At 45.4% G+C, this 57671-nt stretch carries 49 protein-coding genes and 1 pseudogene (1 of these 50 running past the window's edge); 32 read left to right on the forward strand and 18 right to left on the reverse strand.

Features of this window, described 5'->3' with window-relative positions; genetic code table 11:
• Positions 1-114 precede the first annotated feature (114 nt).
• Positions 115-501 carry an MAPEG family protein gene (locus AB6F11_RS10745; protein ID WP_017061526.1) on the forward strand — a complete coding sequence of 129 codons (387 nt, stop codon included), beginning with the start codon at positions 115-117 and terminating at the stop codon, positions 499-501.
• Between the two features lie 8 nt (positions 502-509).
• Positions 510-1034: a hypothetical protein gene (locus AB6F11_RS10750; protein ID WP_017067247.1), complete on the forward strand. Its 525-nt coding sequence runs from the start codon at positions 510-512 to the stop codon at positions 1032-1034.
• A 42-nt stretch (positions 1035-1076) separates the two neighbouring features.
• On the opposite strand, the gene AB6F11_RS10755 is transcribed toward AB6F11_RS10750, so the two are convergent.
• The gene (locus AB6F11_RS10755) at positions 1077-1712 is read right to left on the reverse strand and encodes an START domain-containing protein (protein ID WP_102398472.1); all 636 of its coding nucleotides are present in this window, start codon (positions 1710-1712) and stop codon (positions 1077-1079) included.
• Between the two features lie 49 nt (positions 1713-1761).
• On the opposite strand from AB6F11_RS10755, the gene AB6F11_RS10760 reads away from it, so the two are divergent.
• A complete protein-coding gene (locus AB6F11_RS10760) occupies positions 1762-1884 on the forward strand; it encodes a hypothetical protein (protein ID WP_017061529.1) in 123 nt (40 codons plus the stop codon).
• Here the strand turns inward: AB6F11_RS10760 and AB6F11_RS10765 are convergent.
• Positions 1881-2357, reverse strand: coding sequence for a YHS domain-containing (seleno)protein (locus AB6F11_RS10765; RefSeq protein WP_102398471.1), 477 nt, complete (start codon positions 2355-2357; stop codon positions 1881-1883). The genes AB6F11_RS10760 and AB6F11_RS10765 overlap by 4 nt on opposite strands.
• A 110-nt stretch (positions 2358-2467) precedes the next feature.
• Between AB6F11_RS10765 and AB6F11_RS10770 the strand changes: the two are divergent.
• Together AB6F11_RS10770 and AB6F11_RS10775 are read left to right on the forward strand one after the other, a co-directional pair.
• Positions 2468-2922, forward strand: a pseudogene (locus AB6F11_RS10770) (helix-turn-helix domain-containing protein).
• 232 nt (positions 2923-3154) lie between these two features.
• Positions 3155-4033: a 6-carboxytetrahydropterin synthase gene (locus AB6F11_RS10775; protein ID WP_104216219.1), complete on the forward strand. Its 879-nt coding sequence runs from the start codon at positions 3155-3157 to the stop codon at positions 4031-4033.
• A gap of 125 nt (positions 4034-4158) precedes the next feature.
• Here the strand turns inward: AB6F11_RS10775 and AB6F11_RS10780 are convergent, their stop codons facing one another.
• Together AB6F11_RS10780 and AB6F11_RS10785 are read right to left on the reverse strand one after the other, a co-directional pair.
• Positions 4159-5199, reverse strand: a complete 1041-nt coding sequence (locus AB6F11_RS10780) for an acyltransferase (RefSeq protein WP_104216220.1) — start codon at positions 5197-5199, stop codon at positions 4159-4161.
• A gap of 123 nt (positions 5200-5322) precedes the next feature.
• The gene (locus tag AB6F11_RS10785; RefSeq protein WP_104216221.1) at positions 5323-6279 is read right to left on the reverse strand and encodes an AEC family transporter; all 957 of its coding nucleotides are present in this window, start codon (positions 6277-6279) and stop codon (positions 5323-5325) included.
• A gap of 176 nt (positions 6280-6455) precedes the next feature.
• Between AB6F11_RS10785 and AB6F11_RS10790 the strand changes: the two genes are divergently transcribed.
• Together AB6F11_RS10790 and AB6F11_RS10795 are read left to right on the forward strand one after the other, a co-directional pair.
• A complete protein-coding gene (locus AB6F11_RS10790) occupies positions 6456-7049 on the forward strand; it encodes a TetR/AcrR family transcriptional regulator (RefSeq protein WP_029235279.1) in 594 nt (197 codons plus the stop codon).
• 192 nt (positions 7050-7241) lie between these two features.
• The gene (locus AB6F11_RS10795; RefSeq protein WP_017065066.1) at positions 7242-8090 is read left to right on the forward strand and encodes an alpha/beta hydrolase; all 849 of its coding nucleotides are present in this window, start codon (positions 7242-7244) and stop codon (positions 8088-8090) included.
• A gap of 143 nt (positions 8091-8233) precedes the next feature.
• On the opposite strand, the gene AB6F11_RS10800 is transcribed toward AB6F11_RS10795, so the two are convergent.
• Entirely contained in the window at positions 8234-10774 is a 2541-nt protein-coding gene (locus AB6F11_RS10800; protein WP_102398467.1) for a glycosyl hydrolase family 18 protein, read from the reverse strand.
• Between the two features lie 393 nt (positions 10775-11167).
• The gene (locus tag AB6F11_RS10805; protein WP_102398466.1) at positions 11168-11632 is read right to left on the reverse strand and encodes a DUF2850 domain-containing protein; all 465 of its coding nucleotides are present in this window, start codon (positions 11630-11632) and stop codon (positions 11168-11170) included.
• A 307-nt stretch (positions 11633-11939) separates the two neighbouring features.
• Between AB6F11_RS10805 and AB6F11_RS10810 the strand changes: the two genes are divergently transcribed.
• Positions 11940-12221 carry a pyrimidine/purine nucleoside phosphorylase gene (locus AB6F11_RS10810; protein ID WP_017069675.1) on the forward strand — a complete coding sequence of 94 codons (282 nt, stop codon included), beginning with the start codon at positions 11940-11942 and terminating at the stop codon, positions 12219-12221.
• A gap of 204 nt (positions 12222-12425) precedes the next feature.
• Here the strand turns inward: AB6F11_RS10810 and AB6F11_RS10815 are convergent, their stop codons facing one another.
• On the reverse strand, positions 12426-13298 hold the full coding sequence (locus tag AB6F11_RS10815; RefSeq protein ID WP_017069674.1) for a pirin family protein: 873 nt from the start codon (positions 13296-13298) through the stop codon (positions 12426-12428).
• 157 nt (positions 13299-13455) lie between these two features.
• On the opposite strand from AB6F11_RS10815, the gene AB6F11_RS10820 reads away from it, so the two are divergent.
• Positions 13456-13740: a hypothetical protein gene (locus AB6F11_RS10820; protein ID WP_017061541.1), complete on the forward strand. Its 285-nt coding sequence runs from the start codon at positions 13456-13458 to the stop codon at positions 13738-13740.
• Positions 13741-13765: 25 nt separating this feature from the next.
• Here AB6F11_RS10820 and AB6F11_RS10825 read toward each other — a convergent pair whose 3' ends face one another.
• The gene (locus AB6F11_RS10825; RefSeq protein ID WP_102394660.1) at positions 13766-14956 is read right to left on the reverse strand and encodes a GGDEF domain-containing protein; all 1191 of its coding nucleotides are present in this window, start codon (positions 14954-14956) and stop codon (positions 13766-13768) included.
• A gap of 315 nt (positions 14957-15271) precedes the next feature.
• Between AB6F11_RS10825 and AB6F11_RS10830 the strand changes: the two genes are divergently transcribed.
• From AB6F11_RS10830 to manA, 6 genes are all read left to right on the forward strand, one after another.
• Positions 15272-15610 carry a DUF1840 domain-containing protein gene (locus AB6F11_RS10830; protein ID WP_017061543.1) on the forward strand — a complete coding sequence of 113 codons (339 nt, stop codon included), beginning with the start codon at positions 15272-15274 and terminating at the stop codon, positions 15608-15610.
• Positions 15611-16016: 406 nt separating this feature from the next.
• Positions 16017-17411, forward strand: coding sequence for a hexose-6-phosphate:phosphate antiporter (gene uhpT, locus AB6F11_RS10835; protein WP_102398465.1), 1395 nt, complete (start codon positions 16017-16019; stop codon positions 17409-17411).
• 147 nt (positions 17412-17558) lie between these two features.
• Positions 17559-18167 (forward strand): transcriptional regulator UhpA, encoded by a 609-nt coding sequence (gene uhpA, locus AB6F11_RS10840; RefSeq protein ID WP_004732761.1) that lies wholly within the window; start codon positions 17559-17561, stop codon positions 18165-18167.
• A complete protein-coding gene (gene uhpB, locus AB6F11_RS10845) occupies positions 18167-19663 on the forward strand; it encodes a signal transduction histidine-protein kinase/phosphatase UhpB (protein WP_102398464.1) in 1497 nt (498 codons plus the stop codon). Before uhpA ends, uhpB begins: the two co-directional genes overlap by 1 nt.
• Before the next feature lie 8 nt (positions 19664-19671).
• Complete coding sequence (locus AB6F11_RS10850) at positions 19672-21012, forward strand: MFS transporter (protein WP_102398463.1); 1341 nt, start codon at positions 19672-19674, stop codon at positions 21010-21012.
• Positions 21013-21303: 291 nt separating this feature from the next.
• On the forward strand, positions 21304-22509 hold the full coding sequence (gene manA / locus AB6F11_RS10855; protein ID WP_102398462.1) for a mannose-6-phosphate isomerase, class I: 1206 nt from the start codon (positions 21304-21306) through the stop codon (positions 22507-22509).
• Positions 22510-22624: 115 nt separating this feature from the next.
• Here manA and AB6F11_RS10860 read toward each other — a convergent pair whose 3' ends face one another.
• The 3 genes from AB6F11_RS10860 to AB6F11_RS10870 all read right to left on the reverse strand — a co-directional run bounded on the left by AB6F11_RS10860 (position 22625) and on the right by AB6F11_RS10870 (position 27356).
• On the reverse strand, positions 22625-25306 hold the full coding sequence (locus AB6F11_RS10860) for a hypothetical protein (protein WP_102393072.1): 2682 nt from the start codon (positions 25304-25306) through the stop codon (positions 22625-22627).
• 247 nt (positions 25307-25553) lie between these two features.
• On the reverse strand, positions 25554-26033 hold the full coding sequence (locus AB6F11_RS10865) for an N-acetyltransferase (RefSeq protein ID WP_102393071.1): 480 nt from the start codon (positions 26031-26033) through the stop codon (positions 25554-25556).
• 150 nt (positions 26034-26183) lie between these two features.
• Positions 26184-27356 carry a DUF5666 domain-containing protein gene (locus tag AB6F11_RS10870; RefSeq protein ID WP_102398461.1) on the reverse strand — a complete coding sequence of 391 codons (1173 nt, stop codon included), beginning with the start codon at positions 27354-27356 and terminating at the stop codon, positions 26184-26186.
• Positions 27357-27440: 84 nt separating this feature from the next.
• Here AB6F11_RS10870 and AB6F11_RS10875 point away from each other — a divergent pair, with 84 nt between their 5' ends.
• Both AB6F11_RS10875 and AB6F11_RS10880 read left to right on the forward strand, forming a co-directional pair.
• The gene (locus AB6F11_RS10875; protein WP_017072378.1) at positions 27441-28109 is read left to right on the forward strand and encodes a response regulator transcription factor; all 669 of its coding nucleotides are present in this window, start codon (positions 27441-27443) and stop codon (positions 28107-28109) included.
• Positions 28081-29343 (forward strand): HAMP domain-containing sensor histidine kinase, encoded by a 1263-nt coding sequence (locus AB6F11_RS10880; RefSeq protein ID WP_102393069.1) that lies wholly within the window; start codon positions 28081-28083, stop codon positions 29341-29343. Before AB6F11_RS10875 ends, AB6F11_RS10880 begins: the two co-directional genes overlap by 29 nt.
• A gap of 90 nt (positions 29344-29433) precedes the next feature.
• Here the strand turns inward: AB6F11_RS10880 and AB6F11_RS10885 are convergent, their stop codons facing one another.
• The 3 genes from AB6F11_RS10885 to AB6F11_RS10895 form a co-directional block, all read right to left on the reverse strand.
• Positions 29434-29691 carry a YdcH family protein gene (locus tag AB6F11_RS10885; RefSeq protein WP_009846137.1) on the reverse strand — a complete coding sequence of 86 codons (258 nt, stop codon included), beginning with the start codon at positions 29689-29691 and terminating at the stop codon, positions 29434-29436.
• A 201-nt stretch (positions 29692-29892) separates the two neighbouring features.
• Entirely contained in the window at positions 29893-30882 is a 990-nt protein-coding gene (locus tag AB6F11_RS10890; protein WP_102393068.1) for a rhodanese-related sulfurtransferase, read from the reverse strand.
• A gap of 314 nt (positions 30883-31196) precedes the next feature.
• Positions 31197-32345 (reverse strand): PLP-dependent aminotransferase family protein, encoded by a 1149-nt coding sequence (locus AB6F11_RS10895; protein ID WP_017068554.1) that lies wholly within the window; start codon positions 32343-32345, stop codon positions 31197-31199.
• Positions 32346-32460: 115 nt separating this feature from the next.
• On the opposite strand from AB6F11_RS10895, the gene AB6F11_RS10900 reads away from it, so the two are divergent.
• The 7 genes from AB6F11_RS10900 to AB6F11_RS10930 all read left to right on the forward strand — a co-directional run bounded on the left by AB6F11_RS10900 (position 32461) and on the right by AB6F11_RS10930 (position 40476).
• A complete protein-coding gene (locus AB6F11_RS10900; protein WP_048613316.1) occupies positions 32461-33330 on the forward strand; it encodes a GyrI-like domain-containing protein in 870 nt (289 codons plus the stop codon).
• Between the two features lie 244 nt (positions 33331-33574).
• Positions 33575-34912 (forward strand): MATE family efflux transporter, encoded by a 1338-nt coding sequence (locus AB6F11_RS10905; RefSeq protein ID WP_104216222.1) that lies wholly within the window; start codon positions 33575-33577, stop codon positions 34910-34912.
• A 234-nt stretch (positions 34913-35146) separates the two neighbouring features.
• Complete coding sequence (locus AB6F11_RS10910) at positions 35147-35905, forward strand: ATP-binding cassette domain-containing protein (RefSeq protein ID WP_104216223.1); 759 nt, start codon at positions 35147-35149, stop codon at positions 35903-35905.
• Positions 35902-36753, forward strand: a complete 852-nt coding sequence (locus tag AB6F11_RS10915; protein ID WP_102398458.1) for an ABC transporter ATP-binding protein — start codon at positions 35902-35904, stop codon at positions 36751-36753. Before AB6F11_RS10910 ends, AB6F11_RS10915 begins: the two co-directional genes overlap by 4 nt.
• A gap of 48 nt (positions 36754-36801) precedes the next feature.
• Positions 36802-38331, forward strand: coding sequence for an ABC transporter substrate-binding protein (locus tag AB6F11_RS10920; RefSeq protein ID WP_104216224.1), 1530 nt, complete (start codon positions 36802-36804; stop codon positions 38329-38331).
• Positions 38332-38335: 4 nt separating this feature from the next.
• Positions 38336-40081, forward strand: a complete 1746-nt coding sequence (locus tag AB6F11_RS10925) for an ABC transporter permease subunit (protein WP_104216225.1) — start codon at positions 38336-38338, stop codon at positions 40079-40081.
• Positions 40082-40233: 152 nt separating this feature from the next.
• Positions 40234-40476, forward strand: a complete 243-nt coding sequence (locus tag AB6F11_RS10930; protein WP_017061558.1) for a hypothetical protein — start codon at positions 40234-40236, stop codon at positions 40474-40476.
• Positions 40477-40597: 121 nt separating this feature from the next.
• Here AB6F11_RS10930 and AB6F11_RS10935 read toward each other — a convergent pair whose 3' ends face one another.
• The 3 genes from AB6F11_RS10935 to AB6F11_RS10945 all read right to left on the reverse strand — a co-directional run bounded on the left by AB6F11_RS10935 (position 40598) and on the right by AB6F11_RS10945 (position 46648).
• Positions 40598-43453 (reverse strand): FAD-binding and (Fe-S)-binding domain-containing protein, encoded by a 2856-nt coding sequence (locus AB6F11_RS10935; protein ID WP_102393061.1) that lies wholly within the window; start codon positions 43451-43453, stop codon positions 40598-40600.
• A 159-nt stretch (positions 43454-43612) separates the two neighbouring features.
• A complete protein-coding gene (gene lldD / locus AB6F11_RS10940; RefSeq protein WP_102320301.1) occupies positions 43613-44752 on the reverse strand; it encodes an FMN-dependent L-lactate dehydrogenase LldD in 1140 nt (379 codons plus the stop codon).
• Between the two features lie 201 nt (positions 44753-44953).
• On the reverse strand, positions 44954-46648 hold the full coding sequence (locus AB6F11_RS10945; RefSeq protein WP_065583580.1) for an L-lactate permease: 1695 nt from the start codon (positions 46646-46648) through the stop codon (positions 44954-44956).
• 234 nt (positions 46649-46882) lie between these two features.
• On the opposite strand from AB6F11_RS10945, the gene AB6F11_RS10950 reads away from it, so the two are divergent.
• Entirely contained in the window at positions 46883-47800 is a 918-nt protein-coding gene (locus tag AB6F11_RS10950) for a LysR family transcriptional regulator (protein ID WP_009846145.1), read from the forward strand.
• 11 nt (positions 47801-47811) lie between these two features.
• Complete coding sequence (locus tag AB6F11_RS10955; RefSeq protein WP_102398453.1) at positions 47812-49872, forward strand: prolyl oligopeptidase family protein; 2061 nt, start codon at positions 47812-47814, stop codon at positions 49870-49872.
• Positions 49873-49901: 29 nt separating this feature from the next.
• Here AB6F11_RS10955 and AB6F11_RS10960 read toward each other — a convergent pair whose 3' ends face one another.
• Positions 49902-50192, reverse strand: coding sequence for a hypothetical protein (locus tag AB6F11_RS10960; RefSeq protein ID WP_102398452.1), 291 nt, complete (start codon positions 50190-50192; stop codon positions 49902-49904).
• Positions 50193-50245: 53 nt separating this feature from the next.
• On the opposite strand from AB6F11_RS10960, the gene AB6F11_RS10965 reads away from it, so the two are divergent.
• From AB6F11_RS10965 to AB6F11_RS10990, 6 genes are all read left to right on the forward strand, one after another.
• Positions 50246-51586 (forward strand): carbohydrate porin, encoded by a 1341-nt coding sequence (locus AB6F11_RS10965; protein ID WP_102398451.1) that lies wholly within the window; start codon positions 50246-50248, stop codon positions 51584-51586.
• A 200-nt stretch (positions 51587-51786) separates the two neighbouring features.
• Positions 51787-53805, forward strand: coding sequence for a methyl-accepting chemotaxis protein (locus tag AB6F11_RS10970; protein ID WP_102398450.1), 2019 nt, complete (start codon positions 51787-51789; stop codon positions 53803-53805).
• Positions 53806-54251: 446 nt separating this feature from the next.
• Entirely contained in the window at positions 54252-55259 is a 1008-nt protein-coding gene (locus AB6F11_RS10975) for a LacI family DNA-binding transcriptional regulator (RefSeq protein ID WP_012601182.1), read from the forward strand.
• A gap of 18 nt (positions 55260-55277) precedes the next feature.
• Positions 55278-56525, forward strand: coding sequence for an ABC transporter substrate-binding protein (locus AB6F11_RS10980; RefSeq protein WP_009846151.1), 1248 nt, complete (start codon positions 55278-55280; stop codon positions 56523-56525).
• Positions 56526-56591: 66 nt separating this feature from the next.
• Positions 56592-57578, forward strand: a complete 987-nt coding sequence (locus AB6F11_RS10985) for a carbohydrate ABC transporter permease (RefSeq protein ID WP_102398449.1) — start codon at positions 56592-56594, stop codon at positions 57576-57578.
• Between the two features lie 46 nt (positions 57579-57624).
• A protein-coding gene (locus AB6F11_RS10990; protein ID WP_017061568.1) for a carbohydrate ABC transporter permease crosses the window boundary here: on the forward strand, positions 57625-57671 show its 5' portion. It continues 802 nt past the right edge of the window; only the first 47 of its 849 coding nucleotides appear in the window; it begins with the start codon at positions 57625-57627; its stop codon lies beyond the right edge, outside the window.

The following is a 57671-nucleotide window of genomic DNA, read 5'->3' on the forward strand; positions in this document are numbered from 1 at the left end:
AATAATCACCCATACTGGCCGTTTCTATCTGAGATCCAATTAGGAAACAAAGCCGGGTGTTGTCGAACAGATAACAAAGAACACTGAGTAAACACAAAATAATAGGGAAATATGATGGTTACAGCACTTTACGCAGCCTTGCTGACGATCGTAATGATTTGGTTAGCAATAGAGGTGATCAAGCAAAGGCGAATCAATCTTGTTGCTCATGCTGATGGCGGTGTCGAGTCGTTACAGATAGCACGTTCGGCACAAAGTAATGCTATGGATTACATCCCAATCACCGTTATTTTGATGGGATTGTTAGAGATGAATGGCGCCGGTGTGTGGCTGATTCATGTCATTGGTGTGGCGTTTATTCTGGGGCGTGTGATTCATGCGAAAGGGATCTTAGCGAAGAACTTCAAAGGTCGAAAAGTGGGTATGGTGTTAACGCTTATCTGCATGATCTCTTTGATTGTCCTAAACTTAGCTTACCTACCTTTTGATAAAATGTTCTAGGGAGCATTATGGCGTTGCGTCTTCCTCCTGCTTGGGCGATTGTCCTCGCAGGCTTGATACTCAACATCATGGCGATTGTCATGTCGAGCTTGGTGCTCGATAAAATTGAAGCTGAGAAAGCGGAGTACAACGATCGCAAATACGGCAATGTGTACTCAATACAGCTTGCTTGGAATACGATTGAAACCCTAGAGCGCAAGCGTGAAGCGATTTTGATTCACCTTGATAAACTAGAAACGGTGCAGCCGACCACGGTTCTCGACGAAGCACTGCGTGGGCAACTTAGGCGTTGGGTGAGTAGCGAAGTGCCAAGTATCTCTTTGGCCCACTTACCGAAACTGATGATGCTGATAAACAGTGCACAAGAAGCGCAACGAACTCGAATCGATGATTACTATTTGGATAACCTGACCTTGGTTGAGTTAATCCAAAGGCTTGATGAGAAAATGGCTTTCTATAAGAACATCGCCCTGTTTCTTCAAGTATTTGGCTTGGCGCTTATCTTAGCTCGCGACCTCGCTAGAAGACCTTAATCTTTAACCTTAATGCCTCCATTTACTTATCGACTTGTATCGTTAGCGAGACTCATTTGGCAGGTTAGGGTGCTGTTGGCCTTGGTACTTTGGTAACTGTTCTTTTAGCCCCTTAAACGTGCTCAGTGCACTGCCTATCGATAACTTGTTCATCAACCAATTTGGCAAGATGCCCCCTGCGTTCGCATACGCGGTGTAGGTGATGTAGGTATTGCCATTAGTCAGCGGTTGCAGCGTCCAAAGAGCGTCCACATCGTAGATTCGAATGTACCCCGACTCTTTCGCCAAATAGTTCGACGCATCCTTTATCGACAAGACAAACTGACCATCTTCAATGCTGTATTTTGAGTAGGTCACCATGTCTCGATCTCTGGCAGGCCACGGTGCTTTGAATTGGGTATAGACGATGTTTTCATCTTCAGATATCTGCATCAACACACGGCTTTGCGATACATTATCTATCCAGTTTGGCACGTTCTCACTGTCTTCCAATAACAGTAAAAAACCGGAGTAAGTGGTGGGCGTTTGCATCTGTGCTCGTATTTCGACCAAGCCTTCGCTGTGTGGCCTTTTATCAATCATGATGCCATCTTCACTTTTGACGAACTGCCATGGGTTGGCATAAGTCAGTGTCGATAGGGCGCAGAGGCCGAGTACCAAAATCTTAGGTAATGTCATTATTCTTCCATAAAAAGAAAAGCTTATCTGCTAGGAGTATAGAATAGAAATGGACTTAGTAGGTGTTGCCAATCGCTTTGGGTTGGCCTCTTTGGGGAAAATCCCAATGAAAACGGAAGCGTTCGGTCGCTTCCGTTTTATTCTTGGGCAATGGATAAGCGCTGTAGGCTAGAGCTTATAGGCTTCTACGGTTTTGATGGTTGTCCAGTTGCTGTTGGCGTCTTGGATGAACTCTTGTGTATTCTCCAGCCAGCGTTTTTGAACCGATTTGTCTAAGTTCAGATACAACTTTCCATCTTCCATCTTCCAAGCGAGAGGGTCGGTTTCAAACTTCTTACCCATGGCTACTCCAAACGCGCAGTAACCGCCATATTGAGGGGCATAGGCTTCTGGATTGGCTCGAAATTCATCTCTGTTTTCACTGCTCGCAAAGTTATAGATCGCATTCTTATAGGTCGCTGTGAACTCAGATGTGCCTTTTACTGGACCTTCATTGGCAAAGTAAGCGACAGGATCATAGCCTTTAATTGCGAGGTTATTGCTGTCGACACTCATATCAAGGTCTGCTGCCATTAACGAAAAGCTGGTGCCTAGTAACGCGGCCATTAGAGTGATTTTTTGACTGGTCGATTTCATGTGTGACATATCAAGTTCCTTGTCAGTGTTGGTTATCTTGTTTGAAATAATTTAGCCCACTCGTCCGGTCTATAGAGGGACAAAAGAACTAAAAACTAAGCGAATCGTTCGGAGGATGCATGGATCTGCTTTCACAACTAATGGAACACTTCTCGATACGCACTGGCGTTTTCTATTCTGGAAACCTGTGTGGAGTATCGTCATTTAACGCGCAACAAGGTAAAGAGGGCCACCTTCATGTATTGAGCGCGGGGGAGTTGAGCTTGTCTAGCGCTCACACGGAACACAGGCATTTGTCGCAGCCTTGCATTGTTTATTTGCCGAAATGGCGTCACTGGCCGCGATGTCTCGTACTCAGTTTATTGAAGCGTTCAAACGGGAAGTGGGTGAAACGCCGGGAGATTATGTGCAAAAGTGGCGAGTCTCTGTTGCTCAATCTCTGTTATTGCAAAATAAGCCGATCAATTGGGTCGCTGATGAAGTGGGTTACAATAGCTATTCAGGATTCTCACGTGCTTATCAACATGTTGCCGGAGTGTCGCCGCGCCTTTGGCTAAAGCAAAATGCGTCGTGAAACGCCAGGCAATCCCCACCCGATTTATGGCTATTCGTATCTGGCTGGTCTATGTTTTAGCGGAAATTGTATGTAGTTTGTTCTTTTATCGGAAGAGGGTGTAAAAAGGTGGACTTTATAAGCTCGTTGTAACATCCTGCCCGTCCTATTTTATCTAGACACCAATGAGACGAAGTGCCTGCTGAACATTATTCAGCCTCCCGTATCTCATTAAAGTATTAAGGAGTTCAACTTGAACCTATTTGTAAGAGACCTTACCGTTATCGATTCTTCATACATCTGTGAACACAGAGGGGTCGTAGGAGATAGTTGGATTTTAGATGTCACCATGTCTGGTGAACTTAATGAAATGAGCATGGTGCTGGATTTTAGCAAGGTCAAAAAGCAGATCAAACAGCTTGTCGATGAGCATGTTGATCATCGTTTGCTGCTGCCAATGCAGAGCGCTGCAATTGTTCTTCAAGCGAGCAAAGCGGGCTACTCTAAGGTTGATGTGTTGCGTGGTGACAAGAGTCTTCATCTACATTGCCCTGATGAAGCATATTGCCTCATTGATGCAGAAGCGATCACCATCGAGAGTGTGACCGCACACGTTTACAATATTCTTCGCGATAACCTACCAAGTAACGTCACAGGGTTAGAGATCACCCTACGTCATGAGAACATTAATGGCGCGTTCTACCACTACACCCATGGTTTAAAAAAGCATGATGGCAACTGCCAACGCATCGCGCATGGTCACCGTTCTCCAGTAGAAATCGTGGTCGATGGTCAGCGTGACGGGCAACGTGAACAAGCATTTGCTCAGCGTTGGGAAGACATTTATTTAGGTTCTAAAGAAGACCAAGTTTCAGTTTCATCACTTAACCTGAGTGAAAACGCGAACAGTGTTAATGATGAAAGTCACTATGGCTTCCGCTACACCGCGCCACAAGGCGAATTTGAGCTAGCGATTGCTAAGAGTGAGACGGAAATTTTACCGACAGATACCACGGTGGAATTACTTGCTGGCTATATCGCGGATCAAGTTGAACCGAGCCTAGCAGAGAACCAATCACTACAAATCGTCGCTTATGAAGGTGTTGGCAAGGGCGCAATGGCGTTCCGATAACACTCCAGCGAGTGACACAGTCTCATTACTGACATGATGAAATAAAGGCAAGATAATCCGTTATCTTGCCTTTACTTTTTGTGACTCTTTAAAACTGATTTAGCTGATGATGTTAGGCACAAACACTAACGAAGCAGCACGCGTCGCAGTGGTGTTTTTTCGATTCCAACAACCAACCCGAAGCTCAACAATACGGTGCCAAAAAATACCGTAACGTCTTTTGCCAATTCCGTAATGCCTAAAACTCCACAGACATTGAACAACACGATAATGATCAGCAAATGGCTGACGTAGATACCTAGCATGCGATTTGAAATGGCGCGAACCCAAGCGTAGTTACCCATGTTTGGATTTGCTAAAAGCCACATGAACACGCCCATCCCCCATAGCGCCGTGCCAAACAAGAAATCATTCATGTTGAATCCGACGTCGAACGTGGTGAGCCATGATGCCTCAGCAAAATGAATCAACATGCCTAACGCTAATAACCCCAACGCTTTAGTTGATGACACCTTCCATTGATTCTGACGAATAAGGAAACCTAAGGTCACCATTAACGTGCTAAAGAACGGGCCATTACGCGTGAAGAAAGGTGCTTCTAACCCGGTTAGCGTTGCGTAGCTGCCCGCTAAAACACCATAAACGTAAAGTACAATGGCCGCTGGTAATAGCAGTTTGTCGAGTTTCATTTCGACTATCAAAGTAATGATCAAAACTGCACATACGAGAGCGGGAATAAACCATAAATGAACCAATCCACCCTCTAAGAAAGAGTTAAGTGGCGTGTTCATTAAGAAACCCCAATAGCCTTGGCGCTCACCTAGGTAACCAAACTCTTCTACCTTAGCGAGGTTGAATGGCATGACTAGACAAATGATGCTCCACGCTAACCAAACTTTAAGTAGTGGTTTGGAGTAGTTAATGAAGGTTGTCCAAGGCGACGCTGTGAGCTTAGGTTGAATCAGATAGCCGGAAATAAGGAAGAACAGAGGCACGGCGAAGCGAGCGGTTTGGTTGAGCACATAACCAATCCATGGCACTTCATCGATTTGCCAATAAGTAAGTGCCATTTGACCGTGTAAACCAATGATCGCCAAGATAGCAATCACTCGGCCTAATTCGATACTGGCGATGTGTTGTGAAGGCGTATGTTGAACGGAAGACATATCAGATCTCTTAGTAAAATTTTTACGAAATCTAGCAGTCCTTATGCCCAACCAGTTAGTCTTAAATCAAGGCTTATGACCTTTGTTTCAAGGCTTATATTGATTTTTTGAAGCCTGTCGCAGCTATATTAAATCCATTGCAGTCAATGCAAATATACCGAGCGTGCAAGTGATAAGTGAAACGACAGTAGTAAGTGCGATGATGTTAGCCGCCAGTGTTGAGTTTCCTCCCATCGCACGAGCCATAACGTAGCTTGCCGCTGCCGTTGGTGCCGCGCTCATCAAGAAGATAAGCCCGAGATCGAGCCCTTCAAATCCTAAGTACCCAGCCGCCAATGTAATCAGTAACGGTGAGGCAATTAACTTGTAGCTAGAGGCAAACCACGTCGATAACTTTTCTTGTTTGAGCGAGCTGATATCGAGCGACCCACCGGTACACAGCAGTGCTAAAGGCAACGTCATGTTGGCAAAATATTGACCAGCATCAGTGACCATTTTTGGGATAGGAATCGAAAGTGCATAGAAGACGACCGCTAAGAAAATAGCGATGATCAATGGGTTTTTGGTAATCGACTTAGCGATCACTTTAATCGCTTTCGCGCCTGTGTCTTCGCCTTTGGGTGTCAGTGCAATTACGGCTTGAATGTTATATAGCACGGTTAGGGATGCGACATAGATAGCCGCCAATGCCACGCCTTGGTTACCATAAATATTAGCTACATAGGCGAGGCCGATGATCGCGGTATTAGCGCGGAATCCACCTTGGACAATCACACCTTGATCTTTCGAACCTTTAAATACTAACTTGGTCGAGAAAATCGTGAACAAGAAAAAGATAAAGTTAGCGATGACGCCAAAGGCAACTAACGCGCTACTGGCTGAAAAGTTGTGATTCGATTGAACAATACTCAGAAATAGCATCGCGGGTAGGGTGACTTGAAAGACCACCTTAGATGCGACATCAATGAAATTGTCGTTGATTAAGCCGATTCGTTTGAGCATCACACCAAGAAACAGCATTAAACAGATAGGGCCTGTTACCGACGCCGAAAACGCAAACTGTTCCCAAAGTGTGTTCATTCTCTTTCCCTAGTTATTAAACTCAATAATCGGTTAACTCAAATTCCTTTGAATACTGTCGCATTTTTCCACAGTTCTTTGATAAGACAAAATGAATACCTAGGGTTAAGTAAAAAATCTTGAAAAAAAGAACGAACGTGCTAAAAATAATGTATCAGATTTATTATTGGTGAATAATGAGTAAGGGAAAGATAACCAAAGAGTATATTTTGAGCCATGCATTCGCGCTTGCAAGTGAGAATGGGCTTGAGAGTTTGACGATTGGCGAGTTAGCCAAGCAGTGTGGCATGTCTAAGAGTGGCTTGTTTGCACACTTCAACTCTAAAGAAAACCTGCAACTCTCTGTACTCGAGTATTCCAACGCCATATTCACCGAAAGAGTCATCATTCCCGCAAGAGAGCTGGGAGATGGTGATATTGAAGCGAAATTGAAACAGCTGCTCGACAATTGGCTGGGCTGGAACCATTCATTCCAAGGCAGTTGCATGTTTATTGATGCATGGAAAGATGCGGGCAGTGAAAGGTCTGTGATTCAGAAGGCACTGCAGAAAACCATTTCAGTGTGGATTGACTACTTGACGATTCAGGTAGCAAAAGCGGTTGAGAGCAAACAGTTCAGAGCCGATTTAGACCCGAAACAGGCAACCTTCGAGTTATACGGTCTTTATTTGAGTGCGAACTTGTTCTACTCGTTACGAGGCCAACAAGCGAGCCACACCCATTTTTGGAGTGGTGTCGAGCGCTTGGTAGCCAGTTGGAGAGCGGTTTAATACATACAGCAGGTTAACTCGCAAATCATGTGACTTTGCTTAACTAAGGTTTGCAAAAGATTTTAACAGAAGTGGCGGCAAGCAATCATAAACAGCGCTATCGTCATTTTTTATACTAACAAATAGCACGGTCGTTCGATTTTCAGGGCCGAGCTCGATCCGCCAATGATGATGGCGATACAAGGACCGGTCATGAGTGACAAAATCTACTTTAATACATCGAACAAATTCAGCTTCAAGCGCAGCTTAATTGGCGCAACAACCAATCTTCATTACATCCTAGCGCCGAGTCATGCGAAGAAAACAGCACGTAAGTTGCTGCTCACTCCAATGCGTACTGAGCAGAAAAATGCTGATCCCCAAGGGCTTATCAAGAGTGAAATCAAAGGTCGTGATGGCGTTTTAAAAACCTATTCTTTGGGTACGGGGCCTGTTTGGGTGCTGACTCATGGTTGGTCTGGCACCGCGAGTCAGTTTTTCCCTCTGATGGAACATATCGCCGCTAAAGGTTTTACGGCTCTGGCTTATGATCACCCTGCTCATGGTGGCAGTGATGGTGTACATGGTCATATTCCTGCGTTTGTGAACGGCCTTGAAGCGATTCTCGATTCGGTGGGTGAGGTAGCAGGTTTGGTCGGTCACAGTATGGGCACGGCTTCTGCGTTGGAATGTAAGCACGTTAAATTGGAAAACAAGCCATTATTGCTGATTGCACCTGTACTGGATTATCTAGAAAACCTATTTGGCAGCGTTGCGCGTTCTGGCTACTCAATGAAACTGTTCGAGGCGGTAGTTGGAGAAGTCGAAGAGCAGTTTAACTACCCGATTCAGTCTGTTGATCCCTATGGAAAGCTAGCGCTTCGTGAGTCTCAGACGATCATCGTTCATGATGAGCAAGACAAGTTTACTAAGTTTGATGTGTCTCAGCGTGCGGCTAATGAAATGGGTCGCGTTACTTTAATTGCGACTCAAGGACAGGGCCACGGGCGAGTAATGAAGTGCCCACAAGTGTTCGAGAGCTTTGATAACTTAATTGGCTAAGCACAACGAGCGCAAGTCAGTAGGACGCCATAAAAAGATCGTAAGCTCAAAGCTAAGAAAACAAACATTAAAAAGGCCAACCAGACATTATCTGGTTGGCCTTGCTTTTAGGTGCTTAGTTGGTGTTTAGCTCAATCCTATTTTTAGTTAGCACAGCTTGCTGGGCCGATCTCTTTCCACACGCCCCATTGGCCTGTCGTTGTTGGATCTTCACCGGTTGTCCACCATTTCGCTTCCCAAACCTTACCGCCTTGAGTCACTTGGTCGCCACCAGTGTAAACCGCGCCTGAATCCCAAGCGTTAGTACACGTACTGCCGCCTGTGGTTTTCTTAAGAACTTTCACTGAAGTAGCTGCTACCGATGTCTCTGTGCCATCGCTGACTGTTACAGAGAAGTTCAGCGTTGTATCTTTCGTGTATTCCGCTGCGACAAAGCTCACTGAAGAACCTTGAACCGTTGCATCAATACCAGCAGGTACATCCCATGTGAAGGTCAATGTGTCTTGGTCTGCATCGCTTGAAGCCGAAGCATCAACCACGACTACATCACCCGCATTAACTTCAGCCGGAGCCGTAACCACTGCTACTGGTGCTGTGTTTACTGGGCCTGTATCTTTAGGGCTTACTGTTACAACAACGGTGTCAGTAGAAGTAGCACCTTCGTTGTCCGTTACCGTTAGGCTGAAGGTTAGTGTTTCTTGCTGAGCGACTTCAACAACATCGAAGCTCGCAACCGCAGCATTAGCGTTCGCCAGTGTTACTGCTGTACCGCCGACTTGAGACCAAGCGTAGCTCGCGATTGTACCGTCGCTGTCTTTTGAAGCGCTGCCATCTAGAGAAACAGAAGCTGGGCCTTCAACCGATTGGTCTGTACCTGCAGCTGCCGTTGGTTTGCGGTTGACAGGATCAGTTGTACCGCCCGCTAGGCCTTCATGCATTGCATTCAGGATGTCGCCGTTATCTGCATCAATTTCCCAAGAGAATAGACCCGCAAGGCCAAGGCTACGAACGTACGCGCCTTTTGCTTTTACAGAGCGATCATCATCAAATGTGATTAGCTGACCTGAAGTGCGGTTCCAAACGTAAGGCGCTTCTGCCATTTCGTCATAGCCATATTCGAAGCCGTTGATGCCTTGGTTATTCGCGCCAAGCATGTTTGCTTTAATGCCTTTGTAATCAATAACGCCATCTTCCCATACGCCTTGCGCAGAGCTGCCTTTCAGTTTGCCGTTACCAACGCCTGTCATAGGGTCGCTCGGATCGGTGAGTGATGATGGTAATACGCCTTCCCAACCACGACCGTACATCGCTGTACCAACCACAAGCTTGTTCGCTGGAACACCTTGCTCAAGCAACAGTTGGATGCCGTTGTCTGTGGTGTAAGCTGGGCCTGTGTATTGTTCGCCATTTTCATCAAGGCCTGTGCCATCACATTGACCAGGACGCATGAAGTTACCGCAGTTTAGTGCTGTTTGGTGACCTAACACGTTGTTCCAACCGCCGTAGAAGTCGTAAGTCATTGCGAAGATGTAATCCATGTATTGGATAGCATCGCCGTAGTTCACGTCTTCAATCTTATCGTGACCAACACCGATCGCAGAAGTGAGCTCGTAAGTACGACCGTTTTCCGCTTCTAGCTCATCTAGCATCACGCGAAGTTCTGCCATCAGTGCAATGTAAGCTGGGCCGTCATTTACAGGATCACCAAGGTCTGGAGCAGCACCGCCACCACCAGGGAATTCCCAATCGATATCCACACCGTCGTAGAATTTCCATGTGTTAAGGAATTTCTTAACAGACGCTACAAAGGTGTCACGGTTGGCTTTAGTTGTGAAATCAAAGAACGGGTCAGACAGCGTCCAGCCACCAATCGATGGGATGATCTTCAAATCAGGATTACGCTGTTTGAGCGCCATCATCATTGCGTAGTTACCCTTGATCGGTGAGCTGTATTCGTGTCCCGCTTGAGGGAAACTCTTCTGGAAAGCAGCCCATGGGTCGTGAATCACTACTTCGTAATCATTAACACCCTGACAAGCTGTCATGAGGGCGTTGTAGCTGTTTCCACCTACCGATTTTACTGATTCGTTAGGACCACAAATTGGGATGAAGCCGTAAAGGATGTGGGTCAAGTTATCAGCAGGTAGGTTATCTACCGTGTAGTCACGACCATAAATACCCCACTCAACAAAGTAAGTACCGACTACCGTGTTTGGATCTGTGTTGTATGACTTGTTGTTTGGATCCACATTCATCGCAAGTGGCGCTAAGTGTGCGCCATCTGTATCGGCAATCGTGATTTTAGCGGGTGCGCTTTTGCTACAACCTGTTTCGTCACACGCTTCTATTTCCATTTCGAATAAGCCGCCTTGGCCATATTCGAATGAGGCCGTGGTTTGGCTGCCAGTGATTGGGCCAGTGGCTACTTTAACGCCATCAAAGTAGATGTTGTACGTGTTTCCTGACGTTCCGCTCCATTGGTTGAACTTAACGTCGACTTTTGCTTTGTCGTGATATTTAACCATCTGGTTGTAGCCAGAGGTGGTTTCCATCGCGAGTTCAATTTTAGAAAATTGCAGGTTGTTGGAACCGTACATGTCGATGCTAGGTGCTGTTGGAGCAGCTAATGCTGTACCAGATAGCGCTAGAGCAATGCTTGCAGCACAGGTATTTATACGAATCATACTATTTCTCTCATTCCTTGAAGATTACGAGAACCCAATGGCCCCATAAACGGCTCCAATCAGTTTTGAAGGAGCTTCCCAGTCAGTATTCGAGAGAGTTTTAATTTCATAACTGAAAATAAATCCGTTTTCGATGGACAACTAAAAAATTGTATCTTGTTACAATTCTGTTGCTTAATGAGTGAGATGCTGAGTCCATGTTTTATAAAATAAAACATCCTTCAGTAGGAAAATCTCACAAGTGAAAATTCACAACATGAAGTTATGAAAAGGTGCGACAAACTATAAGAAAATACTGTGAATTGAAGCAGAATCACAAAGTGAAGTGTGTTGAGCGAGCGAGGCCAATCGACGAGTAGGCTAATGCTTCTGGAAGCAAGGAGAAGAGGAGGTTTATCTTTTGAATTGCTCAGCTAGGGAAGCACGTCGTTGTTGCATGACACTATGGGTATCACCAATTGCAGTATCTTCGTAGCCTTCTTTAATAAATTGCTGAGATGGTACGCTTGGCTCTAATCGCTTTAAGCGAGGCGAATCGTAAGTACCACTGATGGTGTAAACGGTGGTTCCAGAGCCAGTGTTGATCGTGACGATCTTCCCGTCAAAATCGAATGAGGTAGTGATAAGACGATGATTCATCATCACACCGTTTTCTGAAAGTGTCAGGATGTCGGTGTTGTAAGGTGGCGCCGCAATCTCTATCCATGTGCCATAGACGTTGCTTGGGCTGACAGATTGCTGGTGGGCTTGGTAAGCAAAATAGCCGGCGGTGAGGGCAACCATAAAGCCAGCTAATAGGAAGCCGTAGAGTAACGAGTTGGAAAATAGATCTCTGCTTTTAGTCGGCTTTTTTGCCATTATCTCTTCATTTTTCGACTGATATTGTTTTAGATTCTATTAACTAAAACCTTAGTTTGCAAAAATTGTTCTAAGAGTTAGAAGCAGGATCGAATGTTCTAATAAATTTGGTTGCGTTAGTGGTTTTTAGCCTTGCTCCTCAGTATTTACGTTATCAATGAAAGCGAATTCCAGAAATGCTTAAGCTATGCGTATTTATTTCTTGTAGGAAAGTCTCGAATTGGTTAAAACAATTATCACCTAAATTTACGCATAGGCTTACTCGGTGAGCTCAATTATTGCAATTTGAAGATAACAAGGAAGTACAATGATTAAAGAAAACACATACTTTGAAGGTGGCGTTAAGTCGTTAGCGTTTAACCAGTCTGGTGCTGATGTGAGTGTTGGTGTAATGGCGGTTGGTGAGTATACGTTCGGTACTGCGGCTCCAGAAAAGATGACCGTTGTTAAAGGTGCTTTGATTGTAAAGCGTGTTGGCGATGATGACTGGACGACATACCAAGCTGGTGAGTCTTTTGACGTTGCGGGTGACTCTTCATTCGACCTACAGGTAAAAGAAGCGACGGCTTACCTGTGTGAGTACTTGTAATCAGATCTAAATTTGTTCAATCAGGGCATCGTTTGTCTCTGATTGAATAGAAGAAAACCACGCTCTAGGAGCGTGGTTAAATAAGTGATAGTAACCGGCAGTGGATAGTGTCACTTGTTTTTGTAGCCATCAAATGGATGACCAAATCGTTGTTCGTTGCAAAATCTCTTCAACCTTCAAAGCTCAAAGCTCAAAGCCAAGACATCAGTAAGTCTCAAACACACCGTTGTTGTAGTCTTGAATTGTCTGTTCAATCTCTTCCATCGAGTTCATGACAAACGGACCATAGTGCACGACAGGTTCATTAATCGGCTGACCAGAAAAAATCAGTACACCTGAATCTTCTAGGCTTTCTAAAGACAACAATTCAGCTTTGGTGAGCAGGGCAAGTTGACTTTGGTTGATGACTTTGTCGCCGATCTTAATACTGCCTCGGTACACATAAGTCATGGCATTGTGATTAACATTAGTCCCTAACGTGACTTTTTGCCCAGAATGAGAGCGCCAATCCGCAACGCTTAATGGCACACCTGTTTTCTGTAATGGACCCTGCGCTCGTAAAGCCTCTGAATCCTTGTCAGTTTGGTTGTGCAGTTCAAACCCTCCGGCAATCACTCTTAACAAACCACTTTGTTCACTTTGATGCTCCGCGATGCTTTCACTTTGGAAATCGTGATACTGAGCTGGCTGCATTTTGTGTGTCGCAGGTTGGTTTATCCAAATCTGAAAACCATGCAGCGCACCTTCTTCCATCATTGGCATTTCGCTGTGAATGACACCACGGCCTGCGGCCATCCATTGAGCGCCACCGCTGCGTAGCTCTCCAACATTCCCCATATGGTCTTTGTGTTGGAAGTGACCTTGGAGCATGTAAGTGAGCGTTTCTATCCCACGGTGAGGATGTGGAGGAAAGCCGCCAACATAGTCTTTGCTTTCATCCGACTTCAGTTCATCAATCATTAAAAATGGAGAGAAACGTGCGTTATTAAAACCTGCGAGTCGTTGGATTTTGACGCCATCACCATCTGAGGTGGCATGTGCTGTAATCACATGATCTACTGCTCTTACATTCGTCATTTTGAAACCCTCATAAACTTGAATAGCTGTAGTTTATGTAATTTGATTTAAAAAGAAGATGGCACAGCGTTGAGTGACTTATTCGAAAATCTTGAACAGGTAACAATATGAAATTATGTCTATACTCAATAGAGAGTATATCGCCAAGGAGGCCGCTATGGCAGTTCAGCAAAAACATGGCGAAAGGCATGGTCGGATAGGTTTTGATAACGACTTTACAACGGAGCAAAGCCAGCGCTTTACAGAGGTTGCAAACAGCGCAGTTAAACGCCGCGTGAAAAAACGTGAGATAGAAGCGCCGTTTATTCAGTCAGCTAAGCAAGCCGCTTTTAAAACCGTGGTGAGGCGACCTAAAGGGAATAACCCAAACCGAACACGTCAAGTCATATGGATTATTATGATCGGGTTAGTGAGTCTTTGGCTTATGTACCTTGCAGGTTAGCAGCGCCGCTCCGTTATAGGAATGGCTAGCGTTGGCGCGTTTTTAATAGCGTAACATTGTTCCCTTCGACCTGCGCTTCAAAGCAATCTTCAAGTTCAGATGAATCCGGTGCTGAGCTAACAAGGCTCGTTGGTAGTTCTTCTATCAGGGTCGATACTGGGTTGTCGTGATAATAAGCGTATCGGTTTTTCCCTGAATGCTTGGCGACATACATCGCTTTATCAGCACATCTCGTCAGCTCATGTAATTCTTGGGCGTCTTGTGGGTATAAAGCAACCCCAACACTTAGCGTCAATTCCTTGATTCTCTCGTTTGTTTGGCAGCCGCTTTCGAACAGCCCGCAGATCCTATCTAGAATGCCGTCTAGATCTTTACGAGTTGGCACATCGTAGAGCATCAGAACAAACTCGTCTCCAGCAAAGCGCGCGATGGAATAATCGTATTCATGGCTTTTTCTGTCTCTGGTTCGAATGTTGTTGCTCAAGCGATTGGCAAAATGCTGTAAGACACTGTCTCCCACATCGTGCCCGTAGCTGTCGTTAATGCCTTTAAAGTCATCTATATCCAAAAAGACCAATGCCGTAAGTGATCGCTCACTATCCACGGTGGCTAGTTTTTCTGTCGCCCAGCGTTCAAAGCTCCAACGGTTTGCCAAGCCGGTTAACTGATCTCTGTAAGCGAGATCTTCAATGCCTTCTTTATACAGGCGTTGAATATAACTGACGGCTTTTGTGTAGTAATAGGCGGATGTGTGGCACACCAAGCTCATGGTAAATAAGCTAAGGAAAAATCTGTGTGTGCTGTTAAATGGTAAAGAAAAATTGTTGGGCATTGCTGTAATCAAGGTGCTGATGAACAGGCAAAACGAGGTGCTGAAGATTATGCCAATTCTGAAATCATTAATGAAAATGACCGCGGCCAGAATTGGGTAGAGCCAGAGGATGCGATCTGGGATGGCGTGACTGTACAAGAATAGGATGACGCCCTGAACTAGAAGAACACCACTCAGAATCAATTCGGAATACTCAGGATTGATGACTTTTCTTACATATAAAGCGTTAGAAATGGCAATGATGGCGAAGCACAATTCGAATATTGACAGCGTGTAATGCTCGCCTTCGAAGTAAGCCCAAGTATAGAAAATGAATAACGCAGCGGCAGTCAGTGAAAAGGAGTGGACAATTTTTTGCTTGCGGGTGGATCGTATGTCCGCCATTTCTTCTAGGTGCCTGCCGACGAGCCTTTTCATGTGATCTGTGCCAAAGTTTTTGATAATGGTGTTAATAGTAGATTAAATAACAAGCTATGCAGAGGCTTAGATGTCTATTTAGTGTGACTACTATCAAGGTTTCATATGAAAGGCTGTTCAATCAATTCCAAATAGTGATGTATATCACCGATGGTGCTGGTCATCTCTAGAAGATTAGATTTAAGCATCAAACTTGTAACCGTTGTTTGATGTTTATCTACTTGCTTTCCAGAGAGTTACTCCACATAGTTTGTAAACGACCAAAATTAAGAAAGGCTCATTATGTTAATTACCTTTAGTTGTAAAGCTCATGCTAGTGTCACGATGTTTGGTGAAGTCGGCCTCCAGTTCATCAAGATGCTTGGGCATAGCGGCTCCATCCCAGGTGCTATGGATGCTTCAGAGGTTCCTCAAGCTCTGGATAATCTACGTGCTGCTATTGCAGCAGAGCAGAGCAAGTCCGTAGAGCATGAAAATACTGATGACGACAATGAAGAAGAGGTGGTTGAAGCGCCTGTTAATATCGGTAGTCGAGCGTTCCCACTGGTTGAATTATTAAAAGCTGCCATCAAAGATGAATGTGAAGTAATGTGGGAAGACGGTAGCGGCAAGCGACTGTAGTACGATTCACGCGAAACGTAACAAGCCTATTGAATCTATTTTAATCAGAATGAATGCTGAACCAGTATCGGACACACCATGACCATGGAGTTTTATGGTGATGAACCGATACTGGTGTTTTTTTAGTGAAGTAATCCACTCGTTTCTGTTTATTTACAAGGTTCGTCAGCCCTGAAATGAGTGACTTTTGTTATCGTAATATCAATCCATAACAGACCGTAAACAAAGTGATGCTGTTCACGCTTTCTTGACTCCCAATTCTGAACTAAGAATTTTGCCTAGTTATTCTAAGACCCTCTCTCATGCGGTCGATTTTTAGACTCCTTATTATTTCCCTGTCAAATAACAAACAATGTATGGCCGCAATTATGCCGTGCAGACCTCACAAAAAATAAGAGAGTTCACAATGTTAAAGTTCCTAGATCAGGTTCGAAAACCGACGCTGGATCTTCCGGTCGAAACTAGAAGAAAAATGTGGTTTAAACCATTCCTACAATCTTACCTCGTCGTGTTCATTGGTTATCTAACCATGTATTTGATCCGTAAGAACTTCAATGTCGCGCAAAACGACATGATTTCTACTTATGGATTATCGATGACGGATCTAGGTCTTATCGGTCTGGGTTTCTCTATCACTTACGGTATCGGTAAAACCGTCGTTTCCTATTATGCCGATGGTAAAAACACCAAGCAGTTCCTGCCATTCATGCTTGTCCTTTCTGGTATCGCTATGTTGGGCTTCAGCTTCAGTATGGGCGGTGGCAGTGCTAGCTTATTCTTGATGGTTGCCTTCTATGCGTTGAGTGGTTTCTTCCAAAGTACCGGCGGTCCTTCAAGCTACTCGACCATCACTAAATGGACGCCTCGTAACAAGCGTGGTTCTTATTTAGGCCTTTGGAATATGTCGCACAACGTGGGTGGCGCAGGTGCCGCTGGTGTTGCTCTGTTCGGTGCTAACTACCTTTTTGATGGCAACGTGATCGGTATGTTCGTGTTCCCATCAATCATTGCGATTGTGGTTGGCTTTATTGGTATGCGCTTTGGTAATGACTCTCCAGAAGCCTATGGTCTAGGTACGGTTGAAGAGTTGTTTGATGAAGAAGTCAGCGAAGAAGATACGGCTGCTGAAGAAAATCAAATGACTAAGAAAGAGATCTTTGTTGAATACATCCTGAAAAACAAAGTGATCTGGTTGCTCTGCTTCGCGAATATCTTCTTATACATTGTTCGTATCGGTATCGATCAATGGTCTACCGTTTATGCGTATCAAGAGCTAGGTCTATCAAAAGAAACCGCGATTTCAGGCTTCACTCTGTTTGAGGTTGGTGCACTGGTCGGTACGTTAATGTGGGGTTATCTGTCAGACCTTGCGAACGGACGCCGTGCTTTGGTTGCTTGTGTATCGCTTGGCCTGATTATCGTTTCGCTAGAGTTCTACCAGCATGCAACCAGTGAGTTCATGTACCTAGCATCACTGTTTGTGCTTGGTTTCCTAGTATTTGGTCCTCAGTTGCTGATTGGTGTTGCTGCAGTAGGTTTCGTGCCTAAGAAAGCAATCAGCGTTGCGGATGGCGTGAAAGGTACATTTGCTTACTTAATTGGTGACAGCTTTGCCAAACTTGGCCTAGGTATGATTGCGGATGGAACGCCAATTTTTGGCTTAACGGGTTGGAAAGGGACATTCGCAGCACTCGATACGTCAGCTGCCATTTGTATCGTGTTATTGCTATTCGTTGCGGTTGCGGAAGAGAAGAAAATTCGTCACGCGAAGAAGATGCACCTAGCGGCTCAAAACGCGTAATTATTATCACGTGCTTTATTTGATTAAAGCACGTGAGATCATACCAATCGCTAGTTCGATTCAGTATCATCTCTATCAATAAACTTAATATTAAATAGCTCCTGTCGGGGCTATTTTTCTTTCTTACTCTTAATTCTGGTTAATATCATGATTAATGTTGCGCTTGTTGATGACCACGTCATTGTTCGTTCGGGCTTTGCTCAATTACTCAGTCTTGAAACTGATATTACGGTCGTGGGTGAATTTAACTCTGCGGCAGAAGCGCGCCTCGGATTGCCAAGTTGTCACCCTGATGTCGTTATCTTGGATATTTCAATGCAGGATGAAAGTGGCCTGAGCTTATTGGAAGAGATTCCATCAGGCATTGCCAGTATCATGCTGAGCGTACATGACTCTCCGGCGATGGTTGAGAAGTCATTAGAGTTAGGAGCCAAAGGTTATCTCAGCAAGCGCTGTAGCCCTGATGAGTTAATCCAAGCCGTACACACGAGCGCAAATGGTGGCTGTTATCTCACGCCCGATATCGCCATAAAGCTTGCGACGCCCATGAAGAATAAAGCCTCTTTAAATCAGCTCACCCGCAGAGAAAGCGAAGTGTGTCAGTTATTGGCGACAGGGCTCGATGTAAAATCTATTGCCGTAGAGCTAGGGGTTAGCCATAAAACGGTGCATGTACACCGTGCCAATGCGATGGACAAACTCAATGTTAAGAACAACGTCGAGTTAGCTAAATTGTTCACACAAGACCAGTACTAATGCGTTCCTATCTAGCCACCTCCCTGTGTGGGGTTTTTATGGCTGGCTGTGCATGGTTCTGTTTATGGGTTATTGCCTTCTATTTCATTAATGACCCTGAGTTAGCCATTCTGCTTTTCCCGTTTTCACTTCGATTGGGAATGACGCTGCACACTCGCACTCACTATTGGCCCGCTATCTATATTGCAGAGTGGGGGCTTGCGATTGCTTTAGCTCTGCTACTTGATGAACCTCAATGGCTGACGATACTCATCGCCAGTGGGTTGAGTATTTCTGCCACTCTAATTGCCAAGCGTTATTATTCTGGTGATCAAAATCGTCACTTGTTAGTGATGGCGAGCTTAATCATGGTCACAGCATTCATTAATGTTGCCGTTGTGGGTTCTCATGTTCCGGCTGTTTACATGGTGTGGTTGGTGAGTATTACTGGCGGACTGATGCTGGTGCCGATGTGTTATCTAGTCTGGAACTATCTATTCCAAAACAAGTGGTCACCACTGGGCTCTTACTTAATCCATAATGTTGTAGAGTTCAAAATCCGTCACATCGCTTTATATAGCGTCTTGTTGGTCGCCAGTATTTTGATACAAACCAGTTTGCCTGATGAGCTAAGGCGCTTTGCCCCATTCTGTATGGCGATCCCTATTATCTTGCTCGCTGTTCGTTACGGATGGCAAGGCGCTTTACTCGCGACCCTGTTAAACAGTGTTGCGCTGATTGCTGCTCATAGCGGTACGTCTAAACTCGAAATTACCGACTTACTCTTGTCTCTATCGGCTCAAACTATTACCGGTATATTGCTGGGCCTTGCGGTTCAAAAGCAGAAAGATCTCAACTCCAAATTGCGCAGTGAGCTTTCCAGAAACCAAAACCTTTCACGCCAGCTAATAACAGCTGAAGAGTCGGTTCGTCGTGATATTGCGCGTGAGCTGCATGATGAAATTGGCCAAAACATCACGGCAATTCGTACGCAGGCAAGCATTATTAAACGTGTCGATGCGGCAGAGATGAGCGTTCGCTGTGCGGGGACGATTGAGTCATTGTCTTTGAATGTTTATGACACCACCAAACGTCTACTTACAAAACTAAGACCTAAGATGTTGGACGATCTTGACCTAAAAGATTCCGTGGAACAGCTTATTCGAGAGATGGAGTTTTCGGATCACGGCGTTGATATCCAGTTAAATTGGCAGGGTGATTACTCGTGTTTGAGTGACACGCTCAAGGTCACTATCTTCAGGCTGTGCCAAGAATCTCTAAACAATGCCTCTAAATACGCCAACGCGAGCGAAATCAGAATTGAACTGATTCTAGATGATCTGGCTTATCTTCGGATCTCAGACAATGGCGTTGGTTTTACAGCGCAAGACCTTCTCAAAGGAATGGGGGTTCGTGGTATGCAAGAGCGTGTTCAGGCGCTCGGCGGCAAGATGACAATCAACGCTAATGGCTCATCTTCGGGTACCAATATCAGCGTTACATTACCTAAAGTGTGAGAACGAATATGTTTGGATTTCTGCGCTCAACAACGTCAAAGAGTGATGCTCTAACTGATGATGAGATCAATCAGAGTTATCGCTACTGGCGCCTCCATATCATGATAGGAATGTATGTCGGCTATGCGGGTTTTTACTTTACTCGTAAAACCTTTAATTATGCCGCGCCAGCCATGATCACCGACCTTGGCTTGGACAAAGGTGATATCGGCTTAATTGGCACGCTCTTTTATCTTTCTTATGGCTTATCGAAATTTATATCAGGCACGATATCGGATCGGTCGAACCCGCGTTACTTCATGGGGCTCGGCCTAATCGCGACAGGTTTGATCAATATCGCGTTTGGTTTTTCTAGTTCGTTGGCGGCTTTTATCTCGCTTTGGGTGCTTAATGCATGGTTCCAAGGTTGGGGCTGGCCATCGTGTTCTAAGTTATTGACGACTTGGTATTCTCGCTCCGAAAGAGGATTCCGTTGGGCAATCTGGAATACAGCCCATAACGTTGGTGGGGCGCTAATTCCTATTCTCGTGGGTTATCTAACGCTGCAATTCAGTTGGCGAGCTGGGTTTATCTGGCCGGGTGTGATAGGTGTATTTATCGGTCTTATCGTTTGCTGGCGCTTACGTGATAAGCCGACCACCATGGGACTTCCGACGGTAGGGAAGTGGCGCAATGATCATCTAGAGTTGGCGCAAGAGAACCATGGGCAAGGGTTAAGCTATCGAGAGATCTTGAAAACTTACGTGTTCAGTAACAAGTACATTTGGTTGCTCGCCTTTAGCTATGTGCTGGTTTACATCGTCAGAACGGCCGTCAACGATTGGGGTAATTTATATCTCACCGAAGAACATCATTACAGTTTGATCAACGCAAATGCTGCTTTGTCTCTGTTTGAGATTGGCGGCTTCGTTGGTTCACTTGTTGCTGGATGGGGATCGGATAGACTGTTTGGTGGCAACCGTGGCCCGATGAACATCCTGTTTGCGATTGGTATCTTCCTCTCGGTATCGGCTTTATGGCTTATGCCTTTAACCAACTTTGTGTTTCAAGCGGCTGGGCTATTCTGCGTTGGCTTTTTTGTTTTTGGCCCTCAAATGCTTATTGGCATGGCGGCGGCGGAATGTTCACATAAAGACTCTGCCGGGGCGGCGACAGGTTTTGTTGGCTTGTTTGCTTATATGGGAGCAGCACTTTCTGGTTACCCATTAGCGCTCGTTCTAGAAGCTTACGGCTGGAGTGGGTTCTTCATTACCATCTCTACTTGTGCGGCCGTTATTGGCTTGCTGTTACTGCCTTTCCTACAAGCTCAATCACCTCAGAAAAGTGCAGAAGCTCGCTCTGGTTTTTAAGGAACGATAACAAGATAGTCACTAGTGTTTGTATTCAGATGCTTGTATCGCTGCTGTAATCAGTGCGATACAAGCCGCTATCTTATTCTCAGCGCTTTCTACTCGTGATATTCAAATGTGACTATTTTCACGCTTTTCATCGGTCTCACCTGTTTCTAAGAATTTTTCCTATTGCGTCTAAGACCTCATCTCATGTGGGTTCTAGCCGAGCTCTGTAGTCTTTCTAATTATTTACGTTATTAGAAATCAGCTCTCTGAATTGTGTTCAAAGGGCTCACTACGGAAAACGCCATGTCACTCAGCCACCTCTCAGAACACTCATTTTTCCCAATGGAAAACACCATCCAAAATTATGCATGGGGGAGCATTTCTTCGATACGTGAACTGTTTGGCTTTCAGAATGAGTCACAAGAGCCGCAAGCGGAAGTTTGGATGGGAGCGCATCCAAAAGGTTGCTCAATGGTTAAGCTTGACCAGCACTTGGTGCCTCTCTCTGAGCTGATTAACAAGAATAAACCGGCCTATCTATCAAGCGATATTGCGCAGGAGTTCGGTGAATTGCCGTTCTTGTTTAAGATCTTGGCAGCAGAAAAGGCACTATCGGTTCAGGTTCATCCAAACAAGCGTCAAGCCGAAATTGGCTTTGCGAGAGAAGAGCAAGCAAGCATTCCTCTGACCGCAGGACATCGTAATTACAAAGACTCTAACCACAAACCTGAATTGGTTTACGCGATCACTGAATATCAAGCAATGAATGGCTTTCGAGAATTCGATGAAATATTAGGGTTGTTCAGAAAGTTGAATTCGAGCGAGCTGGCTGGTTTAGTTGAAGAGTTTGGCAACCACCTTGATTCTCTAGGTTTAGAGGCGTTTTTCCGTGATTTATTAACTCTGGACGACCAACGTAAACACCGAGCATTAGAGCAACTTCTGGCTTACGCAGCCGCTCACCAAGGTCAATCTGAGTTTGCTTTGGTTACTGAGCTTAGCCACCAGTACCCGAATGATATCGGTTTGTTTTGCGTTCTGCTGCTTAACTTGATCACACTACGGCCGGGTGAAGCGATGTATTTGAATGCAAACACTCCGCACGCATACATCAAGGGGACTGGGCTCGAGATTATGGCCAATTCAGACAATGTGCTGCGAGCTGGCTTAACGCCAAAACACATTGATGTCGCTGAGTTGGTTGCCTGCACAGAGTTTACACCAATCCCGTTCGAACGCTTGTTGTTAGCACCTTCAAAGTTAGGTCAATGTGATCGCTATGATATCCCAGTTAGTGACTTTGATTTCAATATTTTTCATCGCCCTCAGCAAGAAGAAGTCATCACAAGCGGCGCTGAAATCTTAATGGCAATCGATGATGATTTATCGCTAATGAGTCAGAAAGGCGAGCACCTGACACTCACCAAAGGGCAATCGGTATTTATCCCAGCTTATATTGGTCATTATGTACTGAGCAGTAATGGCTGTGTTGCCAGAGCGTTTAATTAAGTGAGTGCTCAGCTGGAATTGCTATCAAGTTTTGCGAATGAAGATGTTGGCTTAAAGGGCTAATGGAAGAATGAACAAGCCAAATTCATATTGGCTTGTTCATGTTGCCTATCGATTACTTAATAGTCGGCAAGCTTGTTGCTTCCATATTAATCGACATACTCCAAGATTGTTCCTCTCGAATGGACTTAATAGATCCTCGGTTTGTAAGCCAAGCAGTTTGAGTGTCACGAGGTCCGTCATTTTCAAATTGTGTTTCACTTTCTACTTTACATGCATCAAAGGTACCAGCAGGTACAGTGACTTCTTCTTTACCTAAGTATGTTTCTTGGTAGTTGAAGGTGGGTAGAAAGTAAGGTCGTCCGTTGATAATTTCATCTAATGACGTTTCTACAGATACAGTCCTTAATCCAGGAGACTCAATCCCAATGAATTCACCACTGACTTCGTCATACTCATAGTCATATTGTGATGTTAGCGGTGCATTGGTTGAGGTACCGAAATCTACCACTTGATTGATAATCTTTTGATTATCAGCAATTGCCAGTGGCAACACAGCCTTAGCCGAACCCCAGCCTAGTGAGTCATCAGAGTTAAAGCCCTCTTGACCTAGATAGTGATCTTCAGAGCTATATGAATACTCATACCCCATTAAAACACCTTGCGAATCTTTTATATCGATACGCGTCTTTTCTAGGCTACCTGCTAAGTTAGAAATCCAACTTGGAAGTCCGGTGACTAACGTAACATCATTCAGCCAAGAGAAAGTGTCACCCAAGTAGGTAAACTCATAAGTTAGGTTCTGTGTTACTGCTTCCGGCTCCCACATAGGTGTGCGTTGCACATCGTAAACCGTAACGTCATTAGCTGTAGCGATGAACTGAGCATCCGGCAGTGAGTCGAGACAAGCTTGTAGGTTCAGAGGATGCAGAGGCTGTGGCGTTAATGCGTTATCCAAAATGAACTGTTTAGTTGCTTCGTCAAAGATATAAGCCTCACTACTAGCTTCTTCGATCTCTTTGAAGGTAATACGTACAAAGCCTTCGACTACAGACAAGTAAGCGGAGTTATCTTCTTTTTGGTAGTTAGACCATGTAGCTTGCGAGTGGATAGATTCAGGGATCGTAACTTGACGTAATACCTCGCCATTTACGGATTCATCTTTCCACGAACCGAGTTCTGACAATTTGGAGAATGTAGAATCTAAATTCCACGCTCTTGAATAATAAACCACGGTGCCGTTAGAAAGCAGCTGTGCAAATATTTCAGCACTTTCCATGCCTGCCATTGGGATTAAGTCTGCATGATTGTTAGACGCTGTGTCATGACGGTCTGATTCATCGTCAGCAATGGTCGATGCCAAAGTGGCAAGCCATGTATCGCTGCCATTCTTAAAGGCGCTAATGCCGTTGCACGAGTTATTGAGTGCCTCATAGCGGTCAGGGCTATACTCAGCACACCAATCCCCCTTGTAAAAGGTATAAATGTTGTCGCTGATGTCTTCTACAGACAATTTATATGCGGTTGTGTTGTCAGGGAATTTTAAACCTACTGGCATAATGTTAGACCAAACGTTCTCATCATCCGTTTGATCCATGATTGAACGAACATTGAGCCCACTGATATCTAATTGCTTGGCGCTAGCAACTTCACTAAAAATCGAGCTTCTAGATTCTAGAGTTAAGCTGCCGTCTTCGTTCGGCTTAATGCTGGTTAAGGTATCATCGCTCGCTTCCCAACCGTTTTGTCCTAACACCATGCTATTTGTGTCAGGGGTATATTCAAACTCAACAAATTGCTCAGCAAAGTAATCATAAATATAACTGGTATCGGTAACTGAGTTATCTGCATCAGACTTCAATGTTCCATAGGCAACTACTAAATCTTTGCCAGTGTCATTATCGCCGCCAAACCAATTGATACCGTCTGTTTTGATAAGCTTCGCGAGGTCGGCTTGCTTAGAGCCTTTATTTGCCTCATTTTCTTTAATTTTATCTTCGAGATTAGAGTCATCAATGGCGATGTGATCGCGATTAATACTGCCAGCAATATCGCTTGGGTTGAAGTTATCTCCAGCTGCTTCAATATTTTTTACGACTTCCTCGAGGACTCGAGTGACTTCTTCATTAATTAATGCGGTGAGTGCTTCGACAGAAATACCGGCGCCCGCTGCTGTTTCTGATAGCGCATCCGTGTTCTCTGCCATGACTGAAGCGGTAACTTGAGCAACGCGGTGTAGGTTTTCAAAAGCCGCTTTTTGTGTATCGGCTAAGTCGTTATTGTTTTTGGCTTCGATATAATCTTGCGTTAAATCGAGAGTTGTCCCCAACTTCTCTTGAATAGCTGTTTTAGCTTCTTCTAACGAAGAACCACTCTCTATTTCATTTTGAATCAGAGTCGTTAATGGGCTAATAAATGCGGATTTTGGTGGTGCAGTTAAGCGATAGCTCTTGCTTAGAACGACACCTGGGTTATCGGTATCGATGGTTTGTCCGGCAACCACTTCGATCAACAGAGTACCTTGTTCAAGTTGTTCTTGAGTTAGATTATCAATTGTAAACGAACCATCGTCACCCGTTACGGCACTTGGCTCATCCTTATCACAAACTTTATTACTGTTTAGATCCAAACACGCATTGGCTCCTACCAAATAGCCATCAGCGGCCTTTGCTGTTAAAGACGCTGAAGTTGCTGTTGAACCGCCAGTATCAGTTGTGGAGCTATTTGAACTGTCGCTACCACATCCTGCTATCCCTAGGGCTATTGCCACTGCTAACAGTGAACGTTGACCATTCATGTTAGTTCTCCTATTAAGTTATTGATAAAAATTTACTACTCTGGAATCAATTGGCAGAATGTCATTGATAAATATGACTATTTATAAATTGAATGCCATTGATGAGAAATGTATCAAAGCGGAATGTGGTGGAAATAGCCGGAGTATTTATTCTAGAGACATATCTAACTAGTGGAGTTATATATGCGAGTGATATCTCTGGTGAATGTTTGGTACTTGTAATTTACATACTTATCAATTGTAATTATTATATATCTAGTTGTATTTTATAAACTTTTGCAGCTAAGGTGATAAAGTGAGCATCACTGTCATCAACAATTTGATAGCCAAGTGCCTGATAAAAACTGATGGCGCGAGTGTTACTTCTAAAGCTCGACAGAGTGACTTGGTTTCGTTGTTCTTGATGGGCTTTGTTGTGGATGAGTAACATGGCTTTTTTACCAAGAGACTGACCTTGGTATTGAGGGGAAATGATCAGCAGATGAATATGATAGGTGTTTCCGTAAGGCTTAAAGCAGACGAGTCCGACTCTTTCGTTTTTATGGTATATCCAATGAAACCAAGAGGGATGGTAATCGTTTAAAAGTCGCTTACGTTGGAAGTCGTCCTCCCAGCCGAAAACGTTATCTACGTGTATGAAAAGCCCCTGCTTAACAAACGCAAACAGTTCTTCGAATTCGGAACTTGGAACGAGTCGGAGTTGTATATTCTCTTCTTTTATTACCACTCTGCTTGCTTCCTTATCAAACGCCTTTTAATAAGCAAACAGTAACATAATTAAAAAGGTAGTTTTCATCTGTCGTTTGGAATATTTTGATGCAAAAAAGCCATGCGTAGAGCATGGCTTCTGAATTAACTAACAAGGATGTTCTATGCGTTAGTCGTTGTCTTCTGCTTCGATTTCGCTTGCTATGTACTGGTTATTAACCTTGTAAGATTCTGCCTCAATACGTTGACCATGTAACGTATCGAAACTTAGACCATCTTCATAGCGAGTATTTTGGTTAACGTAGATAGTTTGATTGCCAGAGAACGTTTGAATAACAAAGCTCAATGCTTCGTCATTGGTGCTCTGAACTTCACCTTCAAAATCAACGTCATTATCATTCCAATCTTGTGAATCATCGTTGTGTTCAAATTCGATTTCGGTAGCAACATTTTCGCCGTTAGCTTGTTTCGTTGTTACTTCAATTTCTGTACCTACAGTTAAATTTGACTTGTTGCCGTCTTCGTAACGAGTATTGTCATTGACAAGAAAGCGACCTTTGTAGCTTAAATCAAATGATGATTTGTCGTTCGCTACCCAAGTAATAATGCCTTCAATTTCTGTATCATTATCGATCTCATCAAAACCTTCGACTTCCACTTCATCTGCTTTCAATACAGAGCCTGCCATTGAGCCTGTCACTTCAACCCAAAGACCGTTAGATAATCCATTGCTGCTGTCATCGTTGTCGATGTGGGCAATTGAATAATCAACACTTAGATTAGCACCAAGTTTGAAAGTCGATTCATTTAAATCGCTTATTAGCCCTTCAACTTCAACGGATTCAGTTAAGTTAGAGTGCTCAAACTTAACAACAGAAAGTACTTTGTAACCTGCATTCGCTGTTGGTAAAGAAGAGACCATAACCCAATCGCCATTTTCAATTTCACGTGACAGATCTGTAAAGGTCAATGCGATGCCATTGACTTTAAATGTGCCATTATTGTGGTTGGTGTCTGAAATAAGACCAACGATGGTCGGTTCAAGACCAACTTGAGCCCCGCCAGTGTGAGCTGAAGCGCTACGAGCATTAGATGAAATAGAGACCATCATGTTCTTTTCTAAGTCTGCAATAGCCACGTCCTCACCCGCGTAAGTGGCGCTGTCTACTTGATAGCTATAGCCATTTACAACAATGGTGTTGCCAGAAACAGAGTCAATGGTACCTTGAATTGCTGATGGAGCTTGCGTGTTGTTATCGTTGCTTCCATTGCTATTGCTGTCACTACCGCCACAGCCAGTTAGAATTAAACCGACAACCGAAATCAGCGCTAACTTTTTCATCTATATACTCTTTATTTGGTTTATTGAGGGTGTATCTTATAAACTCAAACGTGAAGCACTCGTGAAGAAAGGTGAAATAAATCGATGAAAGTTTTGATCGTTGATGACAGCCACAATGTTGCAGAAACCATTGCCGATTACCTAGAGTTAGAAGGGATGGTGATCGATTGTGCTTATCATGGAGAAGCGGCGTTAAAGTTAGCGTCTGAGAATCATTATGACGTGATTATCATGGACATAATGATGCCTAAATTAGACGGCATCTCCGCTGTTAGAAAGTTAAGAGAAGAGGTGCAGTGCCCTACGCCAATTCTATTTTTAACCGCTAAAGATAGGTTGGACGACAAAATCGCTGCCTTTCAAGCGGGCGGAGATGATTACTTGGTTAAGCCTTTCGCAATGCAAGAGCTCAGTTTAAGGCTCAACGCATTGGCAAGCCGAGGACCACGCCAAGATATCGGAAAGCTGAGTTTTGCCGATATCTCTCTCAACTCGCAGACCGACGAGGTATACCGAGAAGGTAGGCTAATTAAGTTGAGTCGAATCCAGTTAAAAATACTAAAAGTCCTTATGCGACACGCGCCAGCGATTGTTTCAAGAACTGAAGTGATTGATTCCGTTTGGGGGGATGAATCGCCAAGCAGTGATGCACTTCGAAGTCATATCTATGGCCTGCGTAACGCGCTCGATAAAGGGTTTGAACATTCACGATTAGAGACTATTCATGGACAAGGTTACCGACTCAAAGCATAACGGCTCAAGCCACGGCGATTACCCGAGCATCTACCGAAAAATCCGTCGCAGCTTTGGCTTGATGACCTTGGTCATGTTCGGGCTTTTCTGGACAGTTATTTATATCGCTGAAAACCAGATGGAAGTGATCAGCCTCCATCACTGGCTAGACACTGAAGCTAACCGTTATACGTCTGAATATCAGTCGCTTGGCGAAGATGCGTTGTTGCCGAATGAAAATGAGTTTTCAACCTATTGGAGCGAAAGTGAACTGCCCAATTGGTTAGCTCGATACAAAGAGCCCGGCTTCTATGAACATCTGTTAGGTACAGAAGATAAACATTTTTACGTATTCGAACACCCGTCAGGCAAAGGGCTGATGTATATCTTGTTTCAAGATGACGCCGACGACTACCTCGACGAGTATGAAAGGAGCCTCCACAACTACACCCTCATACTAGGTGGCTTAACCTCCATCTTCATGGTTCTGTATGGGATCTATGTTGTACGCTCGCTGTCGAGGCCACTTAATCAAATAGAAAAGAAAATAGGGCAAATGCACCCTGAGCAGCCAAGTTTTGAAGTTGAGACATCTTACGCTGAAACACGACATATTGAGCAAACACTTTTAGATTCGAAGAATCATATTTCAGGTTTTTTTCAGCGGGAAGAAGAGTTCAATCGATTTGCTTCTCATGAACTTAGAACCCTGATAATGGTGATAAAAGGGTCGGCAGAGCTGCTAACTAAAGTACCCAATCAACCTCCTGTTGCGTTAAAAGCGATTAATCGCTTGCAAGAAGCGAGTGAACAGATGCGAGTGCTGACTGAGATGTTTTTGCTGCTTGGTAAAGAGAGTATCGATGAGCATTATTTCGGTCACTATGACTTGGCAGTCGAAGTTCAGAATCAGTTGCTTGAAATGGCGCCTTTGTTTGCCAAGCAGGATGCGAGTTATGATCTGGACGTCAAAGAGACTGTCACTGTGTATGCGCCAGAGAGCTTTATTACTATTGTATTGAATAACTTAATTAAAAATGCGTTTAGCTACAGTATTGGCGATGTTGGAATTGTGGTGACAGGTTCTCAATTAGTGATCACTAACCGTCATGATGGCAACGAGACTTACAATGCTGGCTATGGTTGTGGCCTAGTGATTGTGCAACGAATTTGTGAGCGAATGGGTTGGAGTTTTGAAACTCAAGATGATGGGCTTCAATTCAGTACTTACTTAGATTTCTCAGTAGATAATTAGGTTGGGTAGCAGGTAGTTTCGATTACAAAAAATGAACCCATTGAGAAGGAGAGTAGTGTGGCTAAGTTAGCCACACTAGCATATGAGTTGTTATACGATCTTAAGCGCGTGATGGCGTGTGAGTTGTTTGTGTAGCGAGTCTTTTAGCTCCATGCGTTCTACTTTGAGGTTGTGCATGCTGTCGTCATCGATAGGGCTGCCAGAGATTTCTAGCTGACGGATGTCGTAGTCTAGTTGGTGGTATTTCTGCATGTCTGCTTTGAATTTTTCGTCGTCGTGGTTGAGCTGAACAATGTCTAATTTAAGATCTGGGAAATCTAAGATAAAGGCATGGTTTTCATTGAGCATTGGCACTTCCTCTCTAGTCGAATTATTAACAGTATAGAAGTAATTTTTCGAAAGAAATGTGGTTCAAAACACAAAGCCGTAAAGCGATCAAAAAAGGGCGTAAACTCGTAGGATTATCCTCGAACTTGCGCCCTTTTGTATGTATATAGCTAACTATTTATAGTTATATATTTAGAACTATAAGAGTTTAAAGCAGAAAGTTTACTTTGCTTTCTTGCCAGAGCGTTGCTGCTCTTTGTGTGCAAGCTTCTCTTTCTTACGTTGCTCGATAAGGTGAGCAGCTTCACCGCCTACGTGGGTTTCGCCACGAGCATTCGACAGTTGAACTTGCTTTTCACGTTCGCGGAAACGGGCTTTCTGCTCGTCGCTGTGCTTATCAATACACTTAGGGCAGCTTACGCCTTTCTCGAAGTGTTCAGAGGCTTTGTCTTCGTCAGTGATTGGCAAACGACACGCGTTACACACATCGTAACCGCTCTTTTCTAGCTGGTGGTTTACTGCAACACGACCGTCAAATACGTAGCAGTCTCCTTCCCACATGCTCTCTTCTTCTGGTACTTCTTCTAGGTACTTAAGAATGCCGCCTTCAAGGTGGTAAACTTCATCAAAGCCTTGCTCTTTCATGTAGGCTGTTGATTTTTCGCAACGAATACCGCCAGTACAGAACATCGCGACTTTCTTGTGTTTCTTAGGATCAAGGTTGTCTTCAACGTACTGAGGGAATTCACGGAAGGTTTCTGTGTTTGGGTTTTCGGCATTTTTGAAGGTGCCGATGTCCACTTCGTAGTCGTTACGAGTATCAACCAGAATCACATCTGGATCAGAAATCAGTGCATTCCATTCGTTTGGTTTCACGTAAGTGCCGACAACATGGCGTGGGTCGATACCCTCAACGCCCATGGTTACGATCTCTTTCTTAAGCTTAACTTTGGTGCGGTTGAATGGTTGTTCTTCGTTGAACGACTCTTTGTAAACAACATCCGCCAAGCGAGAATCTTGTTTGAACCATTTAAGAAGAGCGTCGATAGATTCGCGCTTACCTGCAACGGTACCGTTGATACCTTCACTCGCAAGTAGCAAAGTACCGCGGATTTGGTTGGCTTCTAACACGTCAGTGAGTGGCTGGCGAATTTCTTGGTAATCATCAAGTGCTACGAATTTATACAGAGCACATACAACATATTGAGACATGGTTTTTCCTTTCTGCGAGCTGGAACGTAAATCCAGAGCGGTTGCCTTTTATGATGCAGACTGAGTTTAATTCACTCAGGTTTGCTCATATTGGCTTATTAAAATCCGCCGCAGTATAACCAAGCCAAGGATGGACAAAAACCAACCAAAAGTAGGGCTATTTATCATTTCTATTTGTGTGGTTTATGGGCTAGAAAATGCAATGAAACCGTTTTATCTGCTTCGAATTACAACACGTATTCCCAAACCAAAAAGGCCCTGCTGTAACAATACAGCAGGGCCTTGGTATCTAGTCCGTTTTACTTAATCGGTGATTACGCTTGGTTAAGTACTTCAGCTAAGCGTTTCACCGCTTCAGTCAACTCTTCTGGGTTGGCGTTAGTGAAGTTTAGGCGCAGTGCGGCTTTCGCTTCATCGGCCTTTGGATAAAATACTGGACTTGGTACAACCGCTACGCCATTCGATAGCAAGGTTTTCGCCAGTTCGAAGGTGTCGCACTCTGGGATCTCAACCCAAATGAACATCCCGCCATCGACGGCTTTTAACACGCAATCTGCAGGCAGTTGTTTCTCTAGCTCTGAGAACAGCACTTCATAACGAGACTTGTACAGAGTGCGAATGTTCTCCATGTGTACGCCAAAGTCTTCATGTTTTAGAAGACCAACAAGCAGTGCTTGCATGGGTACACTTGAGTGTAAATCCGCGCCTTGCTTCACTTTGATCAGTGGTTCAAGGTAGCTGCGTTTACCTGTTACCGCGCCAATACGTAGACCTGGCGATGCAATCTTAGAGAATGAACGAAGAACGATAGAGTTATCAGGGCAGAACGAAGAAACCAACGGCAGTTCTGTACCTGTGAAACGCAGCTCACGATATGGTGCATCTTCAATGAATGCCACGTTGTATTTGATACACAGCTCAGCGACTTTTTGACGAGTTTCTGTTGCCCAGCACACGCCGGTTGGGTTGTGGAAATCAGGCACGGCATAGAACATCTTCGGTGATTGCTGTGCAAAGCACGTTTCCAGTTCATCTAGGTTCGGGCCAAATTCAGTTTGAGACACGGTCGCAATGTTTGCTTGAACTAGGCCAAACACCTGCATCGCACCTAAGTAGCTTGGCGCTTCCATCACAACCACATCACCTGGATCGACATACGCACGCGCAATCAAATCCAAACCTTGCTGAGAGCCAGTACAAATCATTACCGTGTGTGACTCTGGCAATTGGTAGCTTTGTGTTAGGTGGTCAAGCAACGGGCCGTAACCGGCAGTAGAGCCGTATTGGAAAACTTCAGGCATGTTCGCTAGGTTTTCTAGCGTTGGCTTCATTAAATCGATTGGGAATGTTTTCTCGTCCGGTAAACCACCGGCCAATGAGATGACATTTGGATCACTTGCGGCTGCGAGGATCTCCCGAATGTATGAAGATTGAATCTGTTGTAATGACTGTGCGATTTCCATGTGTTGTGTCTCGTCGTTTATCGTTTTTATTCTATCGCTTGATATTACACGGCAATTGTAAAAACTAGCGTGTCCGTTTATGCTCTTAAACATGTCCATTTATGCTATTTAAACGATGTCACGTCAACACATATCGCGAATCAATGATGTCCTGTTCCATATTCACCAAGACATCAGTCAGCCTTTGTCTGCCAAAGAGTTATCTGAGATAGCGGCCTATTCAGAACAGCACTTTCATCGCACCTTCAAAAGTGTGGTCGGGGAATCGTTGCATCAATACATCCGACGAACTCGAATGGAGTATGCAGCCAACCAATTGATGTTTGATACCAGTTCGTCTGTGGTTGAGATCGCCCATAAATGTGGCTTTAGTTCTGTGTCTTCGTTTAGTCGAGCATTTAAAGCGACCTTTAATATGTCGCCCGGAGAATGGCGTAAACACGATTTACAAGTAGCAGAAAAACCCTATTTAAAAGATCCCGAAGTGGCGGCGGGCTATTTGAATGTTGCGCAGCGAGTGTTACCTGAACCTAAGATTATTGAAGTGCCTGAACGGATGGCGGCCTATGTTCGACATACGGGATATAATCGATCCATTCGCAATGCGTGGTTGATATTGAAAGCGTGGGCGAATTCGGAACAGCGTGATTTCTCGAGCCAATTTGGTTTGCATCACTCAAACCCTGCTTGGGTTGAGATGGATCAGTGCCGCTATGTGGCGTGTATCGCGATTGATGAACCGATTAAGTATCGCAGTGTCGTGAACCAGATGGTGATTCCCGGTGGTTTGCATGCCGTGTTTCGACTGAATGGTCGCTATGGTGAGCTGCTGCCACAGATCAGCATGGTGTTAGAAAAGTGGCTACCCACATCTGGTTTCAAACAGCGCTCGACTCCCGCGTATGTGCATTATCATCAGAATCACTTCCTTAATAGTGATGAAATATTCGAGCTCGATTTCTACCTTCCCGTGAGCTTTTACTGAGCCTTTACTAGGTTAACCATTGAGTTGGCTCAGTAATTGGTTTTGTTGTGTTTTGTCGAGCGTGATTTTACTCATTTGTTGTGGCTAATTTGCTCGCTCAATGACAGAAAGGCCTCTTATGTTGATGGTGCGATAGGAGAGAAGCTTGTTGATAAACGACTCTAAGTAAATGATGACAACGTACGGATTAAACGATAGCATCCCGCTCTAATTGCAAATAGTTCTTAATATCACCCGATTGAATATGACCATTACCCACAAAGATTATCTGAAAATTGCCTTCCCTTTCATCATCTCAACGGTGACACAGCCTCTACTAGGTGCTGTGGATACCGCTGTTATCGGCCAACTTGGTATTGCTGAACTGATTGGCGGCGTGGCGATCGGCACCATCATTATGAACACCATGTATTGGTTGTTTGGTTTTTTCCGTGTCAGTACCACGGGCCAAAGTGCGATGGCACTGGGTAAGGGAAACCGCACTGATTTGGCGGGTAGCTTGATGCGTCCGTTTGTGCTGTCTGGTTTAGTGGGTTTGATCTTTATCTTGATACAACCACTCATCTGGCAAGGCGCAATGTGGGTGATAGAGCCTGAAGCCAATGTAGCCGAGCACGCGCATATCTACTTCAGTATTTTGATTTATGGCGCGCCTTTCGTGTTGCTTAACTACACCATTATTGGTTGGTTAATGGGACAGGCGAAAGCCAAAGACGTTCTTTATACACAAGTGTTTGGTAATGTGTTGAACATTGTCTTGGATGCGGTGTTTGTACTTTATTTCGATTTGGGTGTCGCAGGTGTGGCTTACGCAAGTTTGATTGCACAAGTTACCACCTTTGCGATTGGTGTGACCTTGGTGATGAAGACCAGCAATATTTCGATCTCTGAGTTCTTGCAAGGCTCGAAGATGACCAAGAAAGACCTATCGACAATCATCTCTTCGAATACCGATCTATTGCTTCGCACCATTTGTATCTTGGTGTTCTTCAACATGATGGCGCGTACTGGCTCTAAACTGGGTACCGATGTTCTAGCGGCTAACGCGATCTTGATGCAGGTGACCTTCATTGTCAGCTATATGTTTGATGGTATTGCCAACGCATCGAGTGTGTTTGCAGGTAAGGCGGTAGGACAGAAGAACCCTTCAATGCTTGATCGTGTTTTAAGGCTTAACTTCCAATGGACGGCAGGTTTCATTGCCGCGCTGACGCTTTTAACTTTGATTTTTAAAGATATGATTGTTTTCTTGTTTACCGATATTCTAGCGCTGGTCACGCTGTACCAAGAGATGGCTCCGTGGTTAATTGTGTTCCCGCTAGTGGCTGGCTTTGGCTTAACGGTTTACGGCATCTTTACCGGAACGGGAACCACACGTCCGGTTAGAGACTCAAGCATCGCGACTTTGTTGGTATTTTTAGCGGTACAGGCATTCACCGTCGATATTTGGGGTAATCATGGTTTGTGGTTGGCGTTTACTCTGTTCTATCTTGGGCGTATTGCGTTCCTGTATCCGTTCATCGCACAAGTTAAGCAGAAGTGTTACCCAGTCGAAGATACCGCTCATGGTGCCATTAACTAAGTAACCTAATCACCACCTGTAATATTTTATGAAAGCGCTTTACTATTTTTACACGATAAATTTAGTGAGTGCTTTTTTGTATCGGTAAAAATCACCTCGAAGGGTCAACACGCCCTAATGAAAATTGGTCAATCAAACAGCAAATAAAGTGCGATGCAGTTCAATGTTCTCTTTTCATCATGTCGGCTAAATGATAGAGTTGTTATGTTATAACATCTATATGTGAGTATCTGCGTGAACACCCCACTTTTGTCTGTTGACCACCTAACGATCAAAACCTCTTCGAGAACCCTTTTCCAAGATATCCACTTCGATGTTTATCGAGGTGAGCTGTTGGCGATCATGGGACCGTCAGGCATTGGTAAGTCGATGCTTTCACGTGCGATTGCGGGTTTTCTGCCAGAAACGGTCGAGGTTGAAGGTCATATTTCTCTGTCTGGTGAAGCGGTATGTGGTTTGCCTATGCTGCAAAGAACCGCAGCACAACGACCTGCGGTTATCTTCCAAGATGCCCTTCAAGCATTAAATCCTCTGGTTTCAATCGAAGGTCAACTTAGTTTGGCATTGACGGGGACTCGCACTAAGCTTAAATCAAAAGAAAAAATTCAAATTACCGAGTTGCTGAATCAACTTGGTTTTCCTAATCCAGAAACTATCTTGCCGTTGTACCCGAGCCAAATTTCGGGTGGGCAACGCCAACGTGTGTGTATTGCGATTGGCTTGCTGAGTAACGCCGATATTATCATCGCCGATGAACCAACCAGTGCGTTAGATCCGGTGACAGAGCAAGAGATACTTAAGCTGATTCGACACAATGTTAAACAGCGTCAAATTGGTGGTTTACTCATCACCCATGACCTGCATAGCGCGTTGGCGTGTGACAAGCTGTTAGTCATCGATGATGGTGGTGTGGTGGCTTACGGTGCACCGAAACATGCACTTGAGTCGAGCTCTCACGCTTTCTGCTGTTCATTGAGAGACTTAATCGAATGAGCTCGACCTTATCACTAAACTCAGAAGCCTCGCCATTAATGCCAGTGACTGATTCAGAAACACAAACACCGATAGAGATTAAGTTCGACAATGTGAGTGTTCACTACTACTCCGTACCAAGTTGGTTGGGTGGTAAGGCGTTCAAAGCGCTACAGAACATCGACCTCAATGTTGAAGACAAAAGCTTAGCCATTGTTGGCCGTTCTGGTGCCGGAAAATCGACACTGATTGAGCTGTTATTTGGCCTAAAATCACCGACTGTTGGCCGAATCAGCCTATTTGGCCATTCACTGCCGATTCGCAATAGCAAAACGCAGGCAAGGGTGTGTCGCTTGATCCAGTTGGTACCACAAGAGCCTCATACCAGTCTCAACCCTTACTATACCGTTCGACAAATTTTAGCCGAACCGCTAAGCAACTTAGACGTTTCTGGTAATCATGAAAGCATTATTGAAGAGACGCTATTGGACGTGGGCTTACCTGCCACTTTGTTATCACTGAAACCGAATCAACTTTCTACAGGCCAAGCTCAACGTGTGGCTATCGCTCGGGCTCTTGTCGTTAGACCCGCAGTGTTGGTGGCCGATGAGCCGACTGCCAGCCTTGATCCTGTGAACCGTCAAAGGTTGCTGGATTTACTTAACTCACTGAAAAATAAGCGCGACATGCGAATCGTTTTGGTGACGCATGATCTCGGTGCGGCAAAGGCCCTTTGTGAAGAAATACTGGTACTCGACCATGGTGAAATGGTGGAGCACGGACCGACCGATCAAGTGATGAGTAAACCTGCTCATCCTGCGACTCAGATGCTGATCGAGTCTCAGCCTCTTTCGAAATCTACTTGTTAAACACAACCTTATTTATTAAAAAAATACAGCTACAGAGAAAAAATAATTATGCGTTTTAATTCAATCAAACTGGCTTGCACGCTTGCGTTGGCTCTGCCTTTGACGGGCTGTTTTGACTCTCAACCAGGGTCTAGCGATGCCGCAGTAAAATCTGAAATTCGAGTTGCGATGATGCAACCACCAAGAACGGGTTTATCGCCACTTTCTGATGACGCTTTTAAGTTATCTCGTTGGAGCACAGCAGAAACTCTGGTTAACCTGAGCCCAACCTCAGAAGCAGAACCTATGCTAGCAACGGATTGGAAACATCTTGATCCTCTGACTTGGCAGTTCACGATTCGCCAAGGCGTTAAATTCCATGACGGTTCGACATTAACGGCAAACTCTGTAGTGAACTCTCTACAAAAAGCGCTTGAAGCAGCACCTAAGCCGCGCATCCTAGATGGAGTAGAGCTAGAAGTGAAAGCGATGGACAACTACCGTGTAGAGATTAAAACCAGCTTTGATGACCCTCTTCTACCAAGCCGTTTATCAAGCCCTCAATTAGCGATCCTAGCAGCAAGTGCTTATCAAGAAGATGGTCGTGTTAGTCCAATTGGCGCAGGTACTGGCCCGTTTGAGCTGACTGAAATCAACGGCACAACCAGCGCGAAACTGAAACGTTTTGACGGCTACTGGGGCGAAAAAGCGCAAGTAGAATCTGTAATTGCAGAATACGTTCCTAATGGTTTTGCTCGTGCTGCAGCACTGAGAACCGGCACGGCTGACGTCGTTGAAGCGGTACCCGTTTCACAAATCGCGACCATTGCTCCGAACCTACTTTACGAAGTGGCAATGCCTCGTACTAATACGCTTTACCTGAACAACAAGTCAGGCGTATTTAGCGATATTGAACTGCGTAAGGTAGCGGCAGCTGCAGTAGACCGTGAGCAGATCGTGAATACTGTTTATGAAAACCACGCGGATATCGCGCAAGGCCTATTAGGTCCTGCACTTGCTTGGGCTGAACCAATTCGACCTGAAGGTCAGGCAGTTGACAAAACGCTAAAAGCGAACGGCGAAAGCATTGTTATTGGTACCTTTACCGACCGTGCAGAGCTTCCAGAAGTGGCAGCGCTACTGAAGCAACAACTTGAAGCGGCTGGTTTCAAGGTTGAGCTGGATATTCGTGAATATGCTCAGATCGAGAACGATGCGCTATCTGGTAAGTTTGACGCGTTTATCCTTTCTCGTGCAACGGTTCTAGATTCGGGTGACCCAGTGGCTTACATGATGAGCGACTTTGGTTGTAAGGGTTCATTCAACCTTGGCCAGTTCTGTTCTCAAGAGGTAGATAAAGCACTGAATCACGCTGACCTACAACCGCTAGGTGCGCTGCGTCACCAAGCGATCATCGAAGCTGAACAAAAAATCCTTAACGATTTCGCGGCTATCCCGCTGCTTCACGAACGTGTGATTCAAGGTGAAAGTGAGCGTGTAAGCAATGTCGTTCGTGACCCAAGTGAACGTCGCTTGGTTGACCAAACTACACAGGTCAAAAAAGCGACACAAGTTAACCCGGCAACACAGGCTAACTAAATAAATGTTATCTGCTGAGACTCTGCGTCGAACTCTATTTATCTTGACGCCTTGGCTATCAAGAATCGCCTCACTGATTGTGGTGGTGATTCTTGTTGGTTTGATGCCTGACATTGCAGGCATCGATCCAAGCCAATCTATTCTGCGGGCTAGGGCGGGGCAACAACACCTGCTTACGCCTGAAGCTTTAGCGGCGGTACGCGCTGATCTTCAGCTTGACCGTTCAGCCATTGAGCGCCTGCTCGACTGGGTAGGAAGTGCTTTTTCAGGTGATCTAGGTGAATCATGGATTGATGGTTCCTCGGTTGCATTAAGCATTCAAAAAACAGCATCTACGTCTCTGTTCTTGATGTCTAGCGCACTTGTGATGACTTTCGTACTGTGCGGTGCAGGTTTACTGGCTACCTTGCGAAGTTGGAAGAAGGGCAAACTAGGGCAGAGTTACAGCAGTTTAAGCACCGTATTAATATCGTTACCAGAGTATGTGGTGGCCTCGGTATTAATATTGGTGTTCTCTATCTGGTTAGGTTGGCTACCACCGTATGGTTGGCAAGGTTGGCAAGGTTGGCAAGATATCTGGCTACCGAGTTTAGCGCTCGCACTGCCTGCAAGTGGCTTGTTTAGTCGTCTACTCAAAGACAGTTTACAACGCGTTCTCAATGAACCTTGGGTGATCACTTGGCTCAGTGCCAACGTTCATTCCAATCAAATTATTCGCTTTGCGCTGAAAAGAGCGCTGAGCAGTCTGATCCCGCAAATCGCGATGATCGTGATTGGCTTAACTGGTGGCGCAGTCGCGGTTGAGCTTATCTTCTCGATCCCTGGTATCGGGCGCATGATTCTTGGTGCAGCCAAGGCGCAAGACTTACCAACGCTGCAAGGCGGCTTATTGGTGTTGCTGCTATTTTCAATTGCCGTGAGCAGCATGAGCTTGTTTGTTCAGCAATTGATTCTTGGCCACAGCCTGAAAAGCGGCAAGCTCATCAGTAGCCACTCTTCGTTTCGTTTTACCCAGAACCGCGCAAAGCGTGTCACTGCTTTTGCGATCTTCTGTTTCATAATTGCTATCGTTGTATGGGCTGCATTCCGAGACCCATACACTAGCCAATTCGCACGCTTGGCATCACCGAGTTGGCAAGCACCTTTGGGCGCAGATGGCATTGGTCGAGACCTACTGGCGAGAATTGGTTCTGGTATGATTGCGACCTTCCAAGCCGGCATATTGGCAACGTTCTTGAGCTTGGTGACGGGCATCATCATGGGTTTCAACACCCGCTTTAGCCAAGGCCTTATCGAGATCACTAAGGGTATCCCATACATCATTGCAGGCTTGCTTGTTGCAGGCTTAACGGGGATGAATCCGAACAGCGCATTAATCGCGATTGTATTGGTGTCGTGGGCGCCGCTAGCTGCACACTGCTCAAGCTTGATCGTAGAAGCCAAGGCTCAACCTTATACACACCTCGCGCCACTATGGGGCACCAGTAAGCTTAGAATCTTCCGTTTCTACTTGCTTCCGTATGTGTTGCCAACGTTGTTAAGACACGCGATGTTGAGGCTACCGGTTATCACTCTAAGTCTGACCTCGCTGAGCTTCATCGGATTAGGGGCAAAGCCACCAACACCTGAATGGGGTTTGATGATCGCAGAGAACCTTCCATACATTGAGCGCGCGCCATTAGCAGTCATGGGGCCAATTGTTGGGCTGATCTTGTTGGGTGCAGCCATTAACATGATGTTTGATGACTAACGTAAAGATCCGGTCGCTGAGGTTTCTAAATTGACGATCCGATTGGGTATTCGATTTAGCATTTATGTTGTAACCTTAGCCCTGCTTTTTAGAGACGCTTTTTGATCGGCTCGAAAGTTAAACAGGCCCTAGTTAAGTGTAAAGGATTCAACATGTATCTCGTTTTGTATTGCCACAATATTGGTATGACCGACTTTTCTTTCTTTGAGACGGAAGATTTCGATAAGGAAGATGGCTATATCGTGCGAGGCAAATGGCCGAACGAGAAAGCGTTCCGTGATTACTTAACCAAAGAGTTTGGTGACATGAACGAGTTCCAAGTGATCGACTTAATCGCCAAAGGCGCAGAAGCAGAACACTACTCGCCAGAAGAGTTGGTGCGCTTAGCTCAGTAGCCGCTAGCTCAGCAATATCTAGCTCGGTAATACGTTTTAAATCGAATAAACAAATGGCAGCCTGATTGGGCTGCCATTTTTCGTTTTAAGCTAGAGCACGTTGCTCGCAGTATGAGTGGATCTACTGCGCCACTTCGTCCACCAAGTACAAGATTGATTGATACGGAATGCCACTGTGGTGTGATAAACCGATCTCACAGGTTCGGCTGTTACTAAAGCCACGAGTGCAGTTGCTCGGCACTTGTTCTTTGAGTGGGTGTACCGCCGCTTCATTCAGCTCTGGAGTGGTAAAACCTTTATCGCCCGCCCAACCACAGCATTGAATATGCTCAGGAACAATCACCTCTTCGGTACAGGCTTTAGCAAGGCTCAACATCGCGCCTTCTAAGCCCATTCGACGAGAACTACAAGTCACATGCAGCATCACGGTTTCTTGCAGCGGCTCAAGTATCAGGTGCTCAAGCAGGTATTGATTCACAAACCCTGTTGGCTCTAATACCTCTAACGGCTTGGTGAACTGTTCAATACTGCGTTTAGCACATGGGCTGGTATCCATTAAGACTGGGTATTCACCTTGACGACTGGCTTGCCACAACACTTCTTCGAGCTGTTGCGCTTTAGATTGGGCTAAATCGGTCATCCCTTTGCTGTCGTAAGGCATACCACAACATTGGTCATCTAATTTCTTCGGCAGAATCACTTCGAATCCTGCCTTATTGAGCAAAGACATAGTCACTTCAGTCAGAGGACGTTGGTCGCCCGCATCGCTTTGTTGTCCCATGGTGCGACTTGCACAGGAAGGGAGGTAAACCACCTTCTTATGATTGCTTGAGTTTTCTGCCGTCACTGGTGATGAGACTAGCGTGTGACTATTGGATTGCGGCATCTCAGGCATCCAAACCGGCGTCGCGCCTTTGGTGATAGAGCGCAAGCCGTTAGTTAGCTTGCCGACAGTATTTGCGCCTAATACTTTGCTCGCTACTTGGTTGGTTTTGAGGCCAGCCTTGGTGAGTTTTGTAGTGGTCGAGAAATGATCCGCTGTCCACTTAGCGATTGGCGTAAATTTCTCGTACTTGGCAATACGAAGCTTTTTAATTAAATCACCGGTGTTGATTCCCACTGGACAACGTTCGGCACACAGGCCGGTTGCGGCGCAGGTATCAATGCCTTGGTATTCGAAGGTTTTCTCTAGTTCACTGGCTTCTATCTCTTCACCCGCAGCTCGGCGGCGTTGTAACTCGCGGTACAGCACGATACGTTGGCGTGGCGATAGAGTTAAGGTACGAGACGGACAAACAGGCTCACAGAAGCCACACTCGATACAGCGGTCGACAAGGTCATCGGCAGCAGGCATTGGCTTCAGGTCTGTGATGTGGGAGTTTGGATTGTCGTTGATGATAACGCCGGGGTTAAGCAGCCTTTCTGGGTCAAACAGCGCTTTGATCTGTTGCATCAAGGCATAGCCATCTTTGCCCCATTCCAATTCCACATAAGGTGCCATGTTTCGGCCCGTGCCGTGTTCCGCTTTCAGTGAACCTTGATACTTCACTGCAACTAGCTCGGCAACGTCATCCATGAAACCGCCGTAACGGTCGATCTCTTCTTGGCTGTCGAAGCCTTGGGTAAACACAAAATGAAGGTTGCCTTCGAGTGCATGGCCGAAAATGATCGCTTCGCTGTAGTCGTATTTATCGAACAACTCTTGCAGCTCTCGAATACCGTTAGCCAGGTTTTCAACAGGGAAAGCCACGTCTTCGATGATAACGGTTGTGCCAACTTCACGAACGGCCCCAACTGCTGGGAACATGCCTTTTCGAATGCCCCACAGGGTTGCAACAGTCTTTGGATCGGACGTAAAAGGGACCGATTCAACAATCGTGTAATCAGCCAATGCATCCAAAATTGATTTACATTGTAAATCTAAGTCCTGCTGGGAGCTGGCGTGTGATTCCACCAAAATAGCCGCCGCTTCTAAATCTAGGTTTGGCATAAACGCAGGCATACCCGGTTTATCCGCGACAGAACGTAGCGCCCTGCCGTCCATTAACTCAACGGCTGCAACCGGAGTTTTGGATAATGTAGTTACGGCTTTACTTGCTTGCTCGATGTCGGCAAACACCAATAGCGCTGAAGCTTTGTTCGGGTGTTCAATCACCGTGTTGTAAGTGATCTCGGCTATGAAGCCTAGTGTGCCTTCTGAGCCAATCATCAGGTGTTTTATGATCTCAATTGGGTCGTGGTAATCGACCAATGCATTGAGCGCGTAGCCGGTGGTGTTTTTAAGACGGTACTTGTGGCGGATTCTGTCTGCCAGTTCTTGATTTGAGCTAGTCTGTCTGTGTAAATCAATAATGCCTTCAAACAACGTTTTGTGTGATTGCTTGAAAGCTTCAACGCTGGCGTTATCTGCCGTATCAAGCAGGGAACCATCACTCAATACGATTTTCATGCTCTCGACGGTGCGATAGGAGTTTTGCGCAGTACCACAACACATACCGCTGGCGTTGTTCGCGGCAATACCGCCAATTTTACAGGTGTTGATAGAGGCTGGGTCTGGGCCGATTTTACGTTGGAAAGGGGCGAGGTATTTGTTAGCATCAGCACCAATCACACCCGGTTGAAGGATAATCTGATTGCCGTTGTCGACGATTTCATGGCCACGCCAGTCGTCGGTCAGAGTAATAAGTACCGAGTCTGAAACGGCTTGGCCTGAAAGGCTGGTACCCGCAGCGCGAAAGGTAAAATGAATGCCCAGTTCGCGACAGCTTTGAATAGTGAATATCACTTCATCTAAGTTTTTCAGCCTTAGAACCATTTTCGGTACCAAGCGATAGAAACTCGCATCGGTGCCGTAAGCCAAGCGCTTTGCCTCTTGTGTGACAACGCGTTCTGTTTCTATTCTTTGAGCCAGTACCGCTTCAAGCTGCTTATAAGCTTGTGGATCTACTACTCGCTCATGGGATGTGTTTGTCTCCATCTTTGCTTCCTTGTGCTTCTTATTTGGCACTGATTTGCTTTTTTGTTTTTTTATTTTATTTTCCAGTGCTTAAACGGTGTCACAACGGCAGTGGAATTGCTGTGACACCGATTGAACTTCGGTCTAAGTAGACCAAAGCATTACAGTGAATCAACGGACTTAATCTAGCCCCACCAAAGATTCACGGGTTAAGTCTTTGATTGTCTTGGCGCCAGTTAGAGTCATCGCAACGCGCATCTCTTTGTCGTACAGGTCGAGTAGGTTCTCAACGCCTGCTTGTCCTTGAGCCGCTAACGCGTAGACGAATGAGCGGCCAAGTAAGGTGCAATCTGCGCCCATCGCCATCATGCGCACTACATCTAAGCCAGTACGAATGCCAGAGTCGACCAGAATTTTGGTGTCGCCTTTAACTGCATCAGCAATCGAAGGCAGCGCTTTGGCACTTGATAGAACGCCGTCAAGCTGGCGGCCGCCGTGGTTTGAAACCACAATGCCGTCTGCGCCAAATCTCACCGCATCCTTTGCATCTTCTTCATCAAGAATGCCCTTGATGACCATTGGACCGTCCCAGAAATCACGAATCCACTCTAGATCTTTCCATGAAATCGACGGGTCGAAGTTATCACCTAACCAACCGATGTAGTCTTCCAGCTTGGTAGGAGAACCACGATAAGTAGAGATGTTGCCTAGGTCGTGTGGTTTACCCAGTAAGCCGACATCAACTGCCCAGCTAGGATGACGCATAGATTGGAATACGCGGCGTACTGCTGCATTTGGACCACTCATTCCTGAGTGCATGTCACGGTAGCGAGCGCCGGGTACGGGCATATCCACGGTGAAGACCAGTGTTGTGACGCCAGCGGCTTTAGCGCGTTCAAGAACGTTCTTCATGAAGCCACGGTCTTTTAACACGTAAAGTTGGAACCACATTGGGCGTTCAATCTTAGGTGCAACTTCTTCAATCGGACATACCGACACGGTCGACATGGTAAAAGGGATGCCTTTGTTGTCGGCGGCTTTTGCTGCTTGTACTTCACCGCGTCTTGCGTACATACCCGTTAAACCAACAGGCGCCAGTGCGATTGGCATCGCTAGCTTCTCGCCAAATAGTTCGGTTTCCAAATTTAGGTCCGACATGTCGTTGAGTACGCGTTGTTTTAGCGCAATCTCAGCTAGGTCAGCCGTGTTGCGACGTAGGGTATGTTCTCCGTAAGAGCCACCATCAATGTAGTGGAAAAGAAACGGTGGTAATTTCGCTTTTGCTGCGGCGCGGTAATCAGTCGATGCGGATATGATCATAATTTCAGTCCTAAATTCTTGGGATGTTGCTCTTCTTTGAGAGCTTGGTTTGGGCTGCTTTAATTCGGGAAAATGGCGTTAATACCCATGGGTGTTGATGTGCTCTAGTATCCATCCCGGAACTCATCAACTGTCTTATTAGACGGTGTCGCTGTCGGGGAATTGAGTATTAACGCCAAGTGCTTTTGAACGACTTATGGTTTACATAAGTGCGTCGGTCATTTTGAATCCGTAGATAACCACTAGGCCGATGATGCCTGTCATCACCAAGTAGTAGAACGTTGGAATGATTGTCTTACGTAGGGTTGCACCTTCGCGTCCTAGCAAGCCAACAGTTGCTGATGCCGCTACCACGTTGTGAATCGCAATCATGTTACCTGCTGCTGCACCAACGGCTTGTAGAGCAACAACCACCGCACTAGAGATAGTCAGAGTCTGCGCTACTTCGAATTGGAACTGGCTGAACATCATGTTTGAAACTGTGTTCGAACCTGCAATGAAGGCACCTAACGCACCAACCGTTGCACTCAATGCTGGGAATGCGCTACCAACGAGGTCAGCTGCGAAGTTTGCCGTGGTTACGGGCATACTTGCTAAATCTGCGCCGTTCACACCAGAGTTAATGAAGATACGAACCATTGGGATGGTGAACACCAACACAAAGCCTGCGCCAATCAGAGTCTTGCTCGATTCACCGAAGGCTTTAGCCAGTGGCGTTGCGCTGCGAGATTGCATGAGAACAGCAACCAGCGCGACGAAGACCAAGATACCGCCCGGTAGATACAGAGGCTGAATCGCAGTGCTCACACCGGTTTCACCAAGGATGTTGCTGAACGATAGGCTAACGCTCTTCAGTAGGCCTTTGAATTCAGGGCTCACGCGGCTCGCAACCAAGGTCACCGCTAGCAGCACGTATGGTGCCCATGCCATCGCCATGCTCATCTTCTTATGGCCTTGATTGTTGTCGTCAAGGTCGATTTTCAGAGAACCTAGCCATTCTGCAGGCCACTTGTCTTCGCTCTCAAAATCCCATTTTGATTTAGGTACTAGGAAGCCGCGTTTTGCTGCTGTTACAACAATCGCAAGGCCAACCAAACCACCAATCAGTGATGGGAACTCAGCACCTAGGAAAACACCCGTTAGTGCGTAAGGAATGGTGAAAGCGGCACCTGCGAACAGTGCGAATGGCAGGATATCAAGACCTTCAGTCCAGCTTTTGTTCTTACCGAAGAAGCGAGTCAGCATCATCGCCATCAATACAGGAATCATCACACCAACGCAGGCGTGGATGATCGCAACACTTGATGTGATCTGTTGTAGGTAAGCATCCCATGTTGAACCATTGGCAATCAGGCTTTCACCGATGTTGTGCGTATCCAAACCTTTGTTTACGCCAACAATGATAGGTGTACCAACCGCGCCAAACGATACCGGCGTAGATTGAATCATCATGCCCATCAGTACCGCAGCTAATGCTGGGAAGCCGATTGCAACGAGTAAGGGAGCGGCGATTGCAGCGGGTGTGCCGAAGCCAGATGCGCCCTCAATGAATGAACCGAAACACCAAGCAATGATGATTGCTTGAACACGACGGTCAGCGGATATATCAGTGAATCCGTTGCGGATGGTGGTGATAGCTCCGGTGTGTTTCAAAGTGTTTAATAAGAAGATGGCGCCGAACACAATCCAGAGAACCGACACTGTAATGCCGAAGCCTTGGAATACAGAAGCCAGCACGCGAGTGCCAGACATGTCCCAAGCAAGTAGGGCGATAGCAACGGTTAAGGCAAATGCCACAGGCATCGCTTTTTTTGCAGGCCAGTTAAGGCCAACCAGCAGAATCGCTGCAACAACTATTGGTGAAAATGCCAATAGGGCTAGTAGAGTTTCACTCATGGGTACTTCCTCGTACTGTTTTCAAACGTTCATGTTTGAAGTAAAGATCACGTTATGGTTTGTCATTATTTGAATCGCTTTGGCCTCTAAACGGGAACCTTCTTTAGGCGAATCTTGTAATTGGAATGACTGTTTTTGTAATTGTTTTGTTAATTTGGCGTGAATTTACCCCTTTATTTTTTATTGATATAGGGAAATAATGAAAATAATTAATTCCAAAATTGGCATAATCAGATGCGAGCAGACGATTTGATCCTGTTTTCACAGGTGGTAGAACTAGGCAGCTTCAGTAAGGTGGCAGAGCAAAATAACCTTACAAATTCGGTAGTTAGTAAGAGAATTGCGCGTTTAGAGGAAGAGATTGGCGTGCAATTATTATATCGAACCACGCGTAAATTGACCTTGACTGAGGCGGGCAAGGCAATGTTACACGGGGCCAAAAATGTGAAGCAGGCAGCTCAAGAGGCTATGGACGCAGTTTCAGGCTTTGGTGAAAATGTTAGTGGTCATATCAAAATGTCAGTGCCTACTATCTCCGGAGATTTGATTCTGGCAGACGCTGTTGCCGAGTTTTGTAATATGCACCCAGGTTTAACGGTCGATATGTCTCTGAATAATCGCTTTGTCGACTTGGTTGAGGATGGTCTCGATTTGGTGATTCGAACCGGCTACTTGGAAGATTCAAGCCTCATTGCTCGTCATATATTGGATTCACAATGGGTGGTGTGCGCTTCGCCGTCTTATATTGCTAAGAACGGTAAGCCGATGCAGCCCAAGGATTTGGTTGAGCACAATTGCTTGCAATACGCTTATCAAACGACAGGCGCTAGTGAGTGGCAGTTCTTACACAGTAAGGATGGCTGTACCGACAACGACAAATACATCGTGCGCGTCTCTGGCTCTTTCTCTACCGATAACGCGACGGCATTACGAAAAGCCGCTTTGGGCGGTCATGGTGTGGCGTACGTGCCACGTTGTCTGGTGTATCACGATATTCGTAACGGCCAGCTGGTGGATATCTTCCCTGATTTAGTCGGTAAAAAGCTGGGAATTTATGCGGTGTACCCTTTTACTCGCCAGCCACCAAACAAGATTAAGTTATTGATTGAACATATCAGAACGCGCTACTTGACGATTTCTCACTATTTTTAATAAGGATCACGATGAGCTATTTAAAAGAGTATCCATATCCAATCACCAATAAACAGATCGTCAGCGATGACTACTTTGGTCAGATAATCGAAGACTCATATCGTTGGCTAGAAGACGACAGAAGTGACGAGACCGCGAAGTGGGTGGCGAGTCAAAACGCAATCACGTTTGATTACCTCGCTCAAATCCCGTATCGCGCAGAACTGCGAGAGCGATTAGCGAAAGCGCAAGACTACAAAAAGAGCTCACAGCCGTTTGTGCGAGGTGATTACACCTATTTCTATAAGAATGATGGACTGCAGAATCACAGTATTCTTTATCGTCAGAAAGAAGGTCAGTCGATTGAAGTATTCCTAGATCCGAATACCTTCTCGGAAGACGGCACCACACCTCTAGGCTCGGTGTCGTTTTCTAAAGACTACAGCTTAGTGGCGTACAGCATTTCTGAAGGTGGTAGCGACTGGCGCAAGATCTTCGTGATTGATACCGAGACTAAACAGCAGCTTGAAGCCGAAATCACTGACGCCAAATTTACTGGTATTTCTTGGTTGGGTAATCGCGGCTTTTATTACTCTAGTTACGACAAGCCAGACGGCAGTGAACTCTCTGCTCGTACTGAGCAACACAAGCTGTACTTCCATGAGTTGGGTACAGAGCAAGCTAGCGACAAAGTTATCTTTGGTGAGAACAACGCTGAGCAGCACCGCTATGTATCAGGCTATACCACCGAAGACGACCGTTACTTGATCATTCTAGGGCGAGAGTCGACATCGGGTAATAGACTGTTCTATATCGATTTAAACTCACCAGAACAACAGCTGAACACGCTGATTGATCATGTGGATAGCGACATTTATCTCATCGATAACCAAGATGAGACCTTCATTCTATATACGAATCTTGATGCGCCTAATGGCAAGGTGGTGAGCTTTGGTACTCGCGATGGGAAATGGCTCGAAATCATCCCTGAAAAGCCACAGCCATTGGATATCAGCACGGGTGGTGGCCACTTGTTTGCTCACTACATGGTGGATGTGGTGTCTAAGATTGAGCAGTTGGATTACCAAGGTAACCTAGTTCGTGAAATTCATTTGCCTGGGCTGGGAACGGCCAGTGGCTTAGGTGGAAAAAACGAGCAAACTCAGCTTTATTACACCTTTACCAACTATGTAACGCCGCCAACGATTTTCTCTTTCGATGTCGAATCAGGCAATTCTGAAATCTACCAACGCTCTGAGTCTCCGTTTGAGTCGGATCAATTTGAGTCTAAACAAGTCTTCTATACCTCGAAGGATGGCACCAAGGTTCCGATGCTTATCTCTTATAAGAAGGGATTAGTGTTAGATGGCAATAATCCAACCATGTTGTACGCCTATGGTGGCTTTAACGTTAGCCTAACGCCTTCTTTCTCGGGCACGGTTGGCAGTTGGCTAGAACTGGGTGGCGTATATGCGGTGCCGAACCTGCGTGGCGGTGGTGAGTATGGTAAGGCGTGGCACAAAGCGGGAACTCAGCAGAAAAAGCAGAATGTCTTTGACGACTTCATTGCTGCTGCCGAGTTCTTAATTGAAGAAAACTACACCAGTAGCGATAAGTTGGCGATTCGCGGCGGTTCTAACGGAGGCTTGCTGGTAGGAGCTTGTATGACACAAAAGCCTGAGCTGTTCCAAGTGGCTCTGCCTGCTGTTGGGGTGTTGGACATGTTGCGTTACCACACATTCACGTCTGGCGAAGGGTGGGCGTACGACTATGGCACATCCGCGCAGAACAGAGAGATGTTCGAATATCTGCTTGGCTATTCTCCGGTTCATAATGTGGTGCGTGGCACGGATTATCCAGCAACATTGGTGACGACCGCTGATCACGATGACCGCGTAGTACCGGCTCACTCTTATAAGTTCATCTCAGAGCTGCAAGATAAGCATGAAGGTAGTGCGCCCGTGATGATTCGTATTGACGTAAATGCAGGGCATGGTGCTGGAATGCCATTGAGTAAAGCGATCGATCTCACTGCAGATATCTACGCATTTACCTTGTTCAATATGGGGATTGAGTCCCTAGATTCACTTTAGCGAATACTTGATTTTAGATAACTGGGTATTTAACTCAGACCAAAAAGCCTCAAAATCTGCCTTAGATTTTGAGGCTTTTCATATATATGAAAATCAATCAAGTTCACACCTCGTTCTCTTTGCTTTTCGACACCCTTTTCCGTGATAGCCGCCACCATTACTGATGAAATGAAAGCGATTTCAAGCTGATATTTTACGCATTTTTCACTATAACCTGTTGATCTAAAGTCAGTAGTTTTAGTCATGGATTTTCTAAAAGTTTCATGGCATTTAAGCTGATTTATCAGTGTGAACAGCGACCAACTTTTCAACTCTTTCATTGCTTAATATTTCCCTGTTCGATGAAAACTCAAAAAAATAATAGGGAATTACAATGCAAAAATTTAAGCTTTTGCCAATAACAGTCGCAGTGGCGGCCTCGCTTGCTTCACTCTCTTCTTTTGCTGCTGATACTGATATCGAAGCATTAGAAAAACGAATTCAAGAGTTAGAATCTAGGGTTGTGGATATTGATTATGTTAATGATCAACAACCCGCAGTTTTAACAGCAGAAACTAAGGTGCCAGATGGCATCGTCTTCTCTGGTTATGCTCGTTACGGCGCTCACTACAAGAGCGGTGATGAGCGTTACGTAGACATCGGTACAACAGGTCGTTCTGTCGGTCGTTTGGGTAACGAAGCTAATGGTGGTGAAGTTCAGCTAGCTAAGCTTTTCCAAGCTGACAATGGTGCGATTTGGGACATCGTATTCATGGCTGACCACTGGGAAGCAGACGCTTGGGCTGACGACGGCGGCCTGAGTATGAAAAAAATGTACGCAGGTGTAACTAACGTATTTGAAAGCCAACCAGAACTTTATATGTGGGCTGGTCGCGACTTCCATCAACGTCCGCAACAAGGTTTGAACGATTACTTCTGGATGACACACGATGGTCAAGGCGCTGGCTTTAACAACCTAGATTTCGGCGGCGCTAAGCTAGATATGGGCTTTGTTGGCCAAGTGAAAGGCGGCCTCGTAAATGACAATGGCCGATACGCCGTGACAGCGAAGCTACACAGTATTGACGCAGGTATTGGTAATCTGGATTTTTACGCGAACTACGGTTTTGCATCGAGCGAAGCGGATACGTCTACGACGACTGAGTACGTATACGATCCAGTGACAGATTCAATGCAGCCTGTCGTGACTCAAGGACAAAAAGTCAGTGATGAAACGGCCTACCTAGTAGGTGCAACATTAGGCTTGGGTGAGTCTAACAAGTTGGTTGTTAAGTACGGTGACGGTGCTGATTCATCGGTATATGACCTTAAAGGTGATTACCAGACTTTTTATGCAAGTGTTGAGGGTAGCTACGCTGCATCTGAACAGTTCATCATTGATTACTTAGTGTCTTACAAAGACAACTCTGGCTCAGACTTAGATCGTGAGAATACTGAATACGCGGGTATCGTTCGTCCACAGTACCAATGGGATGATGTTCACTCTACATGGTTAGAAGCTGGCTACGGCATGGTTGATTACGATGATGACGGTGAAGAGAACGCGTGGAAAGTCACTTTGTCTCAAAACGTATCTTTAGGTGGCTTACCTTGGAGCCGTCCAATGCTTCGTTTCTACACAACCGTGGGTGATGTAGAAACCAAAGGCAACACAGTGAAGACAACGAATGTTGACACATTGTCGTTCGGCGCAATGTTTGAAGCTTGGTGGTAATCACCGATATAGAAAGAGCGGCTCTTTGAATTCGGCATATTTTCAAAGAGCCATGCTTTCGAATATCCATGCTTTTCAATAGTACGTAAATACTGTCCATTTTAGCCCTAAAGGCAGATTGATTAGGGCACGTTTCAATTAACTCCATTCTTGGGCACATTTTTGTGCCCTTTTTTTCGCCACTAGTTCAGGGATTTACTATGAGACTTTCTTCCATCGTGTCTCGAGTTTATTTAGGTTTCTTCGTACTGATTGTGATCATGCTGGGTTCTGCATGGTTAAGCATCAGTAGCAATAAAGACATCACCACTCGAATCGAAAACATCACCCAGCAAGCTACGCCATTAATACTTCAATCTTCAACGTTAACCATCCGATTTCTGGACATTAATCGCAGCACCACACCCTACTTATCCGCTAACTATATTGATGAACTTGAGCCACTGAAACAAACCGTCTTAAACAACATCGAGCTATATCAGCAGCAATTGAACTGGTTCGAAGGTAAGGGCGTAGCTGGTTCACAAATGGAAGCCATGCTTAACAACATCACTCAAACAGGTTTGTTGACTATCGATAAGATAGAGCAGGTATTAGAGCTTTATGTTGAGTATTTGGATAGCAAAGATCTCGGTTCGATGGGACAAGCGCAATTTCAATCTGTGGTTGGACAGCTCAATAATACTTTGGTGAATCAACTCGCGAGTGCAGATTCAGAGCAGACACAAAAGGCAGTCGAAGCTTTGTTGGTGCAATTGAGTTTGATTGCCGCGGAAGCCAACGAAGCGTTTTCACTGCAAACATCTTCGGAGGTTCGTGGGGTAGAGCGTCGCCTACAAAGTCGCAAAGAGCGATTCGAACAAGCGGTCGCAGGTTTAGATAATCTGGATTCATCTTTGCTGCGCCGCAGTAAACAGTCTTTATCGTTGCTCGCTTCACACGCGTTTTCAGCCAGTGGCTCAGTCGCTACCCATAAAGAAACCGTCAAACTCGATGAGTCTATCTCCCTTCAAAAGCAGGAAATTGAACAGCTAATCGATCAACAGTTAAGTCACTTTGATGAGCTTTCAATGTACGCTGAAGACACCGCGACACGCCTGTATCACGAATCGATGGACTCTTCACAGCAAGCCCTTGTGATGCAGGGTTTTATTGCACTTGCTTCCGTGCTTATTGCTCTGTTGATCGGGTTGAATATTGCCAAAGGTATCCGTAAACCAAGCAAGCTGCTACAAAGTGCACTCGACCAAGTTGCCAATAAAGACTTGAGCGCGATGGTGCAGTATCAAGCCAATAATGAGTTCGGCTCAGTGAGCGACAAGGTCAACTTAGTGATCAGTCACCTGACTCAAATGATTGAGAACATGCGCCAATCGTCAACGCGCCTAAAAGAAGCATCTTTGGAGAACCAAAGCACTAGCCGTTCATTGAGCGAGGCGATGCAAGACCAAACCAATCAGACCGTGATGGTGGCAACGGCCATGGAGCAAATCGAGTGCTCAGTGACCGAAATAACTCAAGCCGCTAATCAAACGTTAACCTTGGTGACCGAAGCGGTGTCGAGTTCCAATCATGGCCAACAGACGATGGACAAAAGCGTCGAGTTGATGGGCAGTTTAGAGCGTAAGTTAGCAGAATCAACAGCGACCATTGGCCAGCTTGAAAGCGAAAGCGCCAGTATTGGCTCTATTTTGGATGTAATATCTGGTATCTCTGAACAAACCAATTTGTTGGCATTGAATGCCGCCATTGAAGCGGCGCGAGCAGGAGAACAAGGGCGCGGTTTCTCTGTGGTGGCTGATGAAGTTCGCGTGTTAGCGGCCAAAACCAATGCTTCTACGCAAGAGATACACAACAAGATCGAGCAGTTGCAAACTAGCTCTAAACTGGCGGTTGAACAGATCAATCAGTGCATGGTGGGTATGGTTCAATGTGTTGAGCAAACGGGCGAAGTGAATCACTCGATATCGACGGTGTCTGATCTTCTGAACGAAGTAGAGCAAAGAAGCCATCAAATTGCGACCGCGACGACAGAGCATCAAGTCGTTGCCTCTCAAGTCACTCAAAATATCAGTCAGATACACACCTTGGCTGAAGATAACTCGCAACGTTCTCAAGTGCTTTTTTCCCACGGTCAACAGCTTGAAACTATGTCGCAACAGCAATTCTCATTAACTCAAGAGTTTAAGTTAGCGGAATCATCTAATCACAAAGATTAGAGCCAGCTAATTTCTTCTATGATTTCACGCCCAGCCTTCCGCTGGGCGTTTTCGTATCTGGTTTTTCTGATGAAAAGGCTTTGAGCTAAAATTACCGTGAAATGTTCTCATACAATTTCGAAAGGCCATTGAAATAACAAGGTCACTTTCCCCGTGTATATTGCCGTCAGCTGCGGATTCATCATCAAATGACGTTTTCAAAAAATGGATTTAGGCGGGCTTGTTTGATCTGACGAACAAGTAACCGAGCGCCATCTTGATAATATGAACAATAATTTCATGAAACAGTTTCATGGCGTGAAGTGAATCTGTAAGCGCTTTCAAGATTTCCAAATCCAGCCTTTTTACCTCCAAGTTTAGTGTGATGACACTCACTTCAACCAAGACGCCTTTCTTTAATAATCGTTTTGTAAGCGGTTACAAGCTAATGAAGTATCGAGGTTCGAGTGGCAACAATTAAACACGTATCAGAGCATGCAGGTGTGTCTCAAGCGACAGTGTCTAGAGTGATTAACGGCACCAGTAGAGTGAGCCACGACAAGAAGTTAAAGGTTGAAAAGGCGATCAAAGAGCTGGGTTATCGCCCGAACTCTATCGCTCAGGCTTTGGCTTCAAGTCGTACCGGAAGTGTGGGTGTTGTTGTTCCAGAACTGGGCGGATCTTTCTATTCAGGCATCTTGCATTGCATAGAGGAAAACCTACGCCGCTTCGGTTACCACGCAGTGGTTACAGCGGGTTCGAACACCGAACAAGGGCAGCGCGAGTCGGTGGAGTTTCTGTTGGGGCGTCGTGTCGATGCTTTGATTCTTCATACTCAACTGCTCAGTGATGACTATTTAATTGAATTGGAAGAACAGGGGACCCCTGTGGTTTTAATTAACCGCTTCATCCCAGAAATGGCGATGAGTTGCATTGATATTGATAACGAAGTCGGGGGGCTACTCGCTACTCAATATCTTTTGCAAAAGGGACATACAGATATCGCGTGTATTACCGGGCCTTTAGATAAAGCAGATGCTAGGGGGCGTTTGCAGGGGTATCGAAAGGCCTTGGAAGAAGCGGGTGTGCCATACGATGAAGCCTTAGTCTCGGAAGCGGGCTTTACTGAAGAGACGGGCATCAGTGCTATGAAGAAGCTGATGAATCGTAAGTGTCATTTCACCGCAGTATTTGCTTCGAATGATCACATGGCATTTGGCGCCTTTGAGGTGCTGCATCAAGAGGGGCTGTCAGTTCCGAAAGATGTATCACTGGTGGGCTTCGATAACACCATCTTCGCGCGCTATCTGACCCCTAGTTTGACCACCATTAATTTCCCCATTGAAGAGATGAGCATTGAAGCTGTGCAGCTCACTCTGCAAAAGCTAAAGAAAATAAAACATGACGTGAACTTTAAATTGCTGCCGACGTTGGTCACTAGAAACTCGGTATCGGATTTACCAGTTACCCTATAAAAATATTAAGGATAGAACATGAAATTTAAGACCTTAGCGCTTTCATGCGCGGTTGCTTTAGGATTAGGTACAACAGCTGCAAATGCAGCAGACAAAGAAATTCGTTTCGACGGTTTCCCTGATTTCGATAGCAGCCTGAAGGTATTACTGCCTGATTTCGAAAAGGAAACGGGTATCAAAGTTGATTACCTTATGAACAACCACGGTGACCACCACACGAAACTGACAACGAACCTTGCAACGGGTTCTGGTGCGGGTGATGTGATTGTTGTGGACGTTGAGAAAATTGGTCCATTCGTGGGTTCTGGCGGCCTAGTTAACTTGTCTGAAAACTACGGTGCAGATAAGTACGAAGAACGATTCGCACCTTACGCATGGGCACAGGGCAAAGGCGCTGATGGCGATATGTACGGAATCCCTGTCGACCTTGGTCCTGGCGTTATGTACTACCGCACTGACGTATTCGAAAAAGCAGGCATTAATGTAGAAGACGCAATCAAAGATTGGGACTCATACATCGCTGCTGGTGAAAAACTGAAAGAGCAAAACGTACAACTTATCGCTTCGGCAGCCGACGTGGCACAAGCGATTATCTTTACGACGGTTCCTGAAGGTGAAGGTCTGTACTTCGATAAAGATGGCAACCCAGTCGTGACATCAGAGCGTTTTGTTCACGCTTTTGAAGTAGCAAAAGAGATTCGCGACAAAGGCTTAGACGGTCGCATTCTGGCTTGGTCTAACGAATGGTACGAAGGCTTCCGCAACGGCACATTTGCAACTCAACTTTCTGGCGCTTGGCTTCTTGGTCACCTAAACAACTGGATTGCTCCTGAAACTAAAGGTAAGTGGGCAGTAGAAAACCTACCTGATGGTATCTACGGCAGCTGGGGCGGTTCATTCCTATCTATCCCAACTCAATCAGAAAACCCAGATGAAGCTTGGGCGCTTATTGAATACATGACGACGGATCGTGAAGTACAGCTTAAACACTTCGAAACGATTGCTGCTTTCCCAGCGAACATCACCACGTATGACGATGAGCTTTTCCAAGAAGAGATGGAATTCCTAGGCGGACAAAAAGCCCGTCTACTGTTTGCTGAAGTGGCACAGAACATCAAACCAGTATCTCCAGCACAAGGCGACCACGTTGCACGTTCTATTATCTTAGAGAACGCTTTGATGGAAGTACTTGATGAAGGCAAAGACATCAAGACAGCGCTTAAAGAGGCTGAGCGTCTAATCAAGCGTCGCACGCGTAATCTTTAATTTGTTTTTACTTTAAGTAAGTGAGGAAGCGTGGATAACGCGCTTCCTTTTTAAGAGGTCGTTACTATGAATCATACAGCGAGCACAACGATAGAACCTGCGGACAAAAGCCTTTTTTCTCGTCTAAATTTGAAAGCGCTTACACCGTATGGATTTCTTCTGCCGTTTCTGATCATTTTTTCTGTATTTGGGATCTTCCCGCTGTTGTTCTCTGTTTACCTGTCGTTCCACGAGTGGAACCCAGTAAGAGGCATGGATGCGATGGAGTTCGTTGGTTTTGAGAACTATCACATTGCTTTAACGGACCCATGGCTATGGCGTTCATTGAAGAACACGCTTTGGCTAGCAATCACTTCAGGCGTGGCTCAGCACTTAGTCGCTATTCCAGTGGCTTACATGTTGGTTTCAATGGGTGACCGTATGCGTCACTGGCTAACATCGGCGTACTTTCTACCGTTCATTACATCAACGGTCGCAGCGTCACTGATTTTCTTCAATATGTACTCTCCTAACTCAGGAATTATTAACCAAACGCTGATGGCTCTGGCCGATAGCACGCTGTTTGGTTGGGCATTCGCTTGGGTTAACGATTTCCAACCCATCCGTTGGTTAGACGATGCCACTATGGTGAAGCCGTCTATCGCGATCATGGTTTTCTGGAAATACACCGGTTTTAACATCGTCCTTTACACCACAGGTTTAATGACGATTCCTAAAGACATTTTAGAAGCTGCACGTATGGATGGTGCGAATGCCTTCCGCCGCTTCTGGAACATCTCACTACCAATGATTCGTCCATTCATCTTCTTTGCAATCACCATGACCATCATCGGTAACCTGCAAATGTTTGAAGAACCGTTCGTTCTAACGCGTGGTACAGGTGGTACGGGTCAATCTGGTTTAACTATCTCTATGTACCTCTACAAAGTGGGTTGGGAATGGTTAGAAATGGGCACAGCGTCAGCAATTTCATGGCTTCTGTTTGCACTGATCGCGTCTTGTACTTTGGTTCAATTTTTATTCTTCGGTAAGAAAGGCTTAGGGGAACATTAAGATGTCGACATCAATTAAGACAAATACCTCACCATTAAGTGGCCTAATGCCAAGCGAACGCACCATGTACATCATGACTAAGATCTTGATGGT

Origin of the sequence: Vibrio sp. 10N.247.311.14, from assembly GCF_041467715.1 — a bacterium.
Taxonomy (GTDB): domain Bacteria; phylum Pseudomonadota; class Gammaproteobacteria; order Enterobacterales; family Vibrionaceae; genus Vibrio; species Vibrio crassostreae_C.

Coding starts and splice junctions, on each gene's coding strand:
- AB6F11_RS10985 (WP_102398449.1), top strand. CDS start 56,592: ATGAATCATACAGCGAGCACAACGATAGAACCTGCGGACAAAAGCCTT.
- AB6F11_RS10945 (WP_065583580.1), bottom strand. CDS start 46,648: ATGAGTGAAACTCTACTAGCCCTATTGGCATTTTCACCAATAGTTGTT.
- AB6F11_RS10965 (WP_102398451.1), top strand. CDS start 50,246: ATGCAAAAATTTAAGCTTTTGCCAATAACAGTCGCAGTGGCGGCCTCG.
- uhpA (WP_004732761.1), top strand. CDS start 17,559: ATGATTAATGTTGCGCTTGTTGATGACCACGTCATTGTTCGTTCGGGC.
- AB6F11_RS10785 (WP_104216221.1), bottom strand. CDS start 6,279: ATGAACACACTTTGGGAACAGTTTGCGTTTTCGGCGTCGGTAACAGGC.
- AB6F11_RS10760 (WP_017061529.1), top strand. CDS start 1,762: ATGGACTTAGTAGGTGTTGCCAATCGCTTTGGGTTGGCCTCTTTGGGG.
- AB6F11_RS10870 (WP_102398461.1), bottom strand. CDS start 27,356: ATGAAAAAGTTAGCGCTGATTTCGGTTGTCGGTTTAATTCTAACTGGC.
- AB6F11_RS10950 (WP_009846145.1), top strand. CDS start 46,883: ATGCGAGCAGACGATTTGATCCTGTTTTCACAGGTGGTAGAACTAGGC.
- AB6F11_RS10935 (WP_102393061.1), bottom strand. CDS start 43,453: ATGGAGACAAACACATCCCATGAGCGAGTAGTAGATCCACAAGCTTAT.
- manA (WP_102398462.1), top strand. CDS start 21,304: ATGTCACTCAGCCACCTCTCAGAACACTCATTTTTCCCAATGGAAAAC.
- AB6F11_RS10800 (WP_102398467.1), bottom strand. CDS start 10,774: ATGATTCGTATAAATACCTGTGCTGCAAGCATTGCTCTAGCGCTATCT.
- AB6F11_RS10925 (WP_104216225.1), top strand. CDS start 38,336: ATGTTATCTGCTGAGACTCTGCGTCGAACTCTATTTATCTTGACGCCT.
- AB6F11_RS10955 (WP_102398453.1), top strand. CDS start 47,812: ATGAGCTATTTAAAAGAGTATCCATATCCAATCACCAATAAACAGATC.
- AB6F11_RS10825 (WP_102394660.1), bottom strand. CDS start 14,956: ATGGCGGACATACGATCCACCCGCAAGCAAAAAATTGTCCACTCCTTT.
- AB6F11_RS10920 (WP_104216224.1), top strand. CDS start 36,802: ATGCGTTTTAATTCAATCAAACTGGCTTGCACGCTTGCGTTGGCTCTG.
- AB6F11_RS10970 (WP_102398450.1), top strand. CDS start 51,787: ATGAGACTTTCTTCCATCGTGTCTCGAGTTTATTTAGGTTTCTTCGTA.
- uhpT (WP_102398465.1), top strand. CDS start 16,017: ATGTTAAAGTTCCTAGATCAGGTTCGAAAACCGACGCTGGATCTTCCG.
- lldD (WP_102320301.1), bottom strand. CDS start 44,752: ATGATCATATCCGCATCGACTGATTACCGCGCCGCAGCAAAAGCGAAA.
- AB6F11_RS10860 (WP_102393072.1), bottom strand. CDS start 25,306: ATGAATGGTCAACGTTCACTGTTAGCAGTGGCAATAGCCCTAGGGATA.
- AB6F11_RS10765 (WP_102398471.1), bottom strand. CDS start 2,357: ATGTCACACATGAAATCGACCAGTCAAAAAATCACTCTAATGGCCGCG.
- AB6F11_RS10890 (WP_102393068.1), bottom strand. CDS start 30,882: ATGTCTCAATATGTTGTATGTGCTCTGTATAAATTCGTAGCACTTGAT.
- AB6F11_RS10815 (WP_017069674.1), bottom strand. CDS start 13,298: ATGACGAATGTAAGAGCAGTAGATCATGTGATTACAGCACATGCCACC.
- AB6F11_RS10900 (WP_048613316.1), top strand. CDS start 32,461: ATGTCACGTCAACACATATCGCGAATCAATGATGTCCTGTTCCATATT.
- AB6F11_RS10885 (WP_009846137.1), bottom strand. CDS start 29,691: ATGCTCAATGAAAACCATGCCTTTATCTTAGATTTCCCAGATCTTAAA.
- AB6F11_RS10795 (WP_017065066.1), top strand. CDS start 7,242: ATGAGTGACAAAATCTACTTTAATACATCGAACAAATTCAGCTTCAAG.
- AB6F11_RS10915 (WP_102398458.1), top strand. CDS start 35,902: ATGAGCTCGACCTTATCACTAAACTCAGAAGCCTCGCCATTAATGCCA.
- AB6F11_RS10810 (WP_017069675.1), top strand. CDS start 11,940: ATGATTAAAGAAAACACATACTTTGAAGGTGGCGTTAAGTCGTTAGCG.
- AB6F11_RS10830 (WP_017061543.1), top strand. CDS start 15,272: ATGTTAATTACCTTTAGTTGTAAAGCTCATGCTAGTGTCACGATGTTT.
- uhpB (WP_102398464.1), top strand. CDS start 18,167: ATGCGTTCCTATCTAGCCACCTCCCTGTGTGGGGTTTTTATGGCTGGC.
- AB6F11_RS10850 (WP_102398463.1), top strand. CDS start 19,672: ATGTTTGGATTTCTGCGCTCAACAACGTCAAAGAGTGATGCTCTAACT.
- AB6F11_RS10805 (WP_102398466.1), bottom strand. CDS start 11,632: ATGGCAAAAAAGCCGACTAAAAGCAGAGATCTATTTTCCAACTCGTTA.
- AB6F11_RS10875 (WP_017072378.1), top strand. CDS start 27,441: ATGAAAGTTTTGATCGTTGATGACAGCCACAATGTTGCAGAAACCATT.
- AB6F11_RS10980 (WP_009846151.1), top strand. CDS start 55,278: ATGAAATTTAAGACCTTAGCGCTTTCATGCGCGGTTGCTTTAGGATTA.
- AB6F11_RS10755 (WP_102398472.1), bottom strand. CDS start 1,712: ATGACATTACCTAAGATTTTGGTACTCGGCCTCTGCGCCCTATCGACA.
- AB6F11_RS10750 (WP_017067247.1), top strand. CDS start 510: ATGGCGTTGCGTCTTCCTCCTGCTTGGGCGATTGTCCTCGCAGGCTTG.
- AB6F11_RS10905 (WP_104216222.1), top strand. CDS start 33,575: ATGACCATTACCCACAAAGATTATCTGAAAATTGCCTTCCCTTTCATC.
- AB6F11_RS10780 (WP_104216220.1), bottom strand. CDS start 5,199: ATGTCTTCCGTTCAACATACGCCTTCACAACACATCGCCAGTATCGAA.
- AB6F11_RS10745 (WP_017061526.1), top strand. CDS start 115: ATGGTTACAGCACTTTACGCAGCCTTGCTGACGATCGTAATGATTTGG.
- AB6F11_RS10960 (WP_102398452.1), bottom strand. CDS start 50,192: ATGAAAGAGTTGAAAAGTTGGTCGCTGTTCACACTGATAAATCAGCTT.
- AB6F11_RS10820 (WP_017061541.1), top strand. CDS start 13,456: ATGGCAGTTCAGCAAAAACATGGCGAAAGGCATGGTCGGATAGGTTTT.
- AB6F11_RS10895 (WP_017068554.1), bottom strand. CDS start 32,345: ATGGAAATCGCACAGTCATTACAACAGATTCAATCTTCATACATTCGG.
- AB6F11_RS10790 (WP_029235279.1), top strand. CDS start 6,456: ATGAGTAAGGGAAAGATAACCAAAGAGTATATTTTGAGCCATGCATTC.
- AB6F11_RS10880 (WP_102393069.1), top strand. CDS start 28,081: ATGGACAAGGTTACCGACTCAAAGCATAACGGCTCAAGCCACGGCGAT.
- AB6F11_RS10930 (WP_017061558.1), top strand. CDS start 40,234: ATGTATCTCGTTTTGTATTGCCACAATATTGGTATGACCGACTTTTCT.